This is a genomic window from Variovorax sp. GW821-FHT10C12, from assembly GCF_059415405.1.
Genome location: NZ_JBWKNE010000005.1, coordinates 56631 through 111568 on the forward strand (window position 1 = coordinate 56631; position 54938 = coordinate 111568).

The 54938-nt window shown below is 69.7% G+C and carries 54 protein-coding genes (2 of these 54 cut by a window edge); 25 read left to right on the forward strand and 29 right to left on the reverse strand.

What is annotated here, in order from left to right; translation table 11 throughout:
- The 4 genes from AC07OH_RS21605 to AC07OH_RS21620 form a co-directional block, all read left to right on the forward strand.
- On the forward strand, positions 1-451 hold the final stretch of the coding sequence (locus tag AC07OH_RS21605; RefSeq protein WP_495302062.1) for an ABC transporter substrate-binding protein. It extends 710 nt beyond the left edge of the window; only the last 451 of its 1161 coding nucleotides appear in the window; its start codon lies off the left edge, out of view; it ends in the stop codon at positions 449-451.
- On the forward strand, positions 429-941 hold the full coding sequence (locus AC07OH_RS21610; RefSeq protein ID WP_495302063.1) for a (2Fe-2S)-binding protein: 513 nt from the start codon (positions 429-431) through the stop codon (positions 939-941). The genes AC07OH_RS21605 and AC07OH_RS21610 overlap by 23 nt, the downstream gene beginning before the upstream one ends.
- Entirely contained in the window at positions 938-4651 is a 3714-nt protein-coding gene (locus AC07OH_RS21615) for a molybdopterin cofactor-binding domain-containing protein (RefSeq protein WP_495302064.1), read from the forward strand. Before AC07OH_RS21610 ends, AC07OH_RS21615 begins: the two co-directional genes overlap by 4 nt.
- A 65-nt stretch (positions 4652-4716) precedes the next feature.
- Entirely contained in the window at positions 4717-5904 is a 1188-nt protein-coding gene (locus AC07OH_RS21620) for a fumarylacetoacetate hydrolase family protein (protein ID WP_495302065.1), read from the forward strand.
- Between the two features lie 26 nt (positions 5905-5930).
- Here the strand turns inward: AC07OH_RS21620 and AC07OH_RS21625 are convergent, their stop codons facing one another.
- Positions 5931-7478 (reverse strand): YifB family Mg chelatase-like AAA ATPase, encoded by a 1548-nt coding sequence (locus AC07OH_RS21625; RefSeq protein ID WP_495302066.1) that lies wholly within the window; start codon positions 7476-7478, stop codon positions 5931-5933.
- Between the two features lie 217 nt (positions 7479-7695).
- Between AC07OH_RS21625 and AC07OH_RS21630 the strand changes: the two genes are divergently transcribed.
- The 10 genes from AC07OH_RS21630 to AC07OH_RS21675 all read left to right on the forward strand — a co-directional run bounded on the left by AC07OH_RS21630 (position 7696) and on the right by AC07OH_RS21675 (position 18706).
- Positions 7696-8559, forward strand: a complete 864-nt coding sequence (locus AC07OH_RS21630) for a TorF family putative porin (RefSeq protein WP_492682381.1) — start codon at positions 7696-7698, stop codon at positions 8557-8559.
- 70 nt (positions 8560-8629) lie between these two features.
- Complete coding sequence (gene glnK, locus AC07OH_RS21635; RefSeq protein WP_099794566.1) at positions 8630-8968, forward strand: P-II family nitrogen regulator; 339 nt, start codon at positions 8630-8632, stop codon at positions 8966-8968.
- Positions 8969-8997: 29 nt separating this feature from the next.
- Positions 8998-10431 carry an ammonium transporter gene (locus AC07OH_RS21640; protein ID WP_495302067.1) on the forward strand — a complete coding sequence of 478 codons (1434 nt, stop codon included), beginning with the start codon at positions 8998-9000 and terminating at the stop codon, positions 10429-10431.
- A 208-nt stretch (positions 10432-10639) separates the two neighbouring features.
- The gene (locus AC07OH_RS21645) at positions 10640-11569 is read left to right on the forward strand and encodes an SMP-30/gluconolactonase/LRE family protein (RefSeq protein WP_495302068.1); all 930 of its coding nucleotides are present in this window, start codon (positions 10640-10642) and stop codon (positions 11567-11569) included.
- A gap of 19 nt (positions 11570-11588) precedes the next feature.
- Positions 11589-12476, forward strand: a complete 888-nt coding sequence (locus tag AC07OH_RS21650; RefSeq protein WP_489060308.1) for a LysR substrate-binding domain-containing protein — start codon at positions 11589-11591, stop codon at positions 12474-12476.
- 126 nt (positions 12477-12602) lie between these two features.
- Positions 12603-14264, forward strand: coding sequence for an L-lactate permease (locus tag AC07OH_RS21655; RefSeq protein WP_495302069.1), 1662 nt, complete (start codon positions 12603-12605; stop codon positions 14262-14264).
- A gap of 14 nt (positions 14265-14278) precedes the next feature.
- Positions 14279-15781, forward strand: a complete 1503-nt coding sequence (locus AC07OH_RS21660; RefSeq protein ID WP_495302070.1) for an FAD-linked oxidase C-terminal domain-containing protein — start codon at positions 14279-14281, stop codon at positions 15779-15781.
- A 7-nt stretch (positions 15782-15788) separates the two neighbouring features.
- The gene (glcE, locus tag AC07OH_RS21665) at positions 15789-16913 is read left to right on the forward strand and encodes a glycolate oxidase subunit GlcE (RefSeq protein WP_495302071.1); all 1125 of its coding nucleotides are present in this window, start codon (positions 15789-15791) and stop codon (positions 16911-16913) included.
- Between the two features lie 22 nt (positions 16914-16935).
- A complete protein-coding gene (gene glcF / locus AC07OH_RS21670) occupies positions 16936-18174 on the forward strand; it encodes a glycolate oxidase subunit GlcF (RefSeq protein ID WP_495302072.1) in 1239 nt (412 codons plus the stop codon).
- A 97-nt stretch (positions 18175-18271) separates the two neighbouring features.
- Positions 18272-18706: a carboxypeptidase regulatory-like domain-containing protein gene (locus AC07OH_RS21675; RefSeq protein ID WP_495302073.1), complete on the forward strand. Its 435-nt coding sequence runs from the start codon at positions 18272-18274 to the stop codon at positions 18704-18706.
- Here the strand turns inward: AC07OH_RS21675 and AC07OH_RS21680 are convergent, their stop codons facing one another.
- The 3 genes from AC07OH_RS21680 to lplT form a co-directional block, all read right to left on the reverse strand.
- Positions 18707-19195 carry a glutathione peroxidase gene (locus AC07OH_RS21680; protein ID WP_489060299.1) on the reverse strand — a complete coding sequence of 163 codons (489 nt, stop codon included), beginning with the start codon at positions 19193-19195 and terminating at the stop codon, positions 18707-18709. It abuts the gene before it with no gap.
- An 11-nt stretch (positions 19196-19206) separates the two neighbouring features.
- On the reverse strand, positions 19207-20097 hold the full coding sequence (locus AC07OH_RS21685) for a DMT family transporter (RefSeq protein ID WP_495302074.1): 891 nt from the start codon (positions 20095-20097) through the stop codon (positions 19207-19209).
- 61 nt (positions 20098-20158) lie between these two features.
- A complete protein-coding gene (gene lplT / locus AC07OH_RS21690; RefSeq protein ID WP_495302075.1) occupies positions 20159-21463 on the reverse strand; it encodes a lysophospholipid transporter LplT in 1305 nt (434 codons plus the stop codon).
- Between the two features lie 171 nt (positions 21464-21634).
- Between lplT and alr the strand changes: the two genes are divergently transcribed.
- A complete protein-coding gene (gene alr, locus AC07OH_RS21695) occupies positions 21635-22732 on the forward strand; it encodes an alanine racemase (RefSeq protein WP_495302076.1) in 1098 nt (365 codons plus the stop codon).
- On the opposite strand, the gene AC07OH_RS21700 is transcribed toward alr, so the two are convergent.
- Positions 22675-23613, reverse strand: coding sequence for a LysR family transcriptional regulator (locus AC07OH_RS21700; RefSeq protein WP_495302250.1), 939 nt, complete (start codon positions 23611-23613; stop codon positions 22675-22677). The genes alr and AC07OH_RS21700 overlap by 58 nt on opposite strands.
- Positions 23614-23760: 147 nt before the next feature.
- Between AC07OH_RS21700 and AC07OH_RS21705 the strand changes: the two genes are divergently transcribed.
- From AC07OH_RS21705 to AC07OH_RS21715, 3 genes are all read left to right on the forward strand, one after another.
- Entirely contained in the window at positions 23761-24717 is a 957-nt protein-coding gene (locus AC07OH_RS21705) for a DMT family transporter (RefSeq protein ID WP_495302077.1), read from the forward strand.
- A 96-nt stretch (positions 24718-24813) separates the two neighbouring features.
- Positions 24814-25527 carry a YebC/PmpR family DNA-binding transcriptional regulator gene (locus tag AC07OH_RS21710; protein ID WP_495302078.1) on the forward strand — a complete coding sequence of 238 codons (714 nt, stop codon included), beginning with the start codon at positions 24814-24816 and terminating at the stop codon, positions 25525-25527.
- Positions 25528-25679: 152 nt separating this feature from the next.
- A complete protein-coding gene (locus AC07OH_RS21715) occupies positions 25680-26474 on the forward strand; it encodes a hypothetical protein (RefSeq protein WP_495302079.1) in 795 nt (264 codons plus the stop codon).
- A 15-nt stretch (positions 26475-26489) separates the two neighbouring features.
- Here the strand turns inward: AC07OH_RS21715 and AC07OH_RS21720 are convergent, their stop codons facing one another.
- The 18 genes from AC07OH_RS21720 to AC07OH_RS21805 form a co-directional block, all read right to left on the reverse strand.
- Positions 26490-27467 carry a 2-dehydropantoate 2-reductase gene (locus tag AC07OH_RS21720; RefSeq protein WP_495302080.1) on the reverse strand — a complete coding sequence of 326 codons (978 nt, stop codon included), beginning with the start codon at positions 27465-27467 and terminating at the stop codon, positions 26490-26492.
- Positions 27468-27480: 13 nt separating this feature from the next.
- Complete coding sequence (locus AC07OH_RS21725; RefSeq protein ID WP_070063516.1) at positions 27481-28269, reverse strand: class II aldolase/adducin family protein; 789 nt, start codon at positions 28267-28269, stop codon at positions 27481-27483.
- Between the two features lie 18 nt (positions 28270-28287).
- Entirely contained in the window at positions 28288-29280 is a 993-nt protein-coding gene (locus AC07OH_RS21730; RefSeq protein WP_062476871.1) for a Bug family tripartite tricarboxylate transporter substrate binding protein, read from the reverse strand.
- 37 nt (positions 29281-29317) lie between these two features.
- Positions 29318-31051, reverse strand: a complete 1734-nt coding sequence (ilvD, locus tag AC07OH_RS21735) for a dihydroxy-acid dehydratase (RefSeq protein ID WP_062476869.1) — start codon at positions 31049-31051, stop codon at positions 29318-29320.
- Between the two features lie 37 nt (positions 31052-31088).
- Positions 31089-31556 (reverse strand): nuclear transport factor 2 family protein, encoded by a 468-nt coding sequence (locus tag AC07OH_RS21740; protein WP_495302081.1) that lies wholly within the window; start codon positions 31554-31556, stop codon positions 31089-31091.
- Positions 31557-31577: 21 nt separating this feature from the next.
- On the reverse strand, positions 31578-32399 hold the full coding sequence (gene hpaI, locus AC07OH_RS21745) for a 4-hydroxy-2-oxoheptanedioate aldolase (RefSeq protein WP_369630895.1): 822 nt from the start codon (positions 32397-32399) through the stop codon (positions 31578-31580).
- A 10-nt stretch (positions 32400-32409) separates the two neighbouring features.
- Complete coding sequence (gene hpaH / locus AC07OH_RS21750) at positions 32410-33213, reverse strand: 2-oxo-hept-4-ene-1,7-dioate hydratase (protein WP_062476860.1); 804 nt, start codon at positions 33211-33213, stop codon at positions 32410-32412.
- A 17-nt stretch (positions 33214-33230) separates the two neighbouring features.
- Positions 33231-33638 (reverse strand): 5-carboxymethyl-2-hydroxymuconate Delta-isomerase, encoded by a 408-nt coding sequence (locus AC07OH_RS21755; RefSeq protein ID WP_495302082.1) that lies wholly within the window; start codon positions 33636-33638, stop codon positions 33231-33233.
- 13 nt (positions 33639-33651) lie between these two features.
- Positions 33652-34479 carry a DODA-type extradiol aromatic ring-opening family dioxygenase gene (locus AC07OH_RS21760; RefSeq protein WP_062476853.1) on the reverse strand — a complete coding sequence of 276 codons (828 nt, stop codon included), beginning with the start codon at positions 34477-34479 and terminating at the stop codon, positions 33652-33654.
- Positions 34476-34811: an aromatic ring-opening dioxygenase subunit LigA gene (locus AC07OH_RS21765; protein WP_495302083.1), complete on the reverse strand. Its 336-nt coding sequence runs from the start codon at positions 34809-34811 to the stop codon at positions 34476-34478. The genes AC07OH_RS21760 and AC07OH_RS21765 overlap by 4 nt, the downstream gene beginning before the upstream one ends.
- 2 nt (positions 34812-34813) lie before the next feature.
- Positions 34814-35788 (reverse strand): tripartite tricarboxylate transporter substrate binding protein, encoded by a 975-nt coding sequence (locus tag AC07OH_RS21770; protein WP_495302084.1) that lies wholly within the window; start codon positions 35786-35788, stop codon positions 34814-34816.
- A complete protein-coding gene (gene hpaE, locus AC07OH_RS21775) occupies positions 35785-37251 on the reverse strand; it encodes a 5-carboxymethyl-2-hydroxymuconate semialdehyde dehydrogenase (protein WP_495302085.1) in 1467 nt (488 codons plus the stop codon). Before hpaE ends, AC07OH_RS21770 begins: the two co-directional genes overlap by 4 nt.
- 37 nt (positions 37252-37288) lie before the next feature.
- Entirely contained in the window at positions 37289-38290 is a 1002-nt protein-coding gene (locus AC07OH_RS21780; RefSeq protein WP_495302086.1) for a Bug family tripartite tricarboxylate transporter substrate binding protein, read from the reverse strand.
- A gap of 35 nt (positions 38291-38325) precedes the next feature.
- Positions 38326-39096, reverse strand: coding sequence for a fumarylacetoacetate hydrolase family protein (locus AC07OH_RS21785; RefSeq protein WP_495302087.1), 771 nt, complete (start codon positions 39094-39096; stop codon positions 38326-38328).
- On the reverse strand, positions 39093-39728 hold the full coding sequence (locus AC07OH_RS21790; RefSeq protein WP_495302088.1) for a fumarylacetoacetate hydrolase family protein: 636 nt from the start codon (positions 39726-39728) through the stop codon (positions 39093-39095). The genes AC07OH_RS21785 and AC07OH_RS21790 overlap by 4 nt, the downstream gene beginning before the upstream one ends.
- A complete protein-coding gene (gene hpaR, locus AC07OH_RS21795) occupies positions 39725-40162 on the reverse strand; it encodes a homoprotocatechuate degradation operon regulator HpaR (RefSeq protein ID WP_056583837.1) in 438 nt (145 codons plus the stop codon). The genes AC07OH_RS21790 and hpaR overlap by 4 nt, the downstream gene beginning before the upstream one ends.
- An 87-nt stretch (positions 40163-40249) precedes the next feature.
- Positions 40250-41254, reverse strand: a complete 1005-nt coding sequence (locus tag AC07OH_RS21800; protein WP_495302089.1) for a tripartite tricarboxylate transporter substrate binding protein — start codon at positions 41252-41254, stop codon at positions 40250-40252.
- Positions 41251-42951, reverse strand: coding sequence for an FAD-dependent oxidoreductase (locus AC07OH_RS21805; protein ID WP_495302090.1), 1701 nt, complete (start codon positions 42949-42951; stop codon positions 41251-41253). Before AC07OH_RS21805 ends, AC07OH_RS21800 begins: the two co-directional genes overlap by 4 nt.
- A gap of 74 nt (positions 42952-43025) precedes the next feature.
- Between AC07OH_RS21805 and AC07OH_RS21810 the strand changes: the two genes are divergently transcribed.
- Genes AC07OH_RS21810 through AC07OH_RS21820 form a run of 3 tightly spaced genes read left to right on the forward strand, consistent with a single transcriptional unit; the run spans position 43026 to position 46925 of the window.
- The gene (locus AC07OH_RS21810; protein ID WP_492682431.1) at positions 43026-43952 is read left to right on the forward strand and encodes a LysR family transcriptional regulator; all 927 of its coding nucleotides are present in this window, start codon (positions 43026-43028) and stop codon (positions 43950-43952) included.
- Between the two features lie 23 nt (positions 43953-43975).
- Positions 43976-45367 (forward strand): DNA repair protein RadA, encoded by a 1392-nt coding sequence (radA, locus tag AC07OH_RS21815; RefSeq protein ID WP_307696501.1) that lies wholly within the window; start codon positions 43976-43978, stop codon positions 45365-45367.
- A gap of 40 nt (positions 45368-45407) precedes the next feature.
- On the forward strand, positions 45408-46925 hold the full coding sequence (locus AC07OH_RS21820; RefSeq protein WP_495302091.1) for a BCCT family transporter: 1518 nt from the start codon (positions 45408-45410) through the stop codon (positions 46923-46925).
- 126 nt (positions 46926-47051) lie between these two features.
- Here the strand turns inward: AC07OH_RS21820 and AC07OH_RS21825 are convergent, their stop codons facing one another.
- Positions 47052-47507, reverse strand: a complete 456-nt coding sequence (locus tag AC07OH_RS21825; protein WP_489060264.1) for a hypothetical protein — start codon at positions 47505-47507, stop codon at positions 47052-47054.
- 172 nt (positions 47508-47679) lie between these two features.
- Here AC07OH_RS21825 and AC07OH_RS21830 point away from each other — a divergent pair, with 172 nt between their 5' ends.
- Both AC07OH_RS21830 and AC07OH_RS21835 read left to right on the forward strand, forming a co-directional pair.
- The gene (locus AC07OH_RS21830; protein WP_495302092.1) at positions 47680-48069 is read left to right on the forward strand and encodes a VOC family protein; all 390 of its coding nucleotides are present in this window, start codon (positions 47680-47682) and stop codon (positions 48067-48069) included.
- A complete protein-coding gene (locus tag AC07OH_RS21835; protein ID WP_495302093.1) occupies positions 48057-48485 on the forward strand; it encodes a glycerate kinase in 429 nt (142 codons plus the stop codon). The genes AC07OH_RS21830 and AC07OH_RS21835 overlap by 13 nt, the downstream gene beginning before the upstream one ends.
- A 33-nt stretch (positions 48486-48518) precedes the next feature.
- Here the strand turns inward: AC07OH_RS21835 and AC07OH_RS21840 are convergent, their stop codons facing one another.
- A complete protein-coding gene (locus AC07OH_RS21840; RefSeq protein ID WP_369630908.1) occupies positions 48519-49511 on the reverse strand; it encodes a recombination-associated protein RdgC in 993 nt (330 codons plus the stop codon).
- Positions 49512-49644: 133 nt separating this feature from the next.
- Between AC07OH_RS21840 and AC07OH_RS21845 the strand changes: the two genes are divergently transcribed.
- Both AC07OH_RS21845 and AC07OH_RS21850 read left to right on the forward strand, forming a co-directional pair.
- On the forward strand, positions 49645-50598 hold the full coding sequence (locus AC07OH_RS21845; RefSeq protein WP_153281132.1) for a branched-chain amino acid transaminase: 954 nt from the start codon (positions 49645-49647) through the stop codon (positions 50596-50598).
- A gap of 8 nt (positions 50599-50606) precedes the next feature.
- The gene (locus AC07OH_RS21850; protein WP_056583879.1) at positions 50607-50816 is read left to right on the forward strand and encodes a zinc-finger domain-containing protein; all 210 of its coding nucleotides are present in this window, start codon (positions 50607-50609) and stop codon (positions 50814-50816) included.
- Between the two features lie 49 nt (positions 50817-50865).
- On the opposite strand, the gene AC07OH_RS21855 is transcribed toward AC07OH_RS21850, so the two are convergent.
- From AC07OH_RS21855 to AC07OH_RS21870, 4 genes are all read right to left on the reverse strand, one after another.
- Entirely contained in the window at positions 50866-52095 is a 1230-nt protein-coding gene (locus tag AC07OH_RS21855; RefSeq protein WP_495302094.1) for an O-antigen ligase family protein, read from the reverse strand.
- Between the two features lie 74 nt (positions 52096-52169).
- The gene (locus tag AC07OH_RS21860) at positions 52170-53378 is read right to left on the reverse strand and encodes an ATP-binding protein (RefSeq protein WP_493195526.1); all 1209 of its coding nucleotides are present in this window, start codon (positions 53376-53378) and stop codon (positions 52170-52172) included.
- A gap of 16 nt (positions 53379-53394) precedes the next feature.
- Positions 53395-54117: a response regulator gene (locus AC07OH_RS21865; RefSeq protein ID WP_062476797.1), complete on the reverse strand. Its 723-nt coding sequence runs from the start codon at positions 54115-54117 to the stop codon at positions 53395-53397.
- A 202-nt stretch (positions 54118-54319) separates the two neighbouring features.
- On the reverse strand, positions 54320-54938 hold the 3' portion of the coding sequence (locus AC07OH_RS21870; RefSeq protein ID WP_495302095.1) for a beta-ketoacyl synthase chain length factor. 194 nt of this gene lie beyond the right edge of the window; the window shows 619 of its 813 coding nt (coding positions 195-813); its start codon lies beyond the right edge, outside the window — the gene reads right to left on this strand; the stop codon is at positions 54320-54322.

Here is a 54938-nt window from a genome sequence, read left to right on the forward strand (position 1 = left end):
CGGGCGCATGACTGAGGTCTTCATCCGCGACTACCGCGCGAGCGGTGCGGCGGCGCCGCTGTACACGCTGTCGGTCGGCATCACCGACGCGGCGGGTTCGGCCAAGCGGCTCGAAGGCAAGCTCGCCGGGCTGGTCACGGCCAGCATCGTGCCGCCGCCCGGTGCGCAGCGCGTGCCCATCGTGGCCGACTACCAGCGCGACCGCGCCGAGTTCGGCCAGAAGATCGACAGCTACACCGCGCTCGAGGGCTACATCGTCGCGCGCGTGATGGCCGAGGGCCTGCGCCGCGCGGGCAAGGCGCTCACGCGCGACAGCTTCATCGCCGGGCTCGAGAGCATCGGCAGCACGCGCTTCGGCGACTTCCCCGTCGACTACAGCGCGAAGAACCACAACGGCTCGACCTTCGTGGACCTGGAGATGTACACCCGTGACGGCCAGTTGCGGCGCTGAGCCGCTGCACCTGCAGGTCAACGGCCGGGCGCACGCGCTCGCCGACGTGCCGCGCGAAGCCTCGCTGCTGCACCTGCTGCGCAACGACCTCGGGCTCAACGGGCCCAAGTACGGCTGCGGACTCGGGCAGTGCGGTGCGTGCACGGTGCACGTCGACGGCGTGGCCGCGCGGTCCTGCGTGATTCCCGCGCATGGCGTGACAGGGCGCCACATCACCACGCTCGAAGGCCTGGGCATGCGCGGGCGCTGGCATCCGGTGCAGGCCGCCTTCGAAGACGCGCAGGCCGCGCAGTGCGGCTACTGCCTCAACGGCATGGTCATGCAGGTGGCGGCACTGCTCGCGCGTGATCCCAACGCGAGCGAGGCGCGCATCCGCAGCGAGCTCTCGGGCAACCTGTGCCGCTGCGGCACGCACATCGAGATCCTCGACGCCGTGCAGCGCGCCGCCGTGCGCCTGCGCGCGGCCCCGCCGGACGCCCCCGCCGCATGACGCGCCGCGCCGACCTGCCGCAGACCCGCGCGGAGTTCCTCGCCGCCGACGGTGTGCTGCTGGTGGTGCGCGAGGCACCGCCCCCGCCGCCGCCCGCCAAGGGCCAGCCCGCCTTCATCGCCAGCCACCCCAGCGAAGGCGACGAGGTGCTGCTCGCGCTGTGGGACGACGGCAGCGTCTCCGCGCTCAACGGCCACGTCGACCTGGGCACCGGCATCCAGACCGCGCTGGCGCAGATCGTGGCCGAGGAGCTCGACCTCGGCATGCCCTGTGTGCGCATGATGCTCGGCGACACCGCGCGCGCGCCCAACCAGGGCGCGACCATCGCGAGCGCGTCGATCCAGATCCACGCGCAGCCGCTGCGGCTGGCCGCCGCGCAGGCACGCGCCTGGCTGCTGGCGCGCGCGGCCGAACGGCTGGGCGTGGCCGTCGATGCGCTGCAGGTGCGCAACGGCGTGGTGCGCGTGGCCGAGGCGCCGGACCGTCACGTCAACTACGCGGACCTCGTGGCGCACCGACGCACCGTGCTGCGGCTGGACCTCGACGTCACCCCCAAGAACCCCGCTGACTACCGCCTCGTCGGCACGCGCCAGGCGCGCGTCGACATCCCGGCCAAGCTCGCGGGCGACCTCGTGTTCGTGCACGACATGCGCGTGCCCGGCATGCTGCACGGCCGTGTCGTGCGCCCCCCGTATGCGGGCGCGGACCATGGCGAGTTCATCGGCAACACGCTCGAAGCGGTCGACGAATCGTCGATCGCGCACATCCCCGGCATCCGCGCCGTGGTCGTGGTGCGCGACTTCGTCGGCATCGTCGCCGAGCGCGAAGAGCACGCCGAACAGGCGATGCGCGAACTGCGCGTGACCTGGAAGCCCTGGCCCGGCATGCCCGACCTGCGCGACGTGGCGCAGGCCCTGCGCGACAACCCCTCGACGCAGCGCCTGCTGGTCGACGAAGGCGACGTCGACGGTGCCATGGCCGCCGCTGCGCAGCCGATGCAGCGCACCTACGTGTGGCCCTACCAGATGCATGCGTCCATCGGCCCGTCGTGCGCGCTGGCCGAGTGGCAACCGGCCGACGGCAGCGGCATGCAGCTGCGCTGCTGGGCCGGGTCGCAGAACCCGCACGTGCTGCGCGCCGATCTGGCCAAGCTCATGGGCGTGGACGACGTGCAGGTCGACGTCGTGCGCATGGAGGCCGCGGGCTGCTACGGCCGCAACGGTGCCGACGACGTGGCGGCCGATGCTGCGCTGCTCGCGCGCGCCGTGGGTGCGCCGGTGCGCGTGCAGCTCTCGCGCGAGCAGGAGCATGCGTGGGAGCCCAAGGGCGCCGCGCAGCTCATGGAGATCGACGGCGGGCTCATGGCCGACGGCCGCGTCGCCGCCTACGACTTCGAAACCTCTTATCCGTCGAACGGTGCGCCCACGCTGGCGCTGCTGCTCACGCGCACGGTCGAGCCCGTGGCGCAGGCCTACGAGATGGGCGACCGCACCGCGCGACCGCCGTACAGCTACGACAACCTGCGCGTGAAGGTCAACGACATGGCGCCGATCGTGCGCGCCTCGTGGCTGCGCGGCGTGTCGGCGCTGCCGAGTTCGTTCGCGCACGAGTCGTACATCGACGAGCTGGCCACGGCCGCGGGTGTCGACCCCGTGCAGTTCCGCCTGCGGCACCTGGACGACCCGCGCGCGGTCGAGCTCGTGCAGGCCACCGCGCAGAAGGCCGGCTGGCGCATGCGCACCGGGCCGCAGGAGAACGCCGACGGCGGGCTCGGCGAAGGCGGCGACATCCTCTTCGGCCAGGGCTTTGCGTACGCGCGCTACATCCACAGCAAGTGGCCGGGCTTCGGCGCGGCGTGGGCCGCGTGGGTGGCCGATGTCGAGGTCAACCAGAAGACCGGCGAGGTGCATGTGCGCCGCGTGGTGGTGGGGCACGACGCGGGGCTGCTGGTCAACCCGGCGGGGGTCGAGCACCAGGTGCACGGCAACGTGATCCAGACCACGAGCCGCGCGCTCAAGGAGCAGGTGCAGTTCGCGCCGCAGCAAGGTGCTGCTGCAGGCGGTTCGCAGTTGCCGGGCGTGTTGCCTTCGGGCGTGGTCGCGAGCCGCGAATGGGGCAGCTACCCGATCCTCAATTTCCGCGACGTGCCGGTGATCGAGGTGATGCACATGCCGCGCCCGGGCGAGCCGTCGCTGGGTGCGGGCGAGTCGTCGTCGGTGCCGGGCACGGCGGCGATCGCGAATGCGATCTTCGATGCGACGGGCGTGCGCTTCCGCTCGCCGCCGTTCACGCCGGAGACGGTGCTGGCGGAGTTGAACCGCGGTTCGCTGCCTCCGCCGCCGGGGCAGGGCGATGCCGCCGGACCTTCTTCGCCACCTGCCTCGAGCGCAGGCGTGAACAACGCCCTGTGGCCGCGCCGCAAGGGTGTGTGGGCCACCGGCGCCGCGCTCTTCATCGGCGGCCTTGGCGTCATCGCCGGCCTGCTCGGTTGGCGCTCCGCCATCGCGCCGGTGTCGCTCAGCGCACCGGTCTACAGCGAGTCCACCATCGAGCGCGGCCGCGTGCTCGCCGCGCTCGGCGACTGCGCTGTGTGCCACACCGCACCGGGCGGCGCGCCCAACGCCGGTGGCCGTGCGATGGAGACACCCTTCGGCACGCTCTACACCACCAACCTCACGCCCGACGCCGAGACGGGCCTGGGCCGCTGGTCGTTCAGCGCCTTCCAGCGCGCGATGCGCGAGGGCGTCTCGCGCGACGGCCATCACCTGTACCCCGCGTTCCCCTACACCGCCTTCGCGAAGACCAGCGACGACGACCTGCAGGCGCTCTATGCGTACTTCATGGCGATGCCGGCGGTGCGCGCGCCAACGCCCAAGTCCGAACTCAAGTTCCCGTTCAACCTGCGTCCGCTGATGGCCGGCTGGAACGCGCTGTTCCACGACCCCGCACCGCTGCCGTCCGTGCCCACGCAAAGCGCTGAATGGAACCGCGGTGCCTACCTCGTCAACGGCCTGGGCCACTGCGGCGCCTGCCACACGCCGCGCAACGCGCTCGGCGCGGAGCAGGGCGGCAGCGCGTTCCTCTCAGGCGCGATGGTCGATGGCTGGGAAGCGCCCGCGCTCACGCAGCTGTCGAAGGCCGCCGTGCCGTGGGACACCGACGCGCTGTACCGCTACCTGCGCAACGGCCACTCGCCGCGCCACGGCATCGCGGGCGGCCCGATGGCCGAGGTGGTGCGCGAACTTGCGCAGGTGCCCGACGCCGACGTGCGCGCAATGGCCGTCTACCTGGGCTCGTTCAACCCCGAGCCGGTCGCGCAACCGCAGGCGCTCGCGCAACAGGCCATCGACAACGCCGCGCGCACGCAGGGCCAGCTGCTCGGCCCCGCGCAGCGCATGTTCGACAGCGCCTGCGCCTCGTGCCACCACGACGGCGACGGCCCCACGCTGCTGGGCGTGAACACGCCGCTCGCACTCAACAGCAGCCTCACGAGCACGCGGCCCGACAACCTGCTGCGCACCATCCTCGACGGCGTGCGCGCGCCCGCGCACCGCGACATCGGCTTCATGCCCGCGTTCCGCGAGGCGCTGGACGACCGCCAGATCGCCGACCTCGCCGGCTACATGCGCGCACGCTTCGCGCCGCAGGAAACGCCGTGGCCGAACCTGCCCGCCGACGTGGCGCGCGTGCGGGCCACGCCGGGCCACTGACACACGGCGGTTCCCGGGGCGCGGCTACGATGGTGCGTAGACCTTATTCACGGAGACACAACGCCATGCCTTTGGACCTTTCGACCGCTTCCAGCCTGCCCCGCGACGCCGAGCGCGCCACCCTTGTCGGCCGTCTCTGGCAACCCGGCGTGGGCCCAGTGCTGGTGGCCGTGCAGGGCGATGGCCTGCACGACCTGTCGACGCTCGCGCCCACCATGAGCGATCTGCTCGAAGGCAAGGGCTCGCCGGCCGAAGCCGTGCGTGCCGCATTGCAAGCGGGAACCGCACCGCGCATCGCCGCGCTCGATGCCGTGCTCGCCAACAGCGACGAAAGTACGCGCGACAGCCACCAGGCCTGGCTGCTCGCACCCTGCGACCTGCAGGTCGTGAAGGCCAGCGGCGTGACCTTCGTCGCGAGCCTGCTCGAACGCGTGATCGAAGAGCAGGCGCGCGGCGATGCCTCGCGCGCCGAGGCCACGCGCGCGGCCATCGGCGATGTGCTCGGCGACAACCTCGCCGACATCGTGCCGGGCTCGCCCGAAGCCATGAAGGTGAAGGACGTGCTCATCGCGCAAGGCATGTGGTCGCAGTACCTCGAGGTCGGCATCGGCCCCGACGCCGAGGTCTTCACCAAGGCACCGGTGCTCGCGGCCGTGGGCACGGGCGCCGACGTGGGCATCCACGCGGACTCGGCCTGGAACAACCCCGAGCCCGAGGTCGTGCTCGCGGTGAACAGCCGCGGCGAGACGCTCGGCGCTGCGCTCGGCAACGACGTCAACCTGCGCGACTTCGAAGGCCGCAGCGCACTGCTGCTGGGCAAGGCCAAGGACAACAACGCCTCGTGCGCCATCGGCCCGTTCATCCGTCTGTTCGATGCGCACTTCGGCATCGCCGACGTGCGGCGCATCACGGTCGCGTTGAACGTGACAGGGCCCGAGGGCTTCACGCTCGAAGGGTCGAGTTCGCTGTCGAAGATCAGCCGCGATCCGCTCGACCTCGTGGCGCAGACACTCAACCGCCACCACGCCTACCCCGACGGTTTCATGTTGTTTCTGGGCACGATGTTCGCGCCGACACAAGACCGTCACGGACCGGGGCAAGGGTTCACGCACGTCGTGGGCGATCACGTGCGCATCGCGGCCCCCGAGCTGGGTGCCCTGAACAACCGCGTGGTCCATGCCGACCAGGCGCCGCGCTGGCGCTACGGCATCGGGGCGCTGATGCGCAACCTGGCCGGACGCGGCCTGCTGTAACCCGCCGCCAGGGCGCGTGGCGCTGTCTACGCGCCGCTGTGCAGCGCCCGCCGGTACTGCACGGCCTCGGCCACGTGTGCGACCTCCACCGTGTCCGCGCCCGCCAGGTCGGCGACCGTGCGCGCTACCTTCAGCACACGGTGCGTGCTGCGCGCCGACCAGCCGAGCTTGTTCGCGGCGTTGAACATGAACTGCCGCGCCGGCGTGTCGAGCGCGGCATGCGTGTCGATGGCACTGCCCTGCAGCGACTGGTTGGGCGTGCCCTGGCGCCGCATCGCGCGTTCGCGCGCGGCGATCACGCGGGTGCGGATGCTGGCGGTCGATTCGCCGGGCGGCGCGTCGAGCAGCAGCTGCGCGGGCACGGCGGGCACCTCGATGTGCAAGTCGATGCGGTCCAGCAGCGGGCCGCTGAGCTTGCCCTGGTAGCGCAGGATCTGGTCCGGCGTGCAGCGGCAGGCCTTGGCCGTGGTCGTTCCGAGGTAGCCGCAGGGGCAGGGGTTCATCGCCGCGACCAATTGGAAGCGCGCCGGAAATTCCGCGCGCCGCGCGGCCCGCGCGATGGTGATCGTGCCGGTCTCCAACGGTTCGCGCAGCGCCTCCAGCGCGGCGCGCGCGAATTCGGGGAATTCGTCGAGAAAGAGCACGCCGTGGTGCGCCTGCGAGATCTCGCCGGGCCGGGGCGGCGAGCCGCCGCCGACCAGCGCCACCGCACTGGCCGTGTGGTGCGGCGCCGCTGTCGGCCGGCACATCCAGCGCCCGGTGGCGAAGCGACCGCCCAGGCTCGCGATGGCGGCGCTTTCGAGCGCCTCGTCGATGCCCATCGGCGGCAGCAGGCCGGCAAAGCGCTGCGCGAGCATGGACTTGCCCGAACCCGGCTCGCCCACCATCAACAGGCTGTGGCCGCCGGCGGCGGCCACCTCCAGCGCGCGCTTGGCGCTGGCGTGGCCCTTGACGTCGGCCAGGTCGGCGTAGTGCGGCGCGGCATCGCCGGTCGCGGGGAGCACGCGGGTCCAGCCGTCGTCGGGGCCCTCGGGCGCGGATGCGGCGGCGTCGCGGTCGCTCAGGAACTGGCGCACCACGTCCAGCAGGTGCCGGGCGCCGTAGACCTCCCCGCCGGGCACCAGCGCGGCCTCGCGGGCGCTGTCCATGGGCAGCACCAGCCGCGTCGCCACGCCGCGCGTGTGCAGGGCCAGGGCCATCGCCAGCGTGCCGCGCACGGGGCGCAGCTCGCCCGACAGCGACAGCTCGCCCGCGAACTCGTGGCCGGCCAGCCGGGCGTTCTCGATCTGCCCGCTGGCCGCGAGGATGCCCAGGGCGATGGGCAGGTCGAAGCGGCCCGAATCCTTCGGCAGGTCGGCGGGCGCGAGATTGACGACGATCTTCTTGTTCGTAGGAAATTCAAGCCCGGCGTTCTGGATCGCCGAGCGCACGCGTTCGCGCGCTTCCTTGACCTCCGTCTCCGCCAGCCCCACCAGGGTGAAGCTCGGCAGGCCGTTCGCCAGATGCACCTCGACCGTGACGGCGGCGGCCTCCAGGCCGAGCAAGGCGCGGCTTTGCACCAAAGACAGACTCATTGTTCTCCCTCTCCCCAAGTTGGTGCGCCTGCGACATGCAGGCCCAGGACCGTGCAGCGTGCAAGCGTGTGCAACTGCCGGAAACAGGGCTTGTAACGATTTGGCGCTCACCGCCGCGCATCGCCGCCCTCTGGCCGGGGCGGTATTTGTGCACTTTGGCACGCTCCCTGCTTTGAGGGTGCTCAGGTCCAACAACACACTTGCGAGGAGTTCCCTGATGACGCACCGTACCGCCGCCCAGGCGTTGATCGTTCTGGCCACTGCACTGACCGCCTCGGGCGCCGCCATGGCCCAGGCCGCCGACGCTGCCGCCCCGGCACCCGCGCCCCTGCTCACGGGCAATGTCTCCCTGACCTCGAACTACAAGTTCCGCGGCCAGGACCAGGACATGATCGGCAAGAACGACTACGCCAAGACCAAGGGCTTCAAGCCCGCCATCCAGGGCGGCTTCGACTACGCCTTCGGCGAGAGCGGCTTCTACGTCGGCAACTGGAACTCCAGCGTCAACTGGCTCAAGGGCAACAGCATCGAGAGCGACATCTACGGCGGCTACAAGTTCAAGGCCGGCCCGGTCGACATGGACGTCGGTGCGCTGACCTACATCTACCCGGGCAACTCGGCAGGCAACACCACCGAGCTCTACGTGGGCGCCACCTACGCCAACGACAGCTTCGGCTCGTTCACGGCCAAGTACTCGCACACCGTCTCCAAGGACTACTTCGGCTACGCGGGCAACAAGGCCGGTTCGGGCCTGAAGGGCACCAACACCGGCTACCTGAACCTGGCCTACAGCAAGGAGATCGTGCCCAAGGTCACGCTGAAGGCGGCCGTGGGCTTCACCAACATGTCCAGCGACATCCGCAGCCTGGGCTACAAGAGCTACGTCGACTACAACATCGGCGCCACCTACGACTTCGGCAGCGGCCTGACGCTCACCGGCTCGGTGCAGGGTGCCAACAAGAAGAGCTCGTACCTCGCCGTGGCCAATCCGGGCTACGACTTCGGTTTCGGCACCTTCGGCCAGACGACGTACTCGCCCAACAAGGCACGCTTCATCGTCACGCTGACGAAGACGCTGTAATCGACACAACAACCAGGCGCGGCCCACGTTGCCGCGCCACCTTTCATCCATCCAGAAGGAGCAACTCATCATGAAGCTGGTCACAGCCATCATCAAACCGTTCAAGCTCGACGAGGTGCGCGAAGCACTCTCGGCCATCGGCGTGCAGGGCATCACCGTCACGGAAGTGAAGGGCTTCGGTCGCCAGAAGGGCCACACCGAGCTGTACCGCGGCGCCGAGTACGTGGTCGACTTCCTGCCCAAGGTGAAGATCGAGGCGGCCATCTCCGACGACCTCGTCGATCGCGTGATCGAGGCGGTGGAGGGCGCTGCGCGCACCGGGAAGATCGGCGACGGCAAGATCTTTGTCTACAACCTCGAGCAGGTCGTGCGCATCCGTACTGGCGAAACGGGCCGCGAAGCCCTCTGATCGAGTCCTGGCCCGAAAGAACAACGACTATGAAAAAACTTCTTGTCTCTCTTGCGCTCGGTTTGAGCGTCTTCGTCGCCGGCACGTCGGCGCTGGCCCAGGCACCCGCCGCCGCCTCTGAGGCTCCGGCTGCATCGGCACCTGCCGCTGCGGCGCCCGCGCCTGCAGCGGCTCCCGCGGCTGCAGCACCCGCAGCCGCCGAGGCCGCACCTGCCGCACCGGCGGCCGCCCCCGCGCCCAAGGTCGACTCCGGCGACACCGCCTGGATGCTCACCTCGACGCTGCTCGTGATCCTGATGACCATCCCCGGCCTGGCGCTGTTCTACGGCGGCCTGGGCCGCTCCAAGAACATGCTGTCGGTGCTGATGCAGGTCTTCGTGATCTTCTCGCTGATCAGCATCCTGTGGGCCATCTACGGCTACAGCCTGGCCTTCACGGGCGACGGCAATTTCTTCGGAAGCTTCGACAAGATCTTCATGAAGGGCATCACGCAGGAGACCTTCGGCGCGCTGACCACGATTCCTGAATACGTGTTCGTCGCCTTCCAGGGCACCTTCGCGGCCATCACCGTGGCGCTGATCGTCGGTGCCTTCGCGGAACGCGCCAGGTTCTCGGCCGTGCTGCTGTTCTCGGTGATCTGGTTCACCTTCAGCTACGTGCCCATGGCCCACATCGTGTGGGGCGGCGGCCTGCTGGGCAAGGACGGCGCGCTCGACTTCGCGGGCGGCACCGTGGTGCACATCAACGCCGGTATCGCCGGCCTGGTCGGTGCCTACATGATCGGCAAGCGCGTCGGCTACGGCAAGGAAGCGTTCACGCCGCACTCGCTCACGCTCACCATGGTCGGCGCTTCGCTGCTGTGGGTCGGCTGGTTCGGCTTCAACGCGGGTTCGGCAGGTGCGGCCAACGCCGCCGCCGGCCTGGCTTTCGTGAACACGGTGCTCGCCACCGCCGCCGCGGCCCTGTCGTGGATCCTGGGTGAGAGCCTGCACAAGGGCAAGGCCTCGATGCTGGGCGCCGCGTCCGGTGCGGTCGCCGGCCTCGTGGCCGTCACGCCCGCCGCCGGTTTCGTCGGCCCGATGGGTTCGATCGTGCTGGGCCTGCTGGCCGGCCTGGTCTGCCTGTGGGGTGTCGGCGGCCTCAAGCGCATGCTGGGTGCCGACGACGCGTTCGACGTGTTCGGCGTGCACGGCGTGGGCGGCATCCTGGGTGCCATCCTGACCGGTGTGTTCGCAGCCAAGGGCCTGGGCGGCACCGGCGGCCTCACGCCCGACACCTTCACGATGGGCGGCCAGGTCTGGATCCAGGTCAAGAGCGTGCTGTTCACGATCGTGTGGTCCGGCGTGGTGGCGTTCATCGCCTTCAAGATCGCCGACCTGACCCTCGGCCTGCGTGTGTCGGAAGAGGAAGAGCGCGAAGGCCTCGACATCTCGTCACACGGCGAAACCGCTTACAACCGCTGATTCGCACACAGACAGACAGCGGGTGGTCCGGTACGGTGCCGGCCCCCGCGCTTCAAAGACCACCACCCCCCTTTCGACACAAAGAAGAACAACAGCTCCCGGTTTTTTCAGGCGAGTCTCCTTTGGATGTTCAGCCCGCGAGCGCTTCGGCGTCAGCGGGCTTTTTTTTGCCCGCGGCCCGCGTGGCCGGGGGCACAATCGCCCCACCATGTGGACCTCCATCGAAGACAGCCTCTGCGAACTGGGTGAATCGCCGTTCTGGCATCCGCACGAACGCGCGCTCTACTGGCTCGACATCCCGGGCCGCGCCGTGCTGCGCACGCGCGGCGACATCGGATCGCCCACCGCCACGGTCGAGCGCTGGGCCCTGCCCACCGAGCCCGGCTGCATGGCACCGGCACGCAGCGGCGGCCTCGTGATCGCGCTGCGCGACGGCATCTACCGCGCCCGCGAATGGGGCGGTGAACTGGTCGCGATGGCGCGCGCGGAGCACGACGTGCGCACCATGCGCTTCAACGACGGCAAGTGCGACGCGCTCGGCCGCTTCTGGGCCGGCTCGCTCAACGAGGCCAAGGACCGCCCCAACGCCGCGCTCTACTGCTTCGACGCACGCCCGGGCGACGTCTCGCCCACCATCACCTCGATGCTGGAACACGTCACCACCGCCAACGGCCTGGCGTTCTCGCCCGACAACCGCACCCTGTACTGGGCCGACACCGCCGCGCACGTGGTGCGCGCCTGGGACTGGGACGCCGAGGCCAACACGCTCTCGCATGCGCGCGTGTTCCAGCAGTTCGATGCCAAGCCCGCGGGCTGGGTGCCGGGCGCGCCCACGCACTACGACGGCCGACCCGACGGCGCCACCATCGACGCCGCCGGCCACTACTGGGTCGCGATGTTCGAAGGCGCGCAGCTGCTGCGCTTTGCGCCCACGGGCGAGCGCGTGGCGGCCATCGCAGTGCCGGTGCAATGCCCGACCATGCCCTGCTTCGGCGGCGACGACCTGCGCACGCTGTTCGTCACCAGCGGGCGCAAGGGCCGTCCGGCCGACGAGCTGGTGCAGCGCCCGGCCTCGGGCACCGTGCTCTCGATGCGCGTCGATACGCCGGGCCTGTCGGTCAGCTTCTTCGAAGACTGAGCCTTCCGGCGCCTCGCGGATGGCCCTGCACCACATCCCCCCGATCCAATGCCTGCTGACCTTCGAGGCCGTTGCGCGCCTGCGGCATGCGGGCCGCGCGGCCGACGAGCTGTGCGTGACGGCCAGCGCCGTGAGCCACCGCATCCGCCAGCTCGAGGCGCACGTGGGCTTCAAGCTCTTCGGGCGCAGCGACTTCAGCCTCACGGCCGACGGCGCGGCCTACCTGGCGAACGTGCGCGTCGGCCTGGCCGCGCTGCAGCAGGCCACGCCCGGCAGCCGTGACGCGGCACTGCGCGCACCGCGCCTGAGCGTGGCCGTCACGCCCACCTTCAGCCGCCAGTTCCTGATGCCGCGGCTGGAGCTGTTTCGCAACCTCTACCCCGACATCGAGCTGGCGCTGCATGTGTCGATCCCGCTGCTCGACGTCACGGCCGAGCAGACCGACCTGCAGGTGCGCTACGGCATCGGCGCGTACGCCGACTGCGAACACCGCCTGCTCATCGCCGAGGACGTGGTGCCCGCCTGCAGTCCGAGCTACCTGAACGAGTTCGGGCCCTTCGACGGCTTTCGCACCGCGGCCGAGATCGCCAGCGCGCGGCTGATCCGCAGCCCGCTCGAGCCCTGGGGCACCTGGTTCGCGAGCTGCGGCATCGACCAGCCCGAGCCGCACCTGGGCTCGCAGTTCAACGACCTGGGCCTGGTGTACGACGCGGCGGCCAGCGGCTTCGGCGTGGCGCTGGTGCGACAGAAACTGGGCGCCGCCTGGTTCGAATCGGGCCGGCTGGTGGCGCTGTCGGAACGGCCCGTGCCCTCGCCGCACCGCCACTACATCTGCTGGCAGCCGGGCACGCTGGAGCGCTGGGAATGCGCCGCTTTCGTCGACTGGCTCGCACAGATGCTGCATTGATGCGCGGTTGACCGACAGGTCGGCGCGACAAATTTTTATCAAGGTCCGGGCAAAAATCCTTCAACCCGGACGGTGCGCATCTCCCTAGAGTGCGAGGCACAACAACAGCCTCCCCGGAGACAACGCATGACCTGGCAGCAGATCTACGACCCGTTCGGCAACATGATCATTTCCACCGCGCTCGCCGCGATCCCGGTGGTGGTGATGCTCGCGTGCCTCGGCTTCTTCCACATCAAGGCCCACATCGCAGCAGGCCTGGGCCTGCTGGCGGCGCTGGCCGTCGCCGTGTTCGCCTACGGCATGCCGGCCGAGATGGCCGGGCGCGCCGCGCTCTTCGGCGGCTTCACGGGCCTGCTGCCGATCGGCTGGATCGTGCTGAACATCATCTTCCTGCAGCAGCTGGCCGAACAGAACGGCAGCTTCAAGGTGCTGCAGGACTCGCTCTCGGGCATCACCGAAGACCGCCGCATCCAGCTCCTGCTGATCGCCTTCTGCTTCGGCGCCTTCTTCGAGGGTGCGGCGGGCTTCGGCACGCCGGTGGCGGTCACGGCCGGCATCCTGATCGGGCTGGGCTTCTCGCCGCTGGCCGCCTCGGGCCTCTCGCTGATCGCCAACACGGCGCCGGTGGCCTTCGGCGCGCTCGGCACGCCGGTGATCACGCTGGCCAAGGTGCACGGCTACGACCTGATGGAAGTCACCGCGATGATCGGGCGCCAGCTGCCGTTCTTCTCGCTGCTGGTGCCGTTCTGGCTGGTCTGGGCCTTCGCCGGACGCAAGGCGATGATGGAAGTGTGGCCGGCCATCCTGGTCACGGGCGTGTCGTTCGCGGTGCCGCAGTACCTGGTGTCGAACTTCATCGGCCCCGAGCTGGTCGACATCATCGCGGCCATCGTGTCGATGGCCAGCCTGGTGCTGTTCCTGCGCGTGTGGCAGCCGAAAAACGTGTGGCGCTCGCCCTCGCTGCGCGGCAAGGACGTGAGCGCGCACGAGGCCAAGCCGCCGGCCGCCATCGTCGTGCACAGCCGCGAGGCGCTGGTGCGCGCGTGGATGCCCTGGGTGATCCTCTCGGTGTTCGTCTTCATCTGGGGCCTGCCCTCGGTGAAGACCGCGCTCAACGGCGTCTTCGCGCCCTCGTTCCCGATGGGCGGGCTGCACAACCTGATCGAGAAGATGCCGCCGGTGGTGTCCGCGCCCACCAAGGAAGGCGCGGTGTACGTGTTGAACCTGCTGTCGGCCACGGGCACCGGCATCCTGCTGTCGGCGATCGTGAGTGCGCTGTTCATGAAGTACAACCCCGTCGAGATCGTGCGCACCTTTCTTCGCACGCTCTGGATGGTGCGCTACTCGCTCATGACCATCGTGCTGATGCTCGCGCTGGGCACGCTCACGCGCTACTCGGGCACCGACACCACGCTGGGCCTGGCGTTTGCCAACACCGGCGTGTTCTATCCCTTCTTCGGCACGCTCATGGGCTGGATCGGCGTGGCCATGACGGGCTCCGACACGGCCTCGAACGTGCTGTTCGGCGGCATGCAGAAGGTCGCGGCCGACCAGCTCGGCCTGGCGCCCAACCTCATGGGCGCGGCCAACAGCTCGGGCGGCGTGATGGGTAAGATGATCGACGCCCAGTCGATCGTGGTGGCCTCCACCGCCACGCGGTGGTTCAATCACGAAGGCGACATCCTGCGCTACGTGTTCTTCCACTCGATCGCGCTGGCCTCGCTGGTCGGCCTGTACGTGACGCTGCAGGCCTATGTGTGGCCATTCACCCTGATGGTCGTCCGCTGAAAGTTGTTCCCGCCATGAATGCTCCCGTCACACCCGACCAGCACACGCAGCTGTCGAAGGCGGAGCGCCAGGCGCAGGTGGTGCGGGCGCTGCAGGCGCACCTGCCCGCGCATGCGCTCATCTGGCACGCCGAAGACACCACGCCCTACGAGTGCGACGGCCTCACGGCCTACCGCCAGCGTCCGCTGGTGGTGGCCCTGCCCGAGACCGAGGCGCAGGTGGCCGCCGTGCTGCGCGCCTGCCATGCGCTGGCCGTGCCCGTGGTGGCGCGCGGCGCCGGCACCGGGCTCTCGGGCGGCGCCATGCCGCACGCGCTGGGCGTGACGCTGTCGCTCGCCAAGTTCAACCGCATCCTGAAGGTCGACCCCGTGAGCCGCACGGCCGTCGTGCAGTGCGGCGTGCGCAACCTCGCGATCAGCGAGGCCGCCGCGCCCTTCAACCTCTACTACGCGCCCGACCCGTCGAGCCAGATCGCCTGCACCATCGGCGGCAACGTGGCCGAGAACTCGGGCGGCGTGCACTGCCTGAAGTACGGCCTCACGCTGCACAACGTGCTGCGCGTGCGCGGCTTCACGGCCGAGGGCGAGGCGATCGAATTCGGCGGCGAGGCGCTCGATGCGCCGGGGCTCGACCTGCTCGCGCTGGCCATCGGCAGCGAAGGCATGCTGGCCGTGACCACCGAGGTCACGGTGAAGCTCGTGCCCAAGCCGCAGCTGGCGCGCTGCATCATGGCCAGCTTCGACGACGTGCGCAAAGCCGGCGACGCGGTCGCGGCGGTGATTGCGGCGGGCATCATCCCGGCCGGCCTGGAGATGATGGACAAGCCCATGACCGCCGCCGTCGAAGACTTCGTGCACGCGGGCTACGACCTCGACGCCGCCGCCATCCTGCTGTGCGAATCCGACGGCACGCCCGAAGAGGTCGAGGAAGAAATCGGCCGCATGACCGAGGTGCTGCGCGGCTGCGGCGCCACCGCCATCGCCGTGAGCACCAGCGAAGACGAGCGCATGAAGTTCTGGAGCGGCCGCAAGAACGCTTTTCCGGCGTCGGGCCGCATCAGCCCCGACTACATGTGCCTGGATTCGACCATCCCGCGCAAGCGGCTCGCCGACATCCTGCTGGCGATCCAGGAGATGGAGAAGAAATACAACCTGCGCTGCTGCAACGTGTTCCATGCGGGCGATGGCAACCTGCACCCGCTGGTGCTGTTCGACGCCAACGACCCCGACGAGCTGCACCGCTGCGAGCTGTTCGGCGCCGACATCCTCGAGACCAGCGTCGCCATGGGCGGCACCGTCTCGGGTGAGCACGGCGTGGGCGTGGAAAAACTCAACAGCATGTGCGTGCAGTTCACCGCGGCCGAGAACGAGCAGATGTTCGGCATCAAGCGCGCCTTCGACCCCGCCGGGCTGCTCAATCCCGGCAAGGTGATTCCCACGCTGCAGCGCTGCGCCGAGTACGGCAAGGAAGTGGTGCGCGGCGGCCGGCTGGCGCATCCCGACCTGCCGAGATTCTGAGAGCTTCATGAACACGGATACCGCCCTCCAGCAGGTCGTCGAGCGCGTGCGCGCCGCCGCGACCGATGCCACATCGCTGCGCCTGCGCGGCGGCGGCACCAAGGATTTCTACGGCCAGACGCCGCACGGCGAGCTGCTCGACCTGCGCGCGCTCGCCGGCATCACGAGCTACGAACCCAGCGAACTGGTCGTCACCGTGCGCGCCGGCACGCCGCTGGCCGAACTCGAAGCCGCACTCGCCGAACAGGGTCAGTGCCTGCCTTTCGAGCCGCCGTGCTTCGATGCCGGCGGAACCGTCGGCGGCATGGTCGCCGCCGGCCTCAGCGGCCCGTCGCGCGCCAGCGTGGGCGCGGTGCGCGACTACGTGCTCGGCACCACGCTCATCAACGGCCGTGCCGAGGTGCTGAGCTTCGGCGGCCAGGTGATGAAGAACGTCGCCGGCTACGACGTCTCGCGCGTGCTCGCGGGTTCGCTCGGCACGCTGGGCGTGATCGCCGAAGTGAGCCTCAAGGTGCTGCCCGTGGCGCCCGCCGAGGCCACGCTCGCGTTCGCCTGCAGCCAGGCCGATGCGCTGCGCCTGCTCAACGAGTGGGGCGGACGCCCGCTGCCGCTGAACGCGAGCAGCTGGTTCGAACATGCGCCCGGCGCGGGCGTGCTGCGCCTGCGGCTGCGCGGTGCCGTGGCGGCCGTCGAAGCGGCCTGCACGCAGCTCGGCGGCGAACGCCAGGACCCGCTGCGCGCCGCCGCCGGCTGGGCCGCGCTGCGCGACCAGCGCATGCCGTGGTTCGCGCTCGACGACGCCGGGTCGCTGGCGCTGTGGCGCCTGTCGGTGCCGCAGACCGCGCCGGTGATCGCCATCGAGGGCTGCGCCGCGCCGCTGGTCGAGTGGCACGGCGGGCAGCGCTGGTACTTCGCGCCGCCCGCGCAGGCGGCGCGCCTGCGCGAGGCCGCTCAGGCAGCGGGTGGCCACGCCACGCTGTTCCGCGTGCCCGCGGCGCAAGCGGCCGACTGCAACGTGTCGCGCTTCGACGCCCTGAGCGCGCCGGTGGCACGCATCCATCGCGCACTGATGCAGGAGTTCGATCCGAACGGGGTCTTCGACCGCGGCCGGCTCTTCGCAGGCGACCAATAAGAAAAGAAACGACACCCCCGCGATGCAAACCGAACTAGCCCCCGAATTCCGCGACACCGACGCGGGCCGCGAAGCCGAAGCCATCCTGCGCAAGTGCGTGCACTGCGGCTTCTGCACCGCCACCTGCCCGACCTACCAGCTGCTCGGCGACGAGCTCGACGGGCCGCGCGGGCGCATCTACCTCATCAAGCAGGTGCTCGAAGGCCATGCGCCCACGCGCAGCACGCAGCTGCACCTGGATCGCTGCCTCACCTGCCGCAACTGCGAGAGCACCTGCCCGAGCGGCGTGCAGTACGGGAACCTGGTCGACATCGGCCGCAAGATCGTCGACGAGAAAGTGCCGCGCCCCGCGATGGAGTCGGCGACGCGCTGGCTGCTCAAGGAGGCGCTGCCGTCGCCCCTGTTCGGCCCCGCGATGGCGCTGGGCCAGTCGGTGCGCGGCCTGCTGCCCGAAGCCCTGAAAGCCAAGGTGCCCGCGAAGCAGGACGCCGGCCGCTGGCCCACCGCCACGCATGCACGCAAGGTGCTGATGCTCGCGGGCTGCGTGCAGCCGTCGATGGCGCCGAACATCAACAGCGCCACCGCGCGCGTGCTCGACGCGGCCGGCATCCAGGCCGTGATGGCGCCCAAGGCGGGCTGCTGCGGCGCCGTGAAGTTCCACCTCAACGACCAGGAGGGCGGCAAGGCGCAGATGCGCGCCAACATCGATGCGTGGTGGCCTTTCGTCGAAGGCAACGAGGTCGAGGCGATCGTGATGAACGCCTCGGGCTGCGGCGTCACTGTGCGCGAGTACGGCCACCTGCTGCAGCACGACGCGGCCTATGCCGCCAAGGCCGCGCGCATCAGCGCCCTCACGCGCGACCTGAGCGAGCTGCTGCCCGAGCTCGTGCCCGCATTGCAGGGCCGCGTGCGCGCGCCGGAAGGCGTGGTCGCCTACCACCCGCCGTGCACGCTGCAGCACGGCCAGAAGCTGCGCGGCGGCGTCGAGACGCACCTGCGCGCGCTCGGCTTCGACGTGCGCGTGGCGATGAACGAATCGCACCTGTGCTGCGGCTCGGCCGGCACCTACTCGGTGCTGCAGCCCGAGCTGGCCTACCCGCTGCGCGACCGCAAGCTCGGCCACCTGAAGCAGCTGCAGCCCACGACCATCGCCTCGGCCAACATCGGCTGCATCACGCACCTGCAAAGCGGCAGCGGCGACACACCGGTGCGGCACTGGGTCGAGCTGCTCGACGCGGCGCTGCAGCCGCCCGCAGGGTAGGGCGCGCGCGCACGGCAGGGTACGTTGCTGTCCGACGTGCGCACCACGCGTCGGGGCGCATCATGGCGAACCGAAGACGCTGCAAGGAGTTCGTGCCATGTCTTTCGTTTCCGCATTTCCGCTGCGCCGCGCATTGCTGGCCGCCGCCTGCATCGCAGGCACCTTGGCCGCGCAGGCGCAGCAGCCGCCGTCGGCCCTGCCGCCCTGGCAGGGCATCGGCACCACGCGCTATGTGTGCGGCGGCATCGGCTCCGACGAGTCGACCGCGATGCGCGCCGCCATGAAGAACCACCCGCTGGCGCTGCTGTTCGCGCGCGCCGACGGTGCCTACCTGGCCAACCTGAATGTGGCGATCAAGGGCGGCGACGCCAACAGCTCCGCCGCCATGGCCTTCACCGCCAACGGGCCGGTGTGCCTCATCGACGTGCCAGCGGGGCGCTATGTGATCGACGTGAGCACGTCGAAGGGCGAAACCAGGAGCCAGACCGTGACGGTCGGCGGCGCGCCGAAGACGGCCGACTTTCGCTTCTGATCAGCCGGCGGCGAGCGCCGCCTCGATGTCGCGTGTGAGCGAGGCCGGCGTGTCCAGCGGCGCATAGCGCTTGAGCACCGCGCCGTCGCGCCCGACCAGGAACTTGGTGAAGTTCCACTTGATCGCCGTGCTGCCCAGCAGGCCCGGCTTTTCCTTGGTGAGCCACTGGTACAGCGGCAGCGCGCCGCTGCCGTTGACGTCGATCTTCTCCATCATCGGGAAGCTCACGCCGTAGTTGGTCATGCAGAAGGCGCCGATCTCCTCGTTGCTGCCCGGGTCCTGGCCGCCGAACTGGTTCGACGGAAAACCCAGCACCGTGAGGCCCTGGCCGGCGTACTTCTCGTGCAGCGCTTCCAGTCCTTCGAACTGCGGCGTGAACCCGCACTTGCTCGCCGTGTTGACGATCAGCAGCACCTGGCCGCGGAAGGTCGAGAGCTTCACCGGCTTGCCGTCGATGCGGGTGGCCTCGAAGTCGTAGACGCTGGTCATGGGGGAGTTCCTCAGGTGGACGCGGAAACGCCATCATCGCGCGCGGGCGGGGTTCGCGCAAACGCCGACCACACCGCGCCCAGCACGATCAGCGCACCGCCGATGAGGATGCGCGAGTTCATGGTGGACGCGCCCAGCGCCACCGACGAGACGCTGGCGAACAGCACTTCCGACAGCATGATCACCGAGGTCGCGCTGGCCGCCAGCTTCGGCGCGCCGTATTGCAGGCACACGTTGGCGACGATGAAGCCCGTGCCCAGCAGCGCGGCCCAGCCCAGCCAGCCCGGCGAGGCGAGCAGCGGTGAATCGATGCCGCCGAACACGGTGCCGCTCACCGCGCCGACGCCCGCCACCACGGTGCAGCCCCAGAACATGGCCAGCGCGCGCGACTCGCCCGGCGCATGCCGCAGATGGCGCAGCACGATGTTGGTCACGGCAAAGCCGAAGCCTGCCGCCACGCCCAGCCAGTCGGGCAGGCTCGAGGGCACGGGCCAGTCGGTGCCGGGCGCCTTCAACACCACGACCACGCCAGTGAGCGCCAGTGCCACCCGCGCCAGCGCGCCGCCCGTGGGCCGCTCACCCAGCAGCAGCCAGGCCAGCAGCACGCTCCACAGCGGCATCAGATAGAACAGCAGCACCACGCGCACCACGTCGCCCTGCGTCACGGCCCAGTTGAAACCCACGTTGGTGAAGCCCGCCGCCAGGCCCAGCGCCGCCAGCATCGGGAACGCGGCGAAGGCTTTCCAGGCGTGCCGGCGCAGGAGGCCCATCGCCGTGGCGATGACGAGGTAGATCAGGCAGGTGGTCCACAGCGGATGCAGCCCATGGCTGGCGATCTGGCGGAACGGAATCCAGGACACGCCCCACACGAAGGCGTTGAACATCAGGGCGAGGGCGGGCATGGGGGCGTTGGAGTGGGGGCGCTCGGCGCGCCGGCCATTGCACCAACGCGGTCGCGCGAGGTCAGTGGTGCTTGTCGCTGCGGGCGATGGCCAGCAGGTGCTCGACTTCCTCGGGATACTTCTTGAGGTTGTTCTCGTGCCAGCGCTTGATGAGCCACATGCAGCCCGCCACCACGAGGCCGAAGGCGCTGATGGCGCCGTAGGCCGACAGGCCCAGGCCGGTGCACACGCTGTAGAAACCGCCCAGCAGAAGAATGCAGGCCTGCTCGTTGAAGTTCTGCACGGCAATGGAGCGGCCCGCGCCCATCAGGTTGTGGCCGCGGTGCTGCAGCAGCGCGTTCATCGGCACCACCAGGAAGCCGCCCAGGCCGCCCAGGATGATCAGGAACGGCACCGCCAGCCAGACGTTGCCGATGAAGTTCATGCAGATCACCATCAGCCCCATCGCGATGCCCATGGGGATCACGCGCGTGGCCATGTCCAGGCGCATGTACATCGAGGCCACGATGGCGCCCACCGCGGTGCCGATGGTCACCACGCCGGTCAGCGCCGAGGCCTGGGTGGTGTTGTATTCGAGCGCCACGGCGGCCCAGGCCAGCACGATGTACTTGAGGTTGCCGCCCGCGCCCCAGAACAGCGTGGTGGTCGCCAGCGAGATCTGGCCCAGCCGATCGCGCCACAGGCGGGCGTTGCAATGCCAGAAGTCGGGCAGCAGGCCGGCCAGGTTGCGCACCATGCTCTGCGCGGGGTCGGAGCGCAGCGGGCGCATTTCGACGCCGGTGTGCGGGATGCGGGTGTTGAACCAGGCTGCGAGCACGTAGACGAAGATCAGCACTGCAATGGCGGCCTCGGCCGGCGAGTCGATGCCGGTGTCGATGAACGGCAGGTCGATCAGCAGCAGGTGGCTCGACACCGCATGGCCCACCAGCACGCCGCCGAGCACGATGCCCAGCAGGATCGAGGCGATGGTCAGCCCTTCGATCCAGCCGTTGGCCTTGACCAGCTGCGACGATGGCAGCAGCTCGGTGAGGATGCCGTACTTGGCCGGCGAGTAGGCCGCCGCGCCCAGGCCCACGATGGAATACGACAGCAGCGGGTGCGAGCCGAACAGCATCATCAGGCAACCCACGACCTTGATCGCGTTGCTGATGAACATCACCTTGCCCTTGGGCAGCGCGTCGGCAAAGGCGCCCACCAGCGGGGCCAGCACCACATAGAAGACCGCGAAGATCGGCACCAGGGCGGCCCGCTGCCATTCGGGGGCGCCCGAACTTCGCATGAGATCGACGGCAACGACGAAAAGCGCTTGGTCGGCCAGCGACGAAAAGAACTGGGCCGACATGATCGTGTAAAAACCGCGCTTCATCGATGGGCTGGCTGGCCAGAGGGTCTGCTGGCGGTAGTGAAAAAGTGTCGCGTCAGGCGCGAATGGGCGGTTATAGCATGGGGGTACGACGCGAATTCAGGCATCCCCACGGGATTCGACCCCATTCCCGAAGATGCTAAAACGTGGTCTGAAACCACCCCAACACCCGCCATGCCGCGCCCCATTCTCGCCACCGTCCACACCGCCGCCCTGCGCCACAACCTCGACCGCGTCCGCCGCTCGGCCGTCGACGCCCGTGTCTGGGCCGTGGTCAAGGCCAATGCCTACGGGCACGGCATCGAGCGTGTCTTCGAGGGCCTGCGCGGCGCCGACGGCTTCGCGCTGCTCGACCTGGCCGAGGCCGAGCGCGTGCGCGCGCTGGGCTGGCGCGGCCCCGTGCTGCTGCTCGAAGGCGTGTTCGACGCGCGCGACCTGGAGCTGTGCTCGCGCCTGGACCTGTGGCATTCGGTGCACTGCGACGAGCAGATCGACATGCTCGCGGCCCACAAGACCCTGAAGCCGCAGCGCGTGTTCCTGAAGATGAACTCCGGCATGAACCGCCTGGGCTTCTCGCCCGAGCGCTTCGGCTCGGCCTGGACGCGCCTGAACGCGCTCCCGCAGGTCGACGAGATCTCGCTCATGACGCACTTCAGCGACGCCGACGGCCCGCGCGGCATCGAGCACCAGCTCGAGGTGTTCGAGCGCGCCACGCGCGACCTGCCGGGCGAGCGTTCCATCGCCAACAGCGCCGCCACGCTGCGCCATGCGCCGCGCACGCGCGGCGACTGGGTGCGCCCCGGCATCGTGCTGTACGGCAGCGCCCCCGACTTCCCCGAGCACGACGCGGCGCACTGGCAGCTGCAGCCGACCATGACGCTGTCGACCCGGCTCATCTCGGTGCAGACGCTGAAGGCCGGCGACACCATCGGCTACGGCTCGCGCTTTGCGGCCGAGGGCCCGCTCACCATCGGCATCGCGGCGGTCGGCTATGCCGACGGCTACCCGCGCCACTGCGACACCGGCACCCCGGTGCTGGTGAACGGCGTGCGCACCCGCATGGTGGGCCGCGTGAGCATGGACATGATCACCGTCGACCTCACGCCCGTGCCCGACGCCGCTTTCGGCGCCGAAGTCACGCTGTGGGGCCGCTCGGCCCTGACCGGCGCGGTGCTGCCGATCGACGAGGTGGCCCAGGCCGCCGGCACCGTCGGCTACGAACTCATGTGCGCGGTCGCGCCGCGGGTGCCTTTCGCACCGGCTGACGAATAGTCGCTGCCGGCCAGCGCGCCGAGCAGGTGCTCCACCAGCACCCGGCACTTGGGCGGCAGGTAGCGGCTGGGCGGGTACATCAGCCACGCGTGCCCCTGGTAGCTGCCCTGCAGCGCCCAGTCGGGCAGCACGCGCACCACGCGGCCCTCGTCCAGCGCCTCGCGCGCCGTGAAGGCCGGCACGCAGGCCACGCCCAGGTCCGCGAGCGCGCCGTCGAGCCGCATCTCGCTGTGGTTGCAGACGTAGCGGCCGTCCACCACCACCTCGACCTCGTCTTCACCGTCTTTTCGGAAGCGCCAGTGGTTGTCGCGCTCGTGCTCGCCCAGCGACAGGCAGCTGTGCGCGCGCAGGTCGTGCGGGTGCGCGATGGCGCCGTGGCGCGCCAGGTAGGCCGGCGTGGCGCACAGGATGTGCTCGACCGCCATCAGCTGCCGCGCCACCAGCCCGTCGGGCGGCGCCGTGGTCAGCTGCACCACGAGGTCGACGCCTTCGCGGATCGGGTCGATGTCGCGGTCGGCCACGATCAGTTGCACGTCCACTTCCGGGTAGGCGCGCAGGAAGTCGAGCAGGTGCGGATGCAGCACGCGCCGCGCAAAGGCCTTCGGCGCGCTCAGGCGCACCCGGCCGGTGGGCGTGCGCGCGAACTGCGCGCCGATGTCCATCGCGCCCTGCGCCGCCGCCACCAGCTCGCGGCAGCGTGCAAAAGCCTCGGCGCCGGGCTCGGTGAGCCGCAGCTGGCGCGTGGTGCGCTGCAGCAGCTGCACGCCGATCTCCTGTTCGAGCCGCTTCACCTGCCGGCTCGCGGCCGAGGGCGTGATGCCCAGCAGGTCGGCGGCGGCCGAGAAGCTGCCGAGTTCGGCGACCCGCACGAAGGTCACCATTTCGGGCAGCACCTTGAGAAATGAATTCGTTCCGACCACGCAAGAGTCCTGTTCCGGCCGACGGCTGTGCGGCCCTGGTGCCGCCCGGAACAATGCGCCATCTCTTCTTCTTCTTCTTTCAGGCGCCCCGGGCCGCGGGCAGACAGTATGGATTCAAAGGCGTTGCAAGGTGCGGTCCCGGCGGGGCGCGGGTCGTGGACGGCCGGCTTCGGCCCGGCCGAGCTCATGCTGCTGCTCGTGGCGGCGGTCTGGGGCGGCAGCTATGCGGTGGCCAAGCAGGCGACGCAGCAGCTGCCGGTGCTCGAGTTCGTCGCGCTGCGTTTCGGCCTCACTTTTCTCGTGCTGCTGCCCGCGCTGCGACCGCTGTGGCGTGACCCGCAGTGGCGCCAGGGGCTCGCCGTGGGCGGCCTGCTGGGCGCCAACCTGCTCGCCATCTTCCTGTGCGAGACCTTCGGCGTCTCGCTCACCCTGGCGAGCAACGCGGCCTTCCTCATCAGCCTGTGCGTGGCGATCACGCCTTTTGTCGAATGGTGGTTGCTGGGCCGGCGGCCCGCGCGGCGCGTGTTCTGGGCGGCCGGGCTCTCGGCCGTGGGCGCGGCCCTGCTGTCGGCGCCCTCGCTCGCCGACCTGTCGATGGGGTGGGGCGATGCCCTCATGCTGGCCGCTGCCTTCCTGCGCGCCGTCATGGTGTGCCTCACGCGCCGCCTGGCCGGCCGCCACACCCTGCCGGCGCTCACGCTGACGGCCGTGCAGTCGGGCGTGATGGCGCTGGGCGCGGCGGCGCTGTCGCTGCTGGCCGCGTCGGGCGGGCGCGCCTGGCACCTGCCGCCCGCCACGGCCGGTTTCTGGTGGGGCATGGCGTACCTCGTGCTGCTGTGCACCGTGTTCGCCTTTTTCGCGCAGAACCACGCGGCCTCTCGCAGCAGTCCGAGCCGCGTGTCGCTGCTCATGGGCAGCGAACCGGTGTTCGGCGCGGCCATCGCGGCCCTCGGGCTGGGCGAGCGCATCGGTGCCTGGGGCTGGGCCGGCGGCCTGCTGATCGTGGGCGCCGCCCTGTGGGTGAGCCTGGCGCCGGAAGAGGGCGAACAGAAGCCGCGCCCCTGACGGCGGAAGGGGCCCCGCTGTGCGAGGCCTCCGGCTCGTGGCATCCTCGGGGGCTGCGGCGTTTCGCCGCCCCCCACAACACCAAGGAATGCAGACATGGGCGCGCAATGGAAAGCCAAGCACAAGGACGTGGCCGCGAATGCCAAGGGCCGGCTGTTCGGCAAGCTGGCCAAGGAAATCATGATCGCCGCGCGCAACGGCGCCGATCCGGCTTCGAACGCGCGGCTGCGGCTGGTCGTCGAGCAGGCCCGCAAGGTCTCGATGCCGAAGGACACGCTCGACCGTGCCATCAAGAAGGGCGCCGGCCTCACGGGCGAGGCGGTGCACTTCGACCACGTCATGTACGAGGGCTTCGCCCCGCACCGCGTGGCCGTGATGGTCGAGTGCCTGACCGACAACGTGAACCGCACCGCGCCTGAAATGCGCGTGCTGTTCCGCAAGGGCCAGCTCGGCACCTCCGGCTCGGTCTCGTGGGACTTCGACCACCTCGGCATGATCGAGGCCGAGCCCGCCAGCAAGGACGCCGACGCCGAAGTGGCCGCCATCGAAGCCGGCGCCCAGGACTTCGAGCCGGGCGCCGAAGACGGCACGACCCTGTTCCTGACCGAGCCCGCCGACCTCGACCTGGTGAGCCGCGCGCTCCCGGCCCAGGGCTTCACCGTGCTGTCGGCCAAGCTGGGCTACCGGCCGAAGAACCCCATTGATCCGGCGAGCCTGAGTGCGGCGGACCTGGAAGAGGTCGAGGCGTTTCTGGCGGCCATCGATGCGAACGACGACGTGCAGAACGTGTACGTCGGGTTGGCGGGTTGAACTGAACGCCTGAGGTTCGGGGCGGCGATCACCCCGACGGGGCACCTTGCTCCGCGAGCACCCGCAGCGTGCCCTGCGCACGCGTCCCGAACCTCCCCGCATGAACTGAGCACGCCGCCGGAGACAATCCGCGCCGGAGGAAAACAGTTCACATGACCCATTCGACGAAGAAACGAACGCCGTCGCGTGCCACACGGCATGCCCTCGGCCTGGCACTGGCCATCGCCGGCTTCTCGGCGCAAGCCCAGACCGAAGCCGCCGCACCGCCCATGGCCGCAGCCTCGGCACCCACTGAAGCCGCGCCTGCCGCAGCCCCATCCCAAACCCGCGTCCGCTACCTGCGCATGCCCCAGCAGAGCGGCGCCGACCACCTGCGCGTGGTGCGCCGCGAAGACACGGTGGGCCGCGTGGCCGGCCAGGTTGCGCTGAACGTCGCGTTCGCCGTGCTCGGCACCGGCGCGGCCGTGCAGGGCTTCTCGAAAGACGGCCTCGGCGGCACCACGCTCGAAGCGTTGCGCGACGACCCGGTGAGCGTCAACCCGGCGATGAGCGACCTGCAGGAGGCCCTGAGCAAGATCGCCACCGACATCTACCGCCGCCGCACCGAGACCGCGCTCGCCACCGCGCTGAGCGACGGCTCGACGCCTGAAGAGATCGAGGCCGCGCGCCAGACGCCGAAGGAGGCCGACTCGCCGTTGGTCCCGGGGTCGTGGCACCTCGTCTACGAAAACCTGATGGGCTCGGACGAACTGTTCCGGCTCAAGTTCGGCGCCTCGCTGGGGCGCGCGGGCTTCATGCGCCCGCCGATCGGCTGCAGCTACGAATCGGAGCCGCTGGCCTGGACCCAGTGGCAGGCCGACGGCTGGCAGCGGCTGCGCGAGGAACGCGTGAAGATCGTGGCCCGTTGCGTCGAGGCCATCGGCGCTGCGCCGGAAAACCGCTGGTAGCCAGCGGCAGGCCGCTCAGTACAACCCGAGCTGCCGCGTCCGCAGCCGCGCCAGCCCCAGCAGCGCATCCGTGAACGGCGTGGCCACGCCCGTCAGCTCGCCCAGCTCGCGCACCACGGTGACGAGCGCGTCGAGTTCGACCGAACGGCCCGCCTCCACGTCCTGCAGCATCGAGGTCTTGAACGCGCCGAGCTTCATCGTCACCGCGTGCCGGTCTTCGGGGCTCTGCGTGATCTCGATGCCGATGCGCCGGCCGATCTCCTTGGCCTCGAGCATCACCGCCGAGATGAACCCGCGCACGTAGTCGTCGCCCATGATCAGGTCGGTGGTGGCACCGGTGAGCGCGCTGATCGGGTTCACCGTCATGTTGCCCCACAGCTTGAACCACACGTCCTTCTGGATCTGCGGCGACAGCGTGGTGTCGATGCCCGTGCTCTTGAGCAACTCGACCAGCTTCTGCACGCGCGGCGTGGCCTCGCCCGAAGGCTCGCCCACGATCAGCCCATTGCCGAAGTGGTGCCGCACCACGCCCGGCCCGTCGAGCGAGCAGCTGGCGTGCACCACGCAGCCGATCACGTTGCGCGACGGAATGGCCTTGGCAATGGCACCGTCGGGGTCGACGGCCGCGAGGCGGTGCCCCGTGATCTCGCCGCCGAAGCCGCCTTCGAGGAACCACCACGGCACGCCGTTCATGGCCACCAGCACGAGCGTGTCGGGCCCGATCAGCGGCCCGATGCGCTCGGCCACGCCGGCCAGCGCGGGCGCCTTCACGGCGATCACCACCAGGTCTTGAACGCCCAGTGCCTCGGGGTCGGCCACCGCGTTCACCGGCACGCGCGTGCGCACGTCGCCGCGCATGAGCGAGAGGCCGTCTTTCTGGAGCGCGTCGAGCGTGGCGCCGCGCGCCACCACGTTCAGGCGCTGGCCTGCCTGCGCGAGGCCGACGCCGATCCATCCGCCGATCGCGCCGGCGCCGTAGATGCAAATCTTCATGGGAACAGGCGCCTCAGTTGCGGTAGCTCGGGTCGATGCGGTCCACTTGCCGCACCAGCGCATTGAACACGTCCTGCCCGGCGCCGTGCGCGGGGCTGAACTGCAGCGCGTCTCGCGTGCAGCGCTGCGCGATCTCTTCGCTCACCGGAATCGCGGCGCCCATCGAGAAGGTCGCCATCTGGATCTCGCAGGCGCGCTGCAGCGTCCACAAGATGGCGAAGGTCTGCGGCAGCGTCTGGCCCCAGGCCAGCAGGCCGTGGTTGCGCAGGATCACCGCGTTGCGATCGCCGATGCTTTTCAGCAGGCGCGGGCCTTCGTCGGCATGGATCGTGATGCCCTCGAAGTCGTGGTACGCCACCATGCCGTGCAGCTGGGCGGTATAGAAATTGGTCTGCTGCAGGCCGCCCTGCAGGCAGGCCACGGCCACGCCGGCCGTGGTGTGCGTGTGCATCACGCAGTGCGCGCCGGGCAGGCCGTCGTGGATGGCCGCATGCACCACGAAGCCGGCCGGGTTCACCGGGTAGGTCGAGCCGTCGAGCACCTTGCCCTGCAGGTCGATCTTCACCAGGTTGCTGGCCGTCACCTCGCTGTAGTGCAGGCCGAAGGGGTTGATGAGGAACTGCTTCTCGCCACCCGTCACGCTGTCGGGCAGCCGCACCGTGATGTGGTTGTAGATCATCTCGGTCCAGCCCAGCATCGCGAACACGCGGTAGCAGGCCGCGAGCTCCTCGCGCGCGGCGCGCTCGTCGGGATGGATCGAGGGATGGACCAGCGCCGACGGCGCGGTGGCGAGTGTGTTCATGGCAGTTCCTTCATGTGATCAACCTTCAGCCGTGAAGCCGACCTCTTTCACGATCGGCGCCCACTTGGCGGTGTCCTTCTTCAGCAGATCGGCCAGCTCGGCCGGCGTGGAAGACATGGCTTCCAGGCCGAAGGTGCCGAGGCCGTCGATCACGTCCTTCTGTGCGAGCGCGTTCTTCATCGCCGTGTTGAGCTTCGTCACCAGCTCGGGCGAGGCCTTGGCCGGCAGGAAGAAGGCGAACCATTCGCTGTGCGCCATGTTCTTGATGCCCTGCTCGCCGAAGGTCGGCACATCGGGCGCGAAGCGGCTGCGCTTGGCACCCGACACGCCCAGGATGCGCACCTTGCCCGACTGCAGGTGCTGCGTGATGTCGCCGATGGGGCCCGACACCGCCGAGATGTTGCCGCCCAGGAGGTCGAGCATGGCCGGCTGCGTGCCGCGGTAGGCCGCGTGCTTGAGCTCGACGCCGCCTTGCTTGCCCAGCAGCGCGCCGATGAAGTGCGGCGTGGAGCCCGCGGCCGGCGAGCCGTAGTTGGCGCCGGCCGGGTTGGCCTTGGCCCAGGTGAGGAACTCGGGCACCGTCTTGATGGTGGCCGGCACGGCCGGGCCGACCGCGAAGCCGAAGTCGAAGATGCAGGCCAGGCTCACGGGCGTGAGGTCGACCATCGGGTCGTAGGGCAGCTTCTTGTAGATGTGCGGGTAGATCGTGAGGATCGACGTGGGCGTCTGCAGGATGGTGGTGCCGTCGGCCGGGCGGCCCTTGACGTAGCTCACGGCGATCTGGCCGCCCGCGCCGGTGCGGTTCTCGACCACGGCGGTCTTGGCGTAGTCGGGGCTCAGCTTCAGCGCCAGGCGCCGGCAGGTGGTGTCCGAGGTGCCGCCGGCCGCGAAGCCGGTGACGATGGTGGCGTTCTCGAGCGCGGCAGCCTGCGCGAAGGCCTGCTGGCCGAGGCTGGCGAGCAGCGCCGAGGCGCCGGTGGACTGCAGCATGTGGCGGCGGGTGAAGGTCATGTCTGTCTCTTTTCGGGATGGTGAGGAGGGAACAGGATCACGACTCGTCGCGCAGCCAGGTGACCGCGCCCGAGTGGGTCACGGCGCCCTGGTGGGCAGGGCGCACGGTGAGCGCGTATTTTTCCAACAAACCACCGTGCGCCGCCCCCGCGTTTACCTCACGTCCGGCCAGCCGCGACGCGATTTCTTCGGCGCTCAGCTCGACCGAAATGCTGCGCGCCGCGGCGCGCGCATCGATGGCCACCATGTCGCCGTCGCGCAGCACCGCGATCGGCCCGCCGTCGGCCGCCTCGGGCCCCGCGTAGCCGATGCACAGGCCGCGCGTGGCACCCGAAAAACGCCCGTCGGTGAGCAGCGCCACCTTGTCGCCCATGCCCTGGCCGTACAGCAGCGCGGTGATGCCCAGCATCTCGCGCATGCCGGGGCTGCCCTTGGGGCCTTCGTTGCGGATGACGATCACGTCGCCCGCTTCGTAGCGGCGGTTCTGCACGGCGGCCTGGGCTTCTTCTTCCGAATTGAAGACCCGCGCCGGGCCGCGGTGCACCAGCGTCTTCAGGCCCGCCGTCTTGAGCAGCGCGCCGTCGGGGCAGAGGTTGCCCTTGAGCACCGCCAGCCCGCCGTCCCGCGTGATCGGGTTGCCCGCTGCGCGCACCACGCGGCCGTCGGGCGCGGCGGCATCGGCCACTTCCTCGGCCAGCGTGCGACCGGTGAAGGTGAGGGCGTCGCCGTGCAGGAAGCCCTGCTCCAGCAGCGTGCGCAGGATGACGCCCGCGCCGCCGATGTAGTACACGTCGCGCGCCAGGTACTGGCCGCCGGGGCGCAGGTCGGCAATGAGCGGCGTGCGCGCGAAGATCTCGGCCACGTCGTCCAGGTGGAACTTGATGCCCGCCTCGTGCGCGATCGCCGGCAGGTGCAGCGCGGCGTTGGTCGAGCCGCCCGTGGCCGAGACCACGGCGCAGGCGTTTTCGAGCGCCTTGCGCGTCACGACGTCGCGCGGCAGCGGGCCGTCGCCCATCACCGCCTTCATGAGCTGTTTGGCGGCGCGGCGCATCAGCGGCGCGCGTTCGCTGAACACGGCCGGCACCATGCTCGAGCCGATGGGCGCCAGACCCAGCGCCTCCGACACCATGCCCATGGTGTTGGCCGTGAACTGCCCCGCGCAGGCGCCGGCCGTGGGCAGGCAGGCGCGGCTCATGGCGTCGAGCTCGTCGTGCGTGGCCGTGCCGGCCAGCACCTTGCCGATGGTCTCGTAGGTGTCGACCACGTTCAGGTCGCGCCCGTCGGGCCCGGGCATCTGGCCCGGCAGCGCCGAGCCGCCGTGCACGAACACGCTGGGCACGTTGCAGCGGACCATGCCCATCATCAGGCCCGGCAGGTTCTTGTCGCAGGCGCCGATGGCGAAGATGCCGTCCCACTGGTGGCCGCGCGTGGACGCTTCCACGCTGTCGGCGATGAGCTCGCGCGAGATCAGCGAGAAGCGCATGCCCGAGTGCGCCATCGTCAGGCCGTCGCTCACCGACACCACCGGGCATTCGTGCGGCGTGCCGCCGCCGGCGTAGATGCCGGTCTTGGCGTGCTGCGCCTGCTCGCGCAGGTTGAGGTTGCACGGGCTCATCTCGCCGCCCGTGTGGAACACGCCGACGTGCGGGCGCGCGATGTCCTCGTCGTCCTGGCCCAGCGCGTGCAGAAAGCTGCGCGTGGTCGCGCGGATCGTGCCCTCACGGATGGTCGCGGAGCGGAAGCGTTTCGTGGGGTCGGTGGGCGTGGTCATGCGGCTGGCGAAGGCTGGCTCGTGGAAGGGCGGGGCGTCAGAACATGCCGTTCGTGTTCGCGGCGGTCTCGGGCACGGGCTGCACCACGTCCCAGTGCTCGACGATCTTGCCGTTCTCGAGCTTGAAGATGTCGACGATGGCGCTGCCGCGCGTGCCCGGCTCGCGCACCGCGTTCACATGCAGGATCACGTAGTCGCCGTCGACGAAGCTGCGCTTGATCTCGCTCTTCGAGTTCGGAAACTTCTCGCGCAGGAAGGCGATGAACTTGCGAAAGCCCTCGGGCCCATCGGCCGCCGTGGGGTTGTGCTGCACGTAGCGGTTGCCCACGTACTGCAGCGCCGCGTCGGCGTCCTTCTGGTTCAGGCCTTTTTCGTAGAAGGCGAGCACGGTCTGGCGGTTGGCTTCCTGCCGGGCCTGCGAGGTCGAGGCCGGGCCCGTCTGGGCGCAGGCGCCGAGGAACAGGGCGGCAGCAGCGGCGAAAGCCGCGAGGGTGGTGCGTCGCATCGAGAGTTCCTTGAAAGGGGATCAGTAGCCGTTGGGCGCGGTGGCGCCCGGCGCGGCCTTGTACTTCGCGAGCAGCTGCTTGGCGGCGGCCGCGAGCAGGATGGTGTCGACGCCCACCGCCACGAACAGCGCACCGGCCGCGAGCCACTTGCGTGCCTGCTCCTCGGTGGTCGACAGGATGCCGGCCGCCTTGCCGGCCTTGCGGATGCGCGCGATGGCGTCGGCGATCGCGGCCTGCACCTCGGGGTGGTTGGGCTGGCCCACGAAGCCCATCGAGGCCGACAGGTCGGCCGGGCCGATGAACACGCCGTCCACGCCCGGCGTGGCCGCGATGGCGTCGAGGTTCTTCATCGCCTCGACCGTCTCGGCCTGCACCAGCAGGCAGGTCTGCGCGTTGGCTTCGTGCAGGTAGTTCGGATACGCCTGCCAGCGCGAGGCACGCGCCAATGCACTGCCCATGCCGCGGATGCCTTCGGGCGGGTAGCGCATGCCCTGCACGAGCTGGGCGGCCTGCTCGGCGGTGTCGACCATCGGCACCAGCAGCGTCTGCGCGCCGATGTCCAGGTACTGCTTGATCAGCGTGGTGTCGCCGACCGGAATGCGCACGACGGGGTGCGAGCGCTGCGCTTCGGGCTGCGCCGACCACGCGCTGGAGATGCCCTGCAGCTGCGCGAGCACCGAGCGCACGTCGTTGGGCGCGTGCTCGCCGTCGACCAGCAGCCAGTCGTAGCCGGTGCCGGCCAGCAGCTCGGCCACGTAGCCGTCGCCCAGGCCGACCCACAGGCCGATCTGGGGTTGGCCGGCCTGCAGGGCCTGCTTGAAGGTGTTGAGTGGGGTGTGCATGAAAAACTCGTCAGACGAAACGGAAGGCGATGGAGCCCAGGGGGCCGTAGTCGGCGTGGAAGGTGTCGCCCGGCACGGCGTTGGTGGGCCGCGTGAACGAACCGCCCAGCACGATCTCGCCGGCCTCGAGGCATTCGTCCCACGGCGCGAGCTTGTTCGCGAGCCAGGCCACGCCGGTGGCCGGGTGGTTGAGCACGGCCGCGGCCACGCCCGACTCCTCGATGACGCCGTTCTTGTAGAGCAGCGCGCTCACCCAGCGCAGGTCGACCGCGTCGGGCTTCACCGGACGGCCGCCGAGCACGATGCCCGCATTGGCGGCGTTGTCGGCGATGGTGTCGAACACCTTGCGCATGGCCTTGGTGTGGCGGTCGAACTGCTCGATGCGCGCGTCGATGATCTCGATGGCGGGCACCACGTAGTCGGTGGCGGCCAGCACGTCGAAGATGGTCACGTTGGGGCCCTGCAGCTTCTTGCCGAGCACGAAGGCCAGCTCGACCTCGATGCGCGGCGCGATGAAGCGCGTGAACGGGATGTCGCCGCCCTGCTCGAAGAACATGTCGTCCAGCAGCGTGCCGTAGTCGGGCTCGGTGATCTGGCTGGCCTGCTGCATGGCGCGCGAGGTGAGGCCGATCTTGTGGCCCTTCACGATGCGGCCTTCGGCGATCTTGTGCTTCACCCATTCGCGCGAGATGGCGTAGCCGTCCTCGATGGTCATCTCGGGGAAGCGCTTGGAGAAATGCTCGACCTGCACGCGCGACTTCTCGCTCTCGTGCAGTTCGGCGGCCAGTTGGGCGATGGTGGCGGTGGAGAGCATGGGGGCTCGCTTCTTTTTTATGATTTGTTGAACAGGGGATGCAGGTTGCTGTGCTTGCCGTCGTACACCTGCCCCGGCGCTTCGTCGATCTGCAGCGTGATGCCGATGTGGCGCTGCGTGAAGACGGGCTCGAAATGCGCGCGCACGGCGGCCAGCAGGTCGTCGCCGGCTTTCTTCTTCACCGCCTCGGAACGGCCCGAGGCCATGCGCAGGTTCAGGTACACGAAGGCGTAGTCGGCTTGGCCGTCGGCCACCGCATAGTGCGCGGCGGGGTAGGCCAGCACGCGCGTGCCGCCGGTGGGGAACACCGGCTTGCCGGCCTCGTCGCGCTGTTCGAGCATGGTGTCGGCCAGCGTGCGGCACAGCGCCGACACGTCGGTCTCGGCCTCGATGTTGGGCGTGTACAGGATCACCAAGTGCGGCATGGTCGTGCTCCGTTCAAACCACCGACATCGTCGCGGCCGTGCAGGTCACCGCGAAGATCGGGATGGCCTTCATGTGGAAGATCTCGCCCTTGCCGCGCGCGGCCGCGGCCACGCTCAGGAAGGTGCGGATCTCGAAGCCGCCCTGGCCCGCTTCGCGGTAGGTGGCCTCGTCGCCGTAGTCGGCCTGCGACAGCAACGCCTCGCGGTCGTTGGCGCACCAGCGGCGCATGAACTCGGCGTCCCACTCGGCATTCACCTTGCCCGAATCGGGCGTGGCCGGCCAGTGCGAGATGCCGCCCGTGCCCACCAGCGCGATGCGCTCGGGCACCTTGTCGCAGGCGCGGCGCAGGGCTTCGCCGAAGGCCCACGCGCGGTGCAGCGGCGTGAGCGGCGGGCCCTGGCAGTTGATGTTCACGGGAATGACCTTGGTGTCGAAGTTCGGCGTGAGGAAGTTCAGCGGCACCATGATGCCGTGGTCGAACTTCCATTCTTCCGCGTAGGCCACGTCCACCGTCTGCATCACTTCGCGGATCAGGCGCTGCGACAGCGCAGCGTCGCCGGGGATGGTGTGCTTCTCGATGCCCAGCCATTTCGGGTCTTCGATCGGGCCCTCGTAGCTGTCGGCCATGCCGATCGCATAGGCCGGCATGTTGTTCATGAAGAAGTTCGCGAAGTGCTCGGCCGCGATGACGATCACCGCGTCGGGCTTCGTGGCGCGCATCGCTTCGCCGAAGCGATGGAACTGCGCGTGGAACTCGTCCTTCACCGCCGGATCGGCCAGGTGCGCGCGGCCGGTGATGCCGGGGGCGTGGCTGCACACGCCTGCGAATACGAGACTCATACGCCTGCCACCTTTTCGTTCGTGCCGGTTGTCATGGCATAGATGCCGGCGCGCACGGGGCCGTACTTGCGCACGCCCTCGCGCATGGCTTCCAGATAGTCCGCCCATGCGATGCCCAGCAACGGCGCGAAGTGCATCAGCAACTGGCCGTTGCACCCGAGCACGTAGAGCTTGCCGATGTCGCCGGTGCCGATGGCTTCGCGCTCTTCGTCGTTCAGGTCGTAGCCGGCCAGCAGCGTGGCGCGCGTGTCGCCGCCTTCGCCGAAGCGGCGCTGCACCTCGGCGTCGCGGTTCAGCGCGAACAAGAATTTCTGCATCGCATAGAGGCTCATGGTCAGCCCTCGATCTGGATGTTGGCCTTGCGGATCACGTCGCCGTACTTCGCGATCTCGCTGCGGATGAACTCGGCAAAGCGCTCGGGCGTGCCCGACAGCGACGCGATGCCGCCCTTGTGGAAGGCCTCGGTCACGGCCGGCGATGCCAGCGCGCGGTTCACTTCGGCGTTCACGCGTTGCACGATGGCGTCGGGCGTGCCGGCCGGGGCCAGCAGGCCGTTCCACGAATTGGACTCGATGGCCACGCCCTGTTCGGCCAGTGTGGGTATCGTGGGCGCGTACTGCGAGCGCTGCGCGGTCGCCATGCCCAGCGCCACCAGCTTGCCGGCCTGCACATGGCCGCGGAACTCGGGCCAGTTGCCGAACATGACGGTCACCTGGCCGCCGAGCAGGTCGGCCAGCGCGGGGCCCTGGCCCTTGTAGGGCACGTGCACGATGTCCAGGCCCATCTGCAGCTTGAGCATTTCGCCCGACAGATGCGCCGAAGTGCCGTTGCCGAAGGAGGCGAAGCTCAGCGTGCCGGGCTTGGCCTTGGCCTGGTTGCGCAGGTCGGCCAGCGTCTTCAGGCCGCTGCCCGGGTGCGTGGCGAGCACGTGCTCCGACATGCCCATGAGCGCGACCGGGCGCAGGTCTTTCAGCGTGTCGTAGGGCAGCTTGCGCACCAGCGTGGGGTTGGCCGTGAAGCTGTTGGCCACGCACACGAAGCTGTGGCCGTCGGGCGCCGACTTGGCGACCGCGTCGACACCGATCACCGTGCCGGCGCCGGGCTTGTTCTCGACGATCACCGGCTGGCCCAGCGCCTTACCGAGTTCGAGTCCGACGAGGCGCGCGACGAAGTCGGTGGTGCCGCCGGGCGTGAAGGGCACGACGATGCGCACCGGCTTGGCGGGCCACGCCGTCTGCGCGCGTGCCAGTGCGGGCAGGGCCGCGAGGGCGGCTGCGCCTTGCAGGAGCGCGCGGCGTTGCAATGTCATGCCACGCCCCAGTGCGGAATGTGGTGCGAGCCCATCGACACCGCGATGTTCTTCGGCTCGCAGAACACTTCGTAGCTCCAGGTGCCGCCTTCGCGGCCCGTGCCCGAGGCCTTGGTGCCGCCGAAGGGCTGGCGCAGGTCACGCACGTTCTGGCTGTTGACGAAGCACATGCCGGCTTCCACGGCGGCGGCCACGCGGTGCGCCTTGCCGATGTTCTCGGTCCAGACGTAGCTGCTCAGGCCGTAGGCGATGTCGTTGGCCAGCTCGATGGCGTGGGCCTCGTCCTTGAACGGGATCAGGCAGGCGACCGGGCCGAAGATTTCTTCCTGCGCGATCTTCATGCGGTTGTCGACGTCGGCGAACACGGTGGGCATCACGTAGTTGCCCTTCTTCACGCGGTCGGGCAGGTTGGACGGCGCCTCGAGGCCGCCGCACAGCAGCGTCGCGCCTTCCTTCGGACCGAGCTCGATGTAGCTGCGCACCTTGGCCAGGTGGGCCTGCGAAATCATCGGGCCGACGATGGTCTTCTCGTCGAGCGGGTCGCCCACGACGATGCGTTTGGCGCGCTCGGCGAACTTCGCGGCGAAGTCGGCGTAGATCGACTGCTGCACCAGGATGCGCGAGCCGGCCGTGCAACGCTCGCCGTTGTTGCTGAAGATCATGAACACGGCCGCGTCGAGCGCGCGGTCGAGGTCGGCGTCTTCGAAGATCACGAAGGGGCTCTTGCCGCCCAGTTCCATGCTGAACTTCTTCAGGCCCGCGCTCTTCACGATGCGGTTGCCCGTGGCGGTGGAGCCGGTGAACGAAATCGCGCGCACGTCGGGGTGCGCCACCAGCGGCTCGCCGGCTTCCTTGCCGTAGCCATGCACGAGGTTCAGCACGCCGGCCGGAATGCCGGCTTCGAGCGCCAGCTCGCCCAGGCGCGCGGCCGTGAGCGGTGACAGCTCGCTCATCTTCAGCACGGCCGTGTTGCCGAAGGCCAGGCAGGGCGCGACCTTCCAGGTGGCCGTCATGAAGGGCACGTTCCACGGGCTGATGAGCGCACACACGCCCACCGGATGGAACAGCGTGTAGTTCAGGTGCGTGGGCGTGGGGTAGGTGTGGCCGTCGACGCGCGTGCACATCTCGGCGAAGTAGTAGAAGTTGTCGGCCGCGCGCGGAATGAGCTGCTTGCCGGTCTGCGCGATCACCTGGCCGCAGTCGTTGGTTTCGGTCTGCGCGATCTCGGGCACGTGCTTGGCGATCAGGTCGCCGAGCTTGCGGATGAGCTTGGCGCGCTCGGGCGCGGGCAGGCCGGCCCACTTGGGGAAGGCGGCCTTGGCGGCGGCCACGGCGGCGTTCACTTCGGCCTCGCCGCCCGAGGCGACTTCGGCCAGCACGTCCTGCGTGGCGGGGTTGACGGTTTCGAAGTAGTCGGCGCCTTGGACTGGCTTGCCGTCGATGAGGTGATGGATCTGTTGCATGGGCGTGGAGGTGTTGCGGCCTTGCGGCGGTGTGTCGTCAGTCGAGCTTGATGTCGCGCGCCTTGATCAGCGCGTGCCACTTCTTGCGTTCGGTGTCCACGAAGCGGGCCATCTCGGCGGCGTCCGTGGGGCGGGCTTCCCAGCCGGCGTCGTAGAGCTTCTGCTTCACGCCGGTGTCGTTCATGCTTTTCAGCAGGTCGGCGCCCAGGCGCGCCTGGATGTCCTTGGGCGTGGCGGCCGGTGCCACCAGCCCCTGCCAGGTGTAGGCCTCGACGGCGTAGCCGAGCTCCTTGGCCGTGGGCAGCTGGGGCAGCTGCGGCACGCGCTCGGACGACATGGCCAGCAGCGGGATCACCTTGCCGGCCTTCACGGCGCTGATGCCGCTGGGCAGGTCGAGCATCATCAGCGGCACCTGGTTGCCCATGAGGTCCTGCAGGGCCGGCGCGCCGCCCTTGTAGGGAATGTGCAGCAGCGAGACGCCGGCTTCGCGCTGGAACAGCTCGTAGGCCAGGTGGTGCGGGCTGCCGGTGCCCGGCGTGGCGATGCTGTACTTGCCCGGCGAGGCCTTGAGCGCCGCGATGAGCGCCTTGGCGTCGCTGAAACCCGCGCCCGGCGCGGCCGTGATGATGAGTGGCGAGCGGCCCATCATGCCGAGCAGCGCGAAGTCTTTCTCGGCGTCGTAGGGCAGTTTCTTGTAGAGCGCCGGGTTGTAGACCAGCACGCCGTTGTCGGCCGAGAACACGGTGTAGCCGTCGCCCGGCGAACGCGCCACGTTTTCCGACGCGATGATCGCGCCCGCGCCGGGGCGGTTGTCCACCGTGACGGGCTGCGCGAGCTGCTGCGAGAGCTGCGCGCCGGCCGTGCGCGCGAGGTAGTCGGTGCCGCCGCCGGCCGGGTAGCCCACGACCCAGCGCACGGGCTTGGTCGGGTAGGCCGAGGCGGTCTGTGCCGTTGCCGCGGATGCGAGCAGCAGCGTGGCGGCGCTGGCCGCCACGAAGGCGGCAGCAAGGCGGAAGGTCCGGGTTCTGGCGGTCGTCATGGCGGTGTGTCTCCGTTTTTCGGAAAGGGGTGCGGTCAGCGCGCGGCGATGGTGTTGACCAGCGCGCCGATGCCGTCGATCTCGGTCACGACCACGTCGCCCGGCTGGCAATCGACCACGCCGTCGGGCGTGCCAGTGAGGATCAGGTCGCCCGGCGACAGCGTCATGAAGCGGCTGAAGTACTCGATGAGGAAGGGCGCGTCGAAGATCATGTCGCGCGTGTTGCCCTGCTGCGTGACGGTGCCGTTCACCGTGGTGCGCAGCGCGAGCGCCATCGGGTCGGCCACGTCGGCCGCATCGACGAACCACGGCCCCAGCGGCGTGCAGGTGTCGCGGTTCTTCACGCGCAGGTTGGGGCGGTACCAGTTCTCGAGGTAGTCGCGAATGGCGTAGTCGTTGGCCACCGTGTAGCCGCCGATGAAGTCGTAGGCGTCGTCGCGCTTCACATGCTTCGCGGTCTTGCCGACCACGATGGCGAGTTCGCACTCGTAGTGCATGAACGTCACGTCGGCCGGGCGGTGCGTGAGCTGGCGGTGGCCGATGAGCGTGCTCTGGCCCTTGACGAACACCAGCGGTTCCTCGGGCGCCTTGAACTCCAGCTCTTTCGCGTGGTCGGCGTAGTTCAGGCCGAGCGCGAGGATGGTGCGCGGGCGCGCCGTGGGCGCGAGCGGCGGCAGCCACACGAGCTGCTCCTGCGGCACGACGCGGCCGTCTTGGAGCCGCACGGCGGCGTCGGCCTGGCCGTTGAGCTCGTGCGCGGTGCCGGTGTGCTCGCGGCCTTCGAAGATGACGTGTGCGTGCTTCATGCCGTTGCTTCCTTCACCAGCGTGTTGCTCAGGGTCTCGAACCCCGGCGCGGAGATGTCGATGCGGTCGCCGGCGCGGGCCAGCGGACGGCCCAGGTCGCACCCGAGCATCAGCACGTCGCCATGCGCCAGCGTCATGAACTCGCCCACGTCGGCGAGCAGCTGCGGCGCGGGGCGCACGAGTTGCGAGAAGTCGATCGACTGCTTGAGTTCGCCGTTGATGCGCACCTCGACGCGGAACTGCGCCGGGTCGGCCACGTCCTGCGCGTCGCGCAGCGCGGGGCCGATGCCCAGGAAGCCGTCGACGCACTTGAACTTCACCGGCGGGCGGAAAAAGCTCGCGTGCGGGATCGACAGGTCGTTCAGCAGCACGAAGCCTTCGATGTCGCCCTCGGCGCCGATCACCATGCCGATGCTGGCACCGACTTCCACGTCGGACACCGCGGCGGGCACGGTGACGGTGCTGCCGTGCGGGCTCCAGGTGTTGGCCGTCTTCACGTAGAGCACGGGCGCCTTCGGCGGTGCCTTGTAGGGTGCCTCGGTCATCTGCGGCGCGAGCGCCGCGGCCTCGGCGCGGAAGTTCAGCAGCGTGCCGTACACGGTGCCGGTGGGGAGAAAGGAGGAGGTGGTCATGGTTCGGGTTGCTCCAGCGCGATCAGTTCGTCCAGCAGGCCGTAGAGCTGCGTCAGCTTGGCCTTGCCCAGCGACTGTTCCATCCAGTCGTAGTGCGCCTCGATGCTGGTGCCCAGGCGCTTCACGAGCTTCATGCCGTGCGGCGTGGCCTCGACCACGGTGCGGCGCTGGTCGGCCGGGTCGCGGGCGCGGGTGATGAGGTTGTCGCGCTCCATGCGCGCGAGCACGCCCGTGAGGCTGGGGCCGAGGATGAAGGCCTCGCGTGCGACGCGGCCGGTGTCGACCGCGCCGTGCTCGCCGAGCACGCGCAGCACGCGCCATTGCTGGTCGGACAGCGCGTGCTCGCGCAGGCTGGGCCGCGTGTGGGCCATCACGGCTTCGCGGGCCTGCAGCAGCAGGCGCGGCAAATTGCGGTGCGTGAAGGTGGTGCTCAAAAGCTGTGCCTCTCAGAATTATTTAACATGTTAAATGAATGCCGAGAAAACACGCCTGCGGGATAACCCTTGCGGGCTTGTTGGCGCTCAGTCGATCGTCGTGCCCGAGGCGCGGATCACCCGGCCCCAGCGTTCGGTTTCGCTGCGGATGTAGGCGGCCAATTGCTCCGGCGCGCCCGCGCCGTGCGCGCCGGGCGCGGCCGGTTCGAAGCCCTCGTTCTCGAGCTTCTGGCGCAGCGCGGGCTGCGCGACGAGGCGGGCGATCTCCTGGCTGCAGCGGTCGATGAAGGCCTTGGGCGTGCCCGCGGGCGCGACCACGCTCTGCCACGCCACCGCCTCGAAATCGGCGGTGCCCGCCACGCCCGACTCGGCCACGGTCGGCACGGCGGGGAAGGTCGGCTGGCGCTTGCGCGAGGTCACGGCCAGCGCGCGCAGCTTGCCGCTGCGCACGTGCTGCAGGGCCGGCGCGATGTCGGTGAACATGAGCTGCAGCTGGCCGCCGAGCAGGTCGGTCAGTGCGAGCGCGCTGCCCTTGTAGGGCACGTGCACCATGTTCGCGGCGGTCGCGACCTTGAACATCTCCGCACCCAGGTGCTGCGGGCTGCCGTTGCCGGCGGAGCCGTAGCTCAGCGCATCGGGCCGCGATTTCGCGAGCGCCACCAGCTCGGCCAGCGTGGTCGCCGGCACCGACGGGTGCACCACCACCATCAGCGGCACCGCGCCGATGAGGCCGACCGGTGCGAAGTCTTTCGCGGGGTCGTACGAGAGCTTCTTGTAGAGCCAGGGGTTGATGGCGAGCGTGGTGCTGGTCGCGACCAGCAGCGTCGAGCCGTCGGGTGCCGCGCGCGCCACCTGCGAGGCACCGATGGCGGTGCCGGCGCCCGGCCGGTTGTCGACGATCACGGTGCGGCCCAGGGCGGAGCCCAGCTGCTGCGCGATCAGCCGGCCGAGCATGTCGGTCGTGCCGCCGGGCGCGTAGGGCACGACGAGGGTGATGGGCTTGTCACTTTGCGCCCGCACGAGGGCGGGGCCTGCGGCGCAGGCAGCGGCGGACAGGGCGCCCAGATGGCGCAGGGCATGGCGACGGTTCATTGGCTTGTCTCTCTTTCTTTTTCGGGTGTCGGTGCGGCCACTGCAGTGGCGCCGCGCAGCAGGTCGATCAGCGCGAGCGCGTCGGCCGGCACGACATGCCCGCGCCAGGCCACGTGCTGGTCGGGGCGCGAGATGACGAGCGGCCGGTCGTAGACCGCGGTGGTGGCCGAGGCGCGGATGTCGAGCGTGCGCAGCGGCAGGCCGCGCGCCGCGGCGGCGGCTTCGAGCGGCGCGACATCGATCGCGGGATCGAAGCGCAGCAGCGTGTAGCCCTCGCCGGGCATCGCCATCGCGTCGTACAGCGAGCGGCCGTCGTCCAGCCACAGATGCGGCGTGCGGCAGCCCGGCACGGTCGAAGGCGTGAACTCGTACATCGTGTAGGCGGGGGCGGCCTCGCCGTCGTAGGCGATGAGCGGCGAGCCGTCGTAGAAGTAGCCGAAGTTGAGGCCACCGCAGCAGTACTGCTGCACGTTCAGGTCGTACAGCGCCTGGCCGCGCGCGGCGCGCAGTGCCTCGCCTTCGGGCCCCGGTGCCTCGATGTTCTCGGGCACGCCTTCGCGCTGGCGCTGCAGCGCCAGCGCGTGGTTCATCGCGAACCGCGACACCTGCTCGGTGATCGGCTGGCGCTCGGCCTCGTGCGCCGCGAGCGCGCCCTCGGCCAGCCAGCCGTGCAGCCGGCCCGCGAGCAGCCACGAGAGGTTCATCGCATCGGCGATGCCGGCGTTCATGCCATAGCCCGCCATCGGAATCCACAGGTGCGCCGCGTCGCCGCAGATGAACACGCGACGGTCGCGGAAGCGGTCGGCCACGAGCCGGCGACCCACCCAGTCTTCGTTGGAGATCACTTCGTAGTCGAAGTCGTCGCCCACGCCCAGGATCTGGCGGATCGCCCAGTCGCGGTCGATCGAGTCGAAGTCGGTCTCCTCGGGCAGCAGGTAGTTGTGCAGCAGCCAGGTCTCGCGCCCGTCGATGGCGTACACGTTGCCGCAGCGGCGCGGGTTCAGCGCGAAGGTGGCCCAGGCCGGCGGGTGCTTCAGCAGGCCCAGCAGCGCGGGCGCGCGAAAGTACGTCGACTGCACGCGGCCCACCACGTCGGTGCCGTGCAGGCTGGCGCCGATCTTCTTGCGCACCGTCGAGCGGCTGCCGTCGCAACCGACGAGGTACTGGCAGCGGATGCGCACCGCGCGGCCGTCGTCCAGGTCCACGCCCGTGGCCCACACGCCCTCGTCGTCCTGCTCGAAGTCGTCGATGCGCGTGCGGTTGCGGATGCGCAGGCCGGGCGTGCCCTCGGCATGCGCGAACAGCACCGGCTCCAGGAAGATCTGGTTGATGCGGTGCGGCGGCTCGGCCGTGGGCCACCAGGTGTCGGGGCCGCCGGTGGCGGTGTAGCGGTCGCGGCGCGCGGGGATCGGAATGCGCGACAGCTCCATGCCCGTCACGGCCGTGCGGTAGGCCACGTCGTTGGGGTAGTCGGCCGGCAGGCCTGCGTCGCGCAGCGCCTGCGCCACGCCCAGGCGGCGGAACACCTCCATCGAGCGCGCCGCCACGTGGTTGCACTTCACGTTGGGCGGCTCGCCACGGTGGCGGATCTCGGTCATCAGCACGTCGATGCCGCGTTGCGCCAGGTCGATGGCCAGCGTCAGCCCCACGGGGCCGGCGCCGACGATCAGCACCTGGGCTTGCAGTTGCTCGGTCATGGGTCGCTTGTCTCCAGATTCTTGTGAGGCGCCATTACAGTGCCGAACCGGCTCGCGGAAAAAGTGAAACTTTCATGGCCATTCATAAAAAACCGTTATCAATGCGCGGCGTGCCCTCGGTGCGGCAGCTGCGCGCGTTCGCGGCCGTGTACCACAGCGGCCAGCTGTCGAGCGCGGCGGCGTCGCTGTCGCTGACGCAGCCGGCCGTCAGCGTGCTGTTGCGCGAGCTCGAAGCGCGGCTCGGCGTGCGCCTGTTCGACCGCACCACGCGTTCGCTGCAACGCACCGAGGCCGCGAACGAGGCCATCGCCTATGCCGAGCGCGTGCTGGCCGAACTCGATGCGCTGGGCACCGGCATGGCCGAGCTGGCGGCGGGCCGGCGCGGGCGCGTGCGCATCGCGGCCACGTCCACCATCGCGCAGACGCTGATGCCCAAGGCCCTGCGCCGCTACCTCGACCTGCATCCCGACGTGAAGGTGGCCATCGAAGACTGCGCGCCGGGGCAGTTCGTGGAGAAGGTGCTCGGCGAGCAGGTCGACTTCGGCGTGGGCACGCTGCAGGCGCGCACGCCGGGGCTGGACCAGCGCGTGTTCGTGCACGACCACCTCGCGGTGATTGCCGACCGCGACCTGCGCCTGCCCGGCACCGACCGCATCACCTGGCGGCAGCTCGCGGGCCATCCACTGATCACGGTCAAGCCGGGGTACGGCGTGCGCAGCAGCATCGACATTGCCGCGGCAACCGCCGGCGTGCGGCTGGACATCGCCTACGAGGTGACGCTGCTGACCACGGCGCTCGCGATGGCGGCCAGCGGCCTCGGCCCGGCGCTGCTGCCGGCGTCGATCCTCGCGCACGCCGACCACACGCGGCTGGTCGCGCGGCGGCTCATGCGTCCGACCGTGGCGCGCAACATCGCGGTCGTGACGCGGCAGGGCCGATCGCTGTCGCCGGCCGCGGCGGCGTTCGCGGACCTGCTGGTGCGCGAATTCGCCATCGCCTGAACCGCGCCCCCTAAACTCGCTGCATGGCCAAGGACAAAACAACTTTCGTCTGCAGCGAATGCGGCGGCACCAGCCCCAAGTGGCTCGGCAAATGCCCGAGCTGCGGTGCATGGAACACACTCATCGAACAGGTCGCCGGCGCGGCCAACGGACCGGCCAACAACCGCTTCGGCACGCAGTTCGCGTCGCTCGCGGGCGCGTCTGAACTCGCCACGCTGTCGGAAATCGAAGCGACCGATATCGCGCGCACGCCCACCGGCATCGACGAACTCGACCGCGTGCTCGGCGGCGGCATCGTGTCGGGCGGCGTCACGCTGATCGGCGGCGACCCGGGCATCGGCAAGTCGACGCTGCTGCTGCAGGCGGTCGACGCGCTGCAGCGTGCAGGGCAGAACGCGCTGTACGTCACCGGCGAGGAAAGCGGCTCGCAGGTCGCGCTGCGCTCCCGGCGACTCGGGCTCGATCACTCGCAGGTGCAGGTGCTGGCCGAGATCCAGCTCGAAAAAATCATCGCCACGCTCGATGCCACGCGCCCGGCCATCGCGGTGATCGACTCCATCCAGACCGTGTACTCCGACCAGCTCACCTCCGCGCCCGGCTCGGTGGCGCAGGTGCGCGAATGCGCGGCGCACCTCACGCGCTTTGCCAAGACCAGCGGCACGGCCGTGGTGCTGGTGGGCCACGTCACGAAAGAGGGCGCGCTTGCGGGCCCGCGCGTGCTCGAGCACATGGTCGACACGGTGCTGTACTTCGAAGGCGACACGCACTCGAGCTTTCGCCTCGTGCGCGCCATCAAGAACCGCTTCGGCGCGGTGAACGAGATCGGCGTGTTCGCCATGACCGAGCGCGGCCTGAAGGGCGTGACCAACCCGAGCGCGATCTTCCTGAGCCAGCACGCCGAGCCCGTGCCCGGCAGCGTGGTGCTGGTCACGCTCGAGGGCACGCGGCCGATGCTGGTGGAAATCCAGGCGCTGGTCGACAACGGCGGGCCGAGCCCGCGCCGCCTGTCGGTGGGCCTGGACCGCGACCGCCTCGCGATGCTGCTGGCCGTGCTGCACCGCCACGCCGGCGTGGCCTGCATGGACCAGGACGTGTTCGTCAACGCGGTGGGCGGCGTGCGCATCAGCGAGCCCGCGGCCGACCTGGCCGTGATGCTGGCCATCACCTCCAGCCTGCGCGGCAAGCCGCTGCCCAAGGGCTTCATCGCCTTCGGCGAAGTCGGCCTGGCCGGCGAGGTGCGGCCTGCGCCGCGCGGCCAGGAGCGCCTGCGCGAAGCCGCCAAGCTGGGCTTCAGCGTGGCCGTGGTGCCGAAGGCGAACGCGCCGCGCAAGGGCACGAAGGAGATCGAGGGCCTGACCATTCACCCGGTCGACCGCATCGAGGAAGCGATGGACGTGGTGCGACGGCTCGACTGACGCGCACCCGCACGACAACACCCCCACCAGGAGACCCGCCATGCAACTCATCGTCTCCGCCGGGCTGATCGCCGTGGTCGTGCTGTGGGGGTTGATCTCTCCCGCGTCGCTCGACCGCGTGTTCAGCACCGCGCTCGCCGACATCACACGCAACTTCGGCTGGTTCTACCTGTGGGTGGTGCTCGGGCTGGTGGTGCTGGCCGTCTTCCTGGCGTTCAGCCGCTTCGGCGACCTGAAGCTGGGCGACGAGGACGACGAGCCCGAGTTCTCCATCGGCGCCTGGTTCGCGATGCTGTTCGCGGCCGGCATGGGCATCGGCCTGGTGTTCTGGGGCGTGGCCGAGCCGATCTCGCACTACGCGAACCCGCCGCCCGGTGTGATCCCCGGCACGCCCGATGCGGCCGGCGTGGCCATGCGCTACGCCTTCTTCCACTGGGGGCTGCACCCCTGGGCGATCTACGGCATCGTCGGCCTGTCGATCGCCTTCTTCAGCTTCCGCCGCAAGGCGCTGCCGCTGGTCAGCTCGGCCACCGAGGCGCTGCCGTGGCGCTTCGTGCAGCGGCTGTCGCCAGCCTTCAACGTGCTGGCCGTGGTGGCCACGGCCTTCGGTGTGGCGGCCTCGCTGGGCATGGGCGCCACGCAGATCAACAGCGGGCTGCACGCGGCCTTCGGCGCGGACATCGGCCGCTGGACGCAGGCGGTGATCATCGTGGTGACGACGGTGCTGTTCATCACCTCGGCGGTCACCGGCGTCGAGCGCGGCGTGAAGTGGCTGTCGATGGGCAACCTGGTGCTGGCGGCGCTGCTGGCGCTCACGGTGCTGGTGGTCGGGCCGACCATCGCCATCGTCGAGACCTTCACCAACACGCTGGGCTCGTACCTCGCCGAGTTCGTGCGCATGAGCCTGCGCATGAACCCGTTCCGCAACAGCTCGTGGGTGGCCGACTGGACGCTCTTCTACTGGGCCTGGTGGCTGGCGTGGTCGCCGTTCGTGGGCCTGTTCATTGCGCGCGTGTCGCGCGGCCGCACGATCCGCCAGTTCATCCTGGGCACTGTGATCGCGCCCACGCTGGTGGGCTTCGCGTGGTTCTCGGTGTTCGGCGGCGCGGCGCTCAACTTCGAGATCTTCCAGGGCGTGCCGCTGGTCGAGTCGGTGAAGGCCGACGTGTCGACCACCATGTTCGTGATGTTCAAGGCGATGCCCATGGGCGGGCTGCTGTCGATCGTGGCCACGCTGCTGGTGTTCGTGTTCTTCGTGACCTCGGGCGATTCCGCGACGCTGGTGCTGGGCATCATGAGCACGAAGGGCAATCCGAACCCGCCGGCCCGCGTCAAGATCACCTGGGGCGTGCTGGTGGCGGCGATTGCGCTGAGCCTGCTGTTCGCGGGCGGCATCAAGGCGATACAGACGGCGACCATCGTGTTCGCGCTGCCCTTTGCGTTCGTGATCCTGCTGATGGCGCTGTCGGTCACGCTGGCCATCCGCGACGACTGGAACGCCGAGCAGAAACGCGAACGCGAGCTGCGACGCAAGATGCGGCAGCTCGTGAACTGGTGAACCGGCAAGCCGAAGAAAAAAATGCCCGGCGCGTGGTGGACGCGCCGGGCAGACCCTCCCTACCTTCCCTGGCCTCCCTGGCCTCCCTGGCCTCCCTGGCCTCCCTGGCCTTCTCTGATTCGTTGCTTAGCTTCCGATGTGCATCGTGAACGCCGGCCCGTTGTTGAGCACGCACTGGCCGCTGCCCAAGGTGGCGGAGTTCATCGTGTACTGGCAACTCAGGTTGCCGCCGCGACTGCCGGTGGCGTTCGCCACGCCGGTGGTGCGCGAGCCGGCCACGCGGGTCGCCTCTCCCTGAAACTGTTCGGCGCCGATCTGCGCATTGAAGTGGCCGCGGCCGTTCATGTCGTTGGTCACCGTGCCCCCGACGGCGCCGTAGCGCGCGGCTTCAGCATTCGACGGATAGAGCCGCGCGCTGAAGGTCTGTGACACAGGCCCCGGTGCGACGGCGTAGCTCTGCTGCGACGGCGCGATGGGAGCGGGTTGCCCGAGCGGCACCACGTAGCAGCCGCTGAGGACGGTGCCCGCGAGTGCGGCGGCAAGGGTGAGTCGAACGATGCTGACGGAGCGCTGGATGTTCATGCGTTTCTCGGTGGCCCGGGCAGATGCCCGTGCGGCGAAATGTGCCCGCACCCATCGCCGCACCCTGCGCTTTTCGGGGTGAGTACCGCTTTCTGCGCCCGGCGGTAGCCACGGTCGCTACTGCGGCGCGGTCGGGGCTGCACAATCGCGGCCCGTTTCCCGCTGTCGCCGAATGAAATCCACCGTTCCCCCCATTGCCGCCGTCATGGTCCACGTCACCGATGTGAACGCCGCACTGCGCTGGTACGCCGACGCCTTCCCCGATGCGGTGCCGCTGTCGATCGGCTCGCCGGCTTTCGAGTGCCTGTCGGTCCACGGCGTGCTGCTGGAGCTCGTGCCGGCCGATGCGAAGGTCGGCGCCGGTGCTTGCGGCTCGGTCGTGTACTGGAACGTCGCCGACTTCGATGCGGCGCTGGCTCACCTCGAGGCGTGCGGCGCGCCGCTGTACCGCGGCCCGCTGCGGCTGGAGGGCGACGAACACATGGCGCAGGTGCGCGACCCCTGGGGCAACTGCATCGGCCTGCGGGGGCCTTCCACCGGGCGGCGACAATGCGCCCCATGAATTTCCAGAAATTGCTGGTGCCCGTGGGGGCCGTCGTTCTCCTCGGCTTGTCGTGGCACCAATACGGATGGGGCGGCGTGGCGTTCGCCGGCGGCGCCATCGTGATGTTCCTGCTGATGCACTTCAACCGCACGATGCAGGTGCTCAAGCGGGCCGCCGACCGGCCCATGGGCACGGTGGCGAGCTCCGTGATGCTGAATGCCAAGCTCAAGCCCGGCGTGACGCTGATGCACGTCATCGCGATGACGCGCGCGCTCGGCGAGCTGCGCTCGCCCGAGAACGAGCAGCCCGAGCTGTACCGCTGGACCGATGCCGGCGGCTCCTACGTCGACACCGTGTTCAACGGCGGCAAGCTGCAGAGCTGGACGCTCACGCGGCCCGAGACGCCGGTCGACGAAGAAACGCCCGCGGCCTGAAGGCGGCGCGGGCGCTTCGCCTGATTCAGAACCTCAGAACGGCGCGTCTTCTTCTTCGGGCGTGTCGGCCTGCGTTGCAGGTGCGGTGGCTGCAGCCTTCGGCGCTTCGTCCGGCGGTGCCGCCGAGAACGCCGCCTCGCCGCCCAGCGCGTCGAGCAGCGCCGGCACCAGTTGGCCGAGTTCGCCGGTCGCAATCGCCACGTCGGCGTCGAAGTTGTCTTCCTTCTTGCCGCCCGCCGCGCCGTCGCCCGTGCCTTCGAGGAAGGTGATCTTGCGGATCAGCAGGCCGTGCGTCAGCTCGAAGGACACGCGGTCGTCCCAGGTGAGCGCCAGGCGCGTCGGGCGCTTGCCGTCGGTGATGTGCTGCTTGACCTCGTCGATGTCCAGCGCGTGCTTGGCGTAGCGCACCACGGCCTTGGAGTCGTCGGAGGCCTTGAGCTCGCACTCGCGGTCGATGCTGAAACCGGCCGGCGGCTCCTGCGTCAGCAGCCAGTTGGCCATGGCGGCGGCCGGCTCGATCTGCGTGTTGATCAGCGCCACGGCAAAGCCGTCGAGCGACTTCACGAGGCTGGTGACCACTTCGTCGGCGCGCGCCGCATTGCCGCAGTTGATCACGAGGCGGTTCTCGGCCTTGTCGATCCACACCGTCACGCGCGCGCTGCGCGTGAAGGCCATGGGCAGCAGCTCCAGGGTGATGTCTTCCTTGAGCTCCTTCTTTTCCTTCTTGCCGGGCTTGCGGCCGGTGGTCGTCTCGATCTGGGCGCAGCGCTCGTCGAGCTTGCGGCGCACCACGGAGCCGGGGACCTGCTTGCTCTCGATCATGTACTCGACCAGCCACTGGCCGTCGATGGACTCCACCAGCGGGCCGTTGGCCTCGCCGCGGGGCTCGACCCAGCCGGCGGACTTTTCCTGCGAGGGGCCGCAAGGCACGAAGCGTTGCTTGGCCAGCCCTTCTTCTGCCTCGGTCAGTGATTGGGACCAGGCAGGTTCGATGCGATAGACGATGACGTTCTTGAATACGGACACGGGAACCCTTTTTCCACTGGTTGGCACAACCGGCCATTGTCGGGTACTGGGTTCCGGGCTCCGCCGTAAAATCGAAAGCTTTTGCGACTTCCCCCCGGGTCGCACCCCACACCGCTCCCAAAGGAATCAGGAAATGAGCTCGATCCCCCCCTCGCTGGACGACCGTGACGGCAAGATCTGGATGGACGGCGAACTCGTGGACTGGCGCGACGCCAAGATCCACGTGCTCAGCCACACGCTGCACTACGGGTGCGGCGCCTTCGAGGGCGTGCGCGCCTACAAGACGGCCGACGGCGGCACGTCCATCTTCCGCCTGGCCGAGCACACCGAGCGCCTGTTCAACAGCGCCAAGATCCTGCGCATGAAGATCCCGTTCTCGCAGGAACAGCTGAACGAAGCCCAGAAACAGGTCGTGCGCGAGAACAAGCTCGAAAGCTGCTACCTGCGCCCCCTCATCTGGATCGGCTCCGAAAAGCTGGGCGTGAGCCCCAAGGGCAACAAGATCCACGCCATGGTCGCCGCCTGGTCCTGGGGCGCCTACCTCGGTGAAGAAGGCATGCGCCGCGGCATCCGCGTGAAGACCTCGAGCTACACGCGCCACCACGTGAACATCACGATGACGCAGGCCAAGTCGGTGAGCAACTACACCAACTCGATCCTGGCCAACATGGAAGCGCTGGACGACGGCTACGACGAAGCGCTGCTGCTCGACGCGAGCGGCTTCGTGTCGGAAGGCGCGGGCGAGAACGTGTTCGTGGTCAAGAACGGCGTGGTCTACACGCCCGACCTGTCGGCCGGCGCCCTGAACGGCATCACGCGCAACACGATCCTGCACATCTGCAAGGACCTGGGCATCGAACTCGTGCAAAAGCGCATCACGCGCGACGAGGTCTACATTTCCGATGAAGCCTTCTTCACCGGCACCGCTGCCGAAGTGACGCCGATTCGCGAACTCGACCGCATCGAGATCGGCAACCGCGGCGACGGCGGCTCGCGCGGCCCGGTCACCGAGAAGATCCAGTCGGCCTTCTTCGACATCGTGAACGGCAAGAATCCCAAGTACGCCCACTGGCTCACGAAGGTCTGAGAGAAAACATGTCCACCAATGCAGTCGTCGAACTCCTCGCGAAGGAGCTCAATCACCAGGGCGGCGTGTTCTGCCCCAGCCCCAAGGCCGACATGAAGCTCTGGAACGGCCACCCGAAGGTCTACCTCGACGTGGCGCGCACCGGCGAAGCCAAGTGCCCGTACTGCGGCACCGTGTACCGCCTGAAGGCGGGCGAGACCGTGTCCAGCCGCCACTGAGCGGCCAGGCGGAAAAAAGAAACCGGCCCTTGCGGCCGGTTTTTTCGTTTCAGCTTGGCCGGGCCCGCGGCCACAGGCCGCGCCACGGATCGGGGTCCTGCGATTCCTGCGCCAGCCGCAGGTAGACCATCGCGATCCACAGCACGGCCAGGCCGATCTGCGCGTCGCGCATCGCCGAGTTCACGCTCGACGCGATGAGCGCAATGAGCGTGGCGGCCAGCGCGTAGCGGCCGGCGATGTCGGGCCGGCGCCAGGCCTGCCAGACGGCGACGAGCATGATCGCCAGCAGGCTCAGGATGCCCGGGATGCCGCCTTGCGCGCCCACCCAGAGGAAGTCGTTGTGCGGCATGTTGGAGTCGGCGAACAGCGCCGGGCCGCGCTTGTGCCACTGCTCGGTCCAGCCGCCGATGCCCCAGCCCGCGACGGGCTGGTCGGCGATCATGGCGCCGGTGTCGCGGTACATGTAGTAGCGGATGATCCAGCTGCCGTGGAACACGGCGCCGGTCTGCGCCTTCTCGAGTTCCTCGATGCCGGTCTCGACCTTCTGCTGCAGCTGCGGCAGCTGGTACAGGCCCGCGCCGATCACCACCGCGCCCAGGATCAGCGCGGCCGACAGCGCCTTCAGGTGGTTCTTCCACTGGTGCAGGCAGACCACCGGAATCACCAGCAGCAGCGCGAGCACCGAGGTGCGCGACGTGAGCGGCAGCGCGACGACGGCGCCCAGCCCGAGCACGAGCGCAAAGGCCGGCAGCGCGCGCCAGGGGCGGTGCCCGGCGATCTGCGACAGCCCCCAGACCGCGGCGCTGGCCGCGACGATGCTGAACAGCAGCGCGTTGCTGATCGACTTGTTGCCCACCTCCATCACCACGCCGCGCAGCGCGCCCGGCACCGGAAAGCCCAGGCTGTAGTGCAGCACGATGAGCGCGATGTTGAGCGCCGCGATCAACAGGAAGCCGCGCAGCGCCCACAGCGCCTCCTCGCGCGTGAGCGCCATCGCCATCAGGAAGGTGAGGGCGATGCGCAGTCCGTGAAACAGGTTGGAAGGGGTCTCGGGGTAGTGCGGCCGCACGGCCAGCACGATGAAGGTCCATGCCACGTAGGCGACCACCGGCCACCACAGCGGGTTGGCGCGCAGCCGCGCATAGCGCTCGCGCAAGCCACCGCCCACCAGCAGGGTGAGCAGCAGCACGATGGCCGACAGGTAGGTGACGCCGACCGGCATGAACACCACCAGCCCCCAGAACATGGCCGCGGGCCGAACGATGTGCGATCTCTGCATAGGGGCGGGATTTTAGGTGCGGCCCCTCGGCCGAACCTGACTTGCCCCTGCGCGCCGGTTGCACCCGAAGGCGCTCAGTGCGCTGCGGCGGCAGGGCCCTTGGCCGGCAGGCGGATCACGAAGCTCGCGCCGCCACCCGGCCGGTCTTCGCACTGCACCGATCCGCCGTGGCGCTCGGCGATCGACTTCACCAGCGCCAGCCCCAGGCCGACGCCGCCGTTGCGCTCGCTGGCGCCCGGCAGGCGGTAGAAGGGTTCGAAGATGCGTTCGCGCAGCGCCGCCGGCACGCCCGGCCCGCGGTCGTTGACGCGCACCGTGGCGTAGCCGCCGGCGCTGCCGAGTTCGACGCTGATCTCGCCCGCGCCGTAGCGGCGGGCGTTCTCGAGCAGGTTGCGGATCGCGCGGCGCAGCAGGCGCGACACGCCCGGCACGGTGAGCGTCGCGTTGTCGGTGCCTTCGGCCAGGTCGAGCTCGGCGTTGACCTGCGCGCACTCTTCGGCGGCCAGGCCCGTCAGGTCGACGGCTTCGATGGTGCCCATGTCGGCCTCGCTGGCGTCGAGCCGGCTGGCCAGCAGGATCTCGTCGATGAGCTGGTCGAGCTCGCCGATGTTGCGCGAAATCTCTTCGCGCGCCGTCGGGCTCGGCCGGTCGCCCATGAGCTCCAGGCCCATGCGGATGCGGGTGAGCGGCGAGCGCAGTTCGTGCGAGGCGTTCGCCAGCAGCGACTTGTGCGAACGCACCAGCTGTTCGATGCGTTCGGCGGAGGCGTTGAAAAGTTTGGAGAGATCGGCCACTTCGTCTTGTCCTTCCTCGGGCACGCGCGCCGACAGGTCGCCCTCGCCCCAGCGCTGCACGCCGCGCTGCAGGGTTTCGAGCCGCTGGGTGATGCGCCGCACGATCGGGTAGACGCCCAATGCCACCGCCACGCCGACCAGCGCGATCATCCAGCCCAGCCCGAACGGGGTGCGCCAGGGCGCGAAGCCGCCGGTGCCGGTGGGGCGCTCGCGCGGCGCCACGCGCAGCGTCATGTCGCGGCCGTCGCTCAGCTGCACGTCGAACTCCAGCCCCTGGCCGGGCACGCGCATGGCCTTGCCGGTGCCGATGGTGCGGTCCTGGCTGTCGAGCACGACCACCTCGCGCGGCACGGGCGCCAGGCGTTCGCGCTCGGCCTCGGCGGCCACGCGCACGATCCAGTTGGCCATCAGCGTGAGGATGACCACGCCGCCGACCACCGCGAGCCAGATGCGGACGTAGAGGTGGCGGCGGTAGAGGCTGCGCAGCATCGCGGGGCGGTCCGGGTCAGTCTTGCTGCTTGGCGAAGACGTAGCCCACGCCGCGCACCGTCAGGATGCGCTTCGGGTTCTTCGCGTCGACCTCGATGGCCGCGCGGATGCGGCCCATGTGCACGTCGATCGAGCGGTCGAAGGCCTCGAGCTCGCGGCCGCGCACGGCCTCCATGATCTGGTCGCGCGTGAGCACGCGGCCCGCGCGCTCGGCCATCGCCACCAGCAGGTCGAACTGGTAGGAGGTGAGGTCGGCCAGCGCACCGGCCACCGACACGGTGCGCGCGTTGCGGTCGATCTCCAGCGTGCCGAAGCGCATCACCGTGGAGGCTTCGGCCTCGGTGGCGTTCTCGCTGCGCCGGCGCAGCACGGCGCGGATGCGTGCCAGCAGCTCGCGCGGCTCGAAGGGCTTGGGCAGGTAGTCGTCAGCGCCGATTTCCAGGCCGATGATGCGGTCCATCGGGTCGCCCTTGGCCGTGAGCATCAGCACCGACACCTTGGCCAGCGGGCCGGGCAGGGCGCGGATGCGGCGGCAGACCTCGAGGCCGTCGGTGTCGGGCAGCATCAGGTCGAGGATCACCAGGTCGGGCGCGTGCTGCTGCAGCTGCTCCAGGCCGGTGGCGCCGTCGCCGGCGTGGTTGAAGGCGAAACCCGACTGCGTCAGGTACTCGCCCACCATCTGCGCCAGGCGGGCGTCGTCTTCGATCATCAGGAGTTGGGGGGTGCTCATGCGCTTCATGGTCGTTCACCGGGAGCAAGCGGGCTTGAACGCTCCGTAAAGTTGGGTAAACGCAGCATCGCCCTGTCAACCTGGATCGCTGCGAAAAACATAGCGCCTCGCCCAGGTTGCGTGGGCGCCATGCGGCAATGATGACGTACCGGGGCGCGACTCGCGCGGTTCGTGTGTGTCAACACGCACCGCCGACCCCGGCGGGGGCCGGTCAGCCCGCGGCCTGCAGGCGCAGCCGCAGGGCCAGCGCGGCCGACAGCGGCAGGTCGATGGGCGCGTTGGCGCTGCCCGGGGCCTGGGCCAGCGCCTCGAACAGGGGCAGGGCGTCGGCCATCGGGTTGATGTCCTTCAGCGTGGCGGCGGCGGCCGAGCGCGGCGCGGTCACCGCACCGTCGCCGACCAGCGACCAGTCGAGGCTGGCCACCGTGCGGGCCGTGCGCTCGGGTGCGATCACCAGCGCCACGGCCAGCAGGCCGCGGCTGTCGGTCACCGAGGCCAGTGCGCCGACCGTGGGGGCGTCGTAGCCCACCAGCAGCACCGGTGTCTGGTCGGCCGCGCACTGCACGGCTGCTTCGAGCAGGCCGGCGGCAAAGCTGTGGCCGTAGGCCGAGACGGCGTTGCTGGCCGCCATGCAGCCGGTGCCGATGGTCCAGTAGCCCACGGCCGCGTTGTGCACCGAGTTGTGGAACTTGGTGGGCGACAGCATCTTCGGGTCGCCCGCGAGCGTGCTGCACATGTAGTCGTTGATCGACAGGTCGCCGTGCGCCGAGGTGAACACGCAGGGCACGTCGGCCGCATTGCGGTCGGCACCTGCGATGGCCGCGGCGGCC

Coding starts and splice junctions, on each gene's coding strand:
- AC07OH_RS21765 (WP_495302083.1), bottom strand. CDS start 34,811: ATGAGCCTCTATGCGATGCAGAAATTCTTGTTCGCGCTGAACCGCGAC.
- AC07OH_RS21825 (WP_489060264.1), bottom strand. CDS start 47,507: ATGAACATCCAGCGCTCCGTCAGCATCGTTCGACTCACCCTTGCCGCC.
- AC07OH_RS21755 (WP_495302082.1), bottom strand. CDS start 33,638: ATGCCGCACTTGGTGATCCTGTACACGCCCAACATCGAGGCCGAGACC.
- alr (WP_495302076.1), top strand. CDS start 21,635: ATGCCGCGCCCCATTCTCGCCACCGTCCACACCGCCGCCCTGCGCCAC.
- AC07OH_RS21700 (WP_495302250.1), bottom strand. CDS start 23,613: ATGGTGACCTTCGTGCGGGTCGCCGAACTCGGCAGCTTCTCGGCCGCC.
- AC07OH_RS21645 (WP_495302068.1), top strand. CDS start 10,640: ATGTGGACCTCCATCGAAGACAGCCTCTGCGAACTGGGTGAATCGCCG.
- AC07OH_RS21640 (WP_495302067.1), top strand. CDS start 8,998: ATGAAAAAACTTCTTGTCTCTCTTGCGCTCGGTTTGAGCGTCTTCGTC.
- AC07OH_RS21630 (WP_492682381.1), top strand. CDS start 7,696: ATGACGCACCGTACCGCCGCCCAGGCGTTGATCGTTCTGGCCACTGCA.
- AC07OH_RS21785 (WP_495302087.1), bottom strand. CDS start 39,096: ATGAAGCACGCACACGTCATCTTCGAAGGCCGCGAGCACACCGGCACC.
- hpaE (WP_495302085.1), bottom strand. CDS start 37,251: ATGCAACAGATCCATCACCTCATCGACGGCAAGCCAGTCCAAGGCGCC.
- lplT (WP_495302075.1), bottom strand. CDS start 21,463: ATGAAGCGCGGTTTTTACACGATCATGTCGGCCCAGTTCTTTTCGTCG.
- hpaH (WP_062476860.1), bottom strand. CDS start 33,213: ATGCTCTCCACCGCCACCATCGCCCAACTGGCCGCCGAACTGCACGAG.
- hpaI (WP_369630895.1), bottom strand. CDS start 32,399: ATGCACACCCCACTCAACACCTTCAAGCAGGCCCTGCAGGCCGGCCAA.
- AC07OH_RS21740 (WP_495302081.1), bottom strand. CDS start 31,556: ATGCGACGCACCACCCTCGCGGCTTTCGCCGCTGCTGCCGCCCTGTTC.
- AC07OH_RS21845 (WP_153281132.1), top strand. CDS start 49,645: ATGAGCTCGATCCCCCCCTCGCTGGACGACCGTGACGGCAAGATCTGG.
- AC07OH_RS21800 (WP_495302089.1), bottom strand. CDS start 41,254: ATGAACCGTCGCCATGCCCTGCGCCATCTGGGCGCCCTGTCCGCCGCT.
- AC07OH_RS21850 (WP_056583879.1), top strand. CDS start 50,607: ATGTCCACCAATGCAGTCGTCGAACTCCTCGCGAAGGAGCTCAATCAC.
- AC07OH_RS21830 (WP_495302092.1), top strand. CDS start 47,680: ATGAAATCCACCGTTCCCCCCATTGCCGCCGTCATGGTCCACGTCACC.
- AC07OH_RS21810 (WP_492682431.1), top strand. CDS start 43,026: ATGGCCATTCATAAAAAACCGTTATCAATGCGCGGCGTGCCCTCGGTG.
- AC07OH_RS21835 (WP_495302093.1), top strand. CDS start 48,057: ATGCGCCCCATGAATTTCCAGAAATTGCTGGTGCCCGTGGGGGCCGTC.
- AC07OH_RS21860 (WP_493195526.1), bottom strand. CDS start 53,378: ATGCTGCGCAGCCTCTACCGCCGCCACCTCTACGTCCGCATCTGGCTC.
- AC07OH_RS21710 (WP_495302078.1), top strand. CDS start 24,814: ATGGGCGCGCAATGGAAAGCCAAGCACAAGGACGTGGCCGCGAATGCC.
- AC07OH_RS21660 (WP_495302070.1), top strand. CDS start 14,279: ATGAATGCTCCCGTCACACCCGACCAGCACACGCAGCTGTCGAAGGCG.
- glcF (WP_495302072.1), top strand. CDS start 16,936: ATGCAAACCGAACTAGCCCCCGAATTCCGCGACACCGACGCGGGCCGC.
- AC07OH_RS21805 (WP_495302090.1), bottom strand. CDS start 42,951: ATGACCGAGCAACTGCAAGCCCAGGTGCTGATCGTCGGCGCCGGCCCC.
- AC07OH_RS21675 (WP_495302073.1), top strand. CDS start 18,272: ATGTCTTTCGTTTCCGCATTTCCGCTGCGCCGCGCATTGCTGGCCGCC.
- AC07OH_RS21855 (WP_495302094.1), bottom strand. CDS start 52,095: ATGCAGAGATCGCACATCGTTCGGCCCGCGGCCATGTTCTGGGGGCTG.
- AC07OH_RS21625 (WP_495302066.1), bottom strand. CDS start 7,478: ATGAGTCTGTCTTTGGTGCAAAGCCGCGCCTTGCTCGGCCTGGAGGCC.
- AC07OH_RS21865 (WP_062476797.1), bottom strand. CDS start 54,117: ATGAAGCGCATGAGCACCCCCCAACTCCTGATGATCGAAGACGACGCC.
- AC07OH_RS21715 (WP_495302079.1), top strand. CDS start 25,680: ATGACCCATTCGACGAAGAAACGAACGCCGTCGCGTGCCACACGGCAT.
- AC07OH_RS21650 (WP_489060308.1), top strand. CDS start 11,589: ATGGCCCTGCACCACATCCCCCCGATCCAATGCCTGCTGACCTTCGAG.
- AC07OH_RS21720 (WP_495302080.1), bottom strand. CDS start 27,467: ATGAAGATTTGCATCTACGGCGCCGGCGCGATCGGCGGATGGATCGGC.
- AC07OH_RS21685 (WP_495302074.1), bottom strand. CDS start 20,097: ATGCCCGCCCTCGCCCTGATGTTCAACGCCTTCGTGTGGGGCGTGTCC.
- AC07OH_RS21680 (WP_489060299.1), bottom strand. CDS start 19,195: ATGACCAGCGTCTACGACTTCGAGGCCACCCGCATCGACGGCAAGCCG.
- AC07OH_RS21780 (WP_495302086.1), bottom strand. CDS start 38,290: ATGACGACCGCCAGAACCCGGACCTTCCGCCTTGCTGCCGCCTTCGTG.
- glnK (WP_099794566.1), top strand. CDS start 8,630: ATGAAGCTGGTCACAGCCATCATCAAACCGTTCAAGCTCGACGAGGTG.
- ilvD (WP_062476869.1), bottom strand. CDS start 31,051: ATGACCACGCCCACCGACCCCACGAAACGCTTCCGCTCCGCGACCATC.
- AC07OH_RS21790 (WP_495302088.1), bottom strand. CDS start 39,728: ATGACCACCTCCTCCTTTCTCCCCACCGGCACCGTGTACGGCACGCTG.
- AC07OH_RS21820 (WP_495302091.1), top strand. CDS start 45,408: ATGCAACTCATCGTCTCCGCCGGGCTGATCGCCGTGGTCGTGCTGTGG.
- glcE (WP_495302071.1), top strand. CDS start 15,789: ATGAACACGGATACCGCCCTCCAGCAGGTCGTCGAGCGCGTGCGCGCC.
- AC07OH_RS21620 (WP_495302065.1), top strand. CDS start 4,717: ATGCCTTTGGACCTTTCGACCGCTTCCAGCCTGCCCCGCGACGCCGAG.
- AC07OH_RS21770 (WP_495302084.1), bottom strand. CDS start 35,788: ATGACATTGCAACGCCGCGCGCTCCTGCAAGGCGCAGCCGCCCTCGCG.
- AC07OH_RS21730 (WP_062476871.1), bottom strand. CDS start 29,280: ATGACCTTCACCCGCCGCCACATGCTGCAGTCCACCGGCGCCTCGGCG.
- AC07OH_RS21760 (WP_062476853.1), bottom strand. CDS start 34,479: ATGAGTCTCGTATTCGCAGGCGTGTGCAGCCACGCCCCCGGCATCACC.
- AC07OH_RS21615 (WP_495302064.1), top strand. CDS start 938: ATGACGCGCCGCGCCGACCTGCCGCAGACCCGCGCGGAGTTCCTCGCC.
- AC07OH_RS21725 (WP_070063516.1), bottom strand. CDS start 28,269: ATGAACACACTCGCCACCGCGCCGTCGGCGCTGGTCCATCCCTCGATC.
- AC07OH_RS21705 (WP_495302077.1), top strand. CDS start 23,761: ATGGATTCAAAGGCGTTGCAAGGTGCGGTCCCGGCGGGGCGCGGGTCG.
- AC07OH_RS21655 (WP_495302069.1), top strand. CDS start 12,603: ATGACCTGGCAGCAGATCTACGACCCGTTCGGCAACATGATCATTTCC.
- radA (WP_307696501.1), top strand. CDS start 43,976: ATGGCCAAGGACAAAACAACTTTCGTCTGCAGCGAATGCGGCGGCACC.